This is a genomic window from Acinetobacter sp. S54, from assembly GCF_016624945.1.
Lineage (GTDB): Bacteria > Pseudomonadota > Gammaproteobacteria > Pseudomonadales > Moraxellaceae > Acinetobacter.
Genome location: NZ_JACVUI010000018.1, coordinates 1 through 41,012, shown reverse-complemented (window position 1 = coordinate 41,012; position 41,012 = coordinate 1). Strand labels below are relative to the sequence as shown.

Below are 41,012 nucleotides of genomic sequence, written 5' to 3'. Positions count from 1 at the left end.
TGAGGATGATACGGTAAAAGGTTGCATAGGGGAAACAGTATGTTTTTATTAATTCGATCGGTTTATTGAATGGTTGGTTGTGGTAAAAATCACGTTCTAAAGATTCATAATTAGTTAAAGCAGCTTTGTTATATAAATGACATCATTAGATGAGATAAGATGGTTAGCCTTAAGCCTAAGGAATATCGACATGAAACTACAAACAGGAATTTATCAGCATTATAAAGGTAATCTTTATCAAGTTTTGCATGTCGCCAGACACAGTGAAACAGAAGAAGAGCTTGTTGTATATCAATGTTTATATGGCGATTATTCGATCTGGGTTCGGCCTTTAACCATGTTTATTGAAACAGTTGAAGTTGATGCTCAACTGGTTCCCCGTTTTAATTTTATGCATCAGGTTTAGAACAATAAACTAAAAGGATAAGTGTATGCCAAATCATGATTTTTTAGTGCGTATATCAGAGCTTTATGATGAGTTTCAGCAACATGATGCCAAACAGGTTGATCGCATACAACGTTTCAGAAATATCGAACCTGATTCAGCGCAATTTATTTCTATGTTGATTCGTACACAACGACCTAGCACTATTTTGGAAATTGGGACATCCACAGGTTACTCAACTTTATGGTTAGCCGAGGCGGCTCAGGCGACACAGGCTAAAGTGGTGACACTTGAGATAGAGGAAAAACGTAGTCAACAGGCCCAATCTCATATACAGGCTTTTAAGCTGGATCATATTGTTGAATTTTGGACAGGGGATGCCGCCCAATATTTACAACACGCCACAACTACATTCGACTTTATTTTATTAGATGCTGAGCGCAGTTATTATCCAGCATATTGGCATGATCTTAAACGTCTCATCCGTAAAAACGGGGGCGTAATGATGGTAGATAACGTAATTTCACATGCTGCGGAAGTGAAACAGTTTTTAAATATGGTTAAACTGGATGCAGATTTTATGACAACAACAATTGGATTTGGTGCGGGGCTATTTATGGTCGTGGCAAAATAAGACATAAAATTGATACTCAGCGTAAAGGAAAATAATCCACAATAAATATAGAGATTATTTTCATTTTGTCTGACTTAAATAGCGATATTTAGCGTGCTGAATATCTTATTATTTTTAGAAGATCGACATTCGGCTAAAGTGTAAATCGAATTCTAAATATTTCTGCACAAAAGCGGTTTTGTCTTGTGAGCGTAGCAAGTTGTCATAAATAAATTCTGGCACTGGGTGATACAGTTCCCCTTTGCCATTGTTATAAAAAATCTTTAAATAACGTGAAGCCGCATTATATTTCCAGGAAGTTACGGCAACCAGTTTTTCCATAAAATTCTCCCTTTGGACTAAGCAGCATACAGGAAAAAATCGTGCTGCTTATTTGAACATTAATGTAATTCATGCTGCGCCTAAAGATGAGAATTGTAAAAGTGTAATTCATGATAAATTAATCACTTAAAATGAAAGAACCACCCAAAAGGGTGGTTCCTGATGGTTTTAAAATCTAAGAATTAGATTTTACCAACTAGATCGATTGAAGGAGCAAGAGTGGCATCACCTTCTTTCCATTTTGCTGGGCAAACTTCACCTGGATGAGCGTGAACGTATTGAGCTGCTTTTACTTTGCGAAGAAGTTCTTGCGCGTCACGACCGATACCGCCAGCGTTGATTTCAACGATTTGGATTTTGCCTTCTGGATCGATGACAAAAGTACCACGGTCAGCAAGACCAGCAGACTCGATAAGAACATCAAAGTTCTTAGCCAATGTCCACGTTGGATCACCCACCATTACATATTGGATTTTTTTGATTTCTTCAGAAGAATCATGCCATGCTTTGTGCGTGAAATGAGTATCAGTAGAAACTGAGTAGATTTCTACACCTAATTTTTGGAATTCAGCATAGTTGTCTGCAAGGTCACCAAGTTCAGTTGGGCAAACAAAAGTGAAGTCAGCTGGATAGAAGAATACAACAGACCATTTGCCTTTAAAGTTTGCTTCAGAGACTTCAACAAATTGACCGTTATGATATGCAGTAGCTGTGAATGGTTTAACTTCTGTATTAATTAAGCTCATCATTTTCTCCATGACTGAGGTTTATATTTAAACGTAAAATTCTGATTTAGCATAAAGAATTTTATTTTATTGAGGAAATGGTATTTTTGCATGATTAGAATCGGAAAAACTAATAACGCTGCAAAAAAAGCCTTAACCACATTTTAGCGTCTATCATTTCAGCGCAATAATATGATCTGAAAATGACAAAAGCCTCTAAATTTGATTTGCATAAGAACATGCAGGTGATTGATAAAAAATTCAAGGGCAAAATGTAAAAAACAACAAATCTAGAAAAAATGAATGGCTTTCGTTATGTTGCAATCCAACGTAAAATAGAACACATATTGAAAATATTAGGAAATTTTATCTGTGCAGAGTGGTTTAGATGTAAATCAATGGGTTATGGTGCGTGATCGACATCGTTTAAATCGGCTAAGCAAGGGTAAAGAAAAAAATTTAGAGCAGTACCAACAATTATTTGAAAAATCGAATGCTCAAGTTAAAGCTCGAATTGCGCGTTTTCCAAAAATTAAACTGAATCAGGATTTACCTGTAACCCAATATGCTGATCGATTAATTGAAGCGATTCAGCAGCATCAAGTGATTATTGTGGCTGGTGAAACGGGTTCGGGTAAAACGACTCAGTTGCCACAGATTGCCATGTTAGCTGGCCGTGGTGCAACAGGAATGATTGGTCACACTCAGCCTAGACGCTTGGCTGCGCGTAGTGTGTCACAACGAATTGCTGAAGAAGTGGGAGAAAAACTAGGCGAATCGATTGGCTTTAAGGTTCGTTTTAATGAACAGGGCTCAAATGATTCAATTGTGCGGTTAATGACCGACGGTATTTTATTGGCCGAGCTTGGTCATGATCGCTATCTTAATAAATACGATACGATTATTATCGATGAAGCGCATGAACGTTCGCTGAATATCGATTTCATTATGGGCTATCTCAAGCAGATTTTAAAAAAGCGTCCAGACTTAAAGGTCATTGTCACGTCAGCTACTTTGGATGTTAACCGTTTTAGTCGATATTTTTATGATGCCCCGATTTTTGAAGTAGAAGGGCGCAGCTTTCCAGTTGAAGTGTGTTATCGACCAATTTCTGAACTCAGTATTGGCGGAAGTGATGACGATGAATTTGATGATTTTGAAGAAAATTTACCACGCGCTGTGGTTCAAGCGGTAGAAGAATGCTTTGCTGATGCTGAGGAAAAAGGTCATCCAGAACATGCCGATATTCTGATTTTTTCTAGTACTGAACAGGAAATTCGAGAGTTACAGGAAACCTTGCAAAAACATGGGCCACGTCATACTGAAATTTTACCGTTGTATGCGCGTTTGGGCTTGGGTGAACAACAGAAAATTTTTAGTCCAAGTGGCAAAGGCCGACGCATTATCATTGCGACCAACGTCGCTGAAACTGCTTTGACTGTGCCAAATATTCGCTATGTGATTGACAGTGGTTTTGCGCGTATTTCTCGCTATAGCTATCGCTCACGGGTTCAACGCTTACCGATTGAGGCCATTTCTCAAGCAGCGGCAAATCAACGTAAAGGGCGTTGTGGCCGTATTGCACCGGGTGTTTGTATTCGTCTTTATAGTGAAGAAGATTTCCTGAGTCGGCCTGAGTTTACCGAACCCGAAATTAAGCGTACCAATCTGGCTTCAGTTATTTTGCAAATGCAAAGTTTAGGCTTGGGAACGGTTGAAGAGTTTGATTTTATTGAACCGCCTGATCATCGTTTGGTTAATGATGGTCGCAAACTTCTGGTTGAATTAGGCGCCATGAGCGAGCGCAAAAATGAGTTAACCAAAGTCGGGCAAATGATGTCGCGAATGCCGATTGATCCGCGTCTAGCTCGTATGATTGTTGGCGGCTCTCATTTCGGTGTACTCAATGAAATTTTAGTGGTCGTCAGTGCCTTAGCCGTGCAGGATCCACGCGAGCGCCCAGCGGACAAACAAATGCAGGCCGATCAAAAACATGCCTTGTTTCGTGAAGCAGATTCAGACTTTTTGTTTTATTTAAAACTTTGGGATACTGTACAAAATAATCCAGACTTGGCAACGGAAAATAAGCGTCGGCAGTTTGCCCGTCAGCATTTTTTAAGTTGGTTACGTTTACGTGAATGGAAACAAACTCATTCTCAATTGGTGGATTTGGCGCAAAGTATTAAATTGTCATTTAATGATAAAAAGGCCAGTTATGAAAATCTACATCGTGCCTTATTAACAGGTCTATTGTCCTTTGTCGCCAATAAAACGGATGAACGTAATATTTATATGGCTGTACGCCAGCAAAAAGCCAAAGTATTTCCTGCTAGTACCTTACATAAGTCTAATACTCCTTGGGTTATGGCTTTTGAAATGGTCGAAACCTCTCAGGTGTATTTGCGTACATTGGCCAAAATTGATCCAGAATGGATTTTGCTGGCTGCGCGTGACTTGTTGAAATATCATTATTATGAGCCCCATTGGTCGAAAAAAGCAGGCATCGTAAATGCTTATGCTCAAATTTCTTTGTTTGGACTCATTATTGAGCCAAAACGATTAATTAATTTTGAAAAGGTTGATCATCCAGCGGCACGTGAAATCTTTCTCAGAGATGCGTTGACGACAGGTCATCTGGGGATCATGCCGCCATTTTTAAAGCATAATTTACTCAAACTTGAAGAAGTAGAACGGGTTGAAGATAAATTACGCCGCCGTGATTTGGTGGTGGATGAAGAAACCATTTATCAATTTTACGCAGAACGTGTCCCCGCGGACATTGCAAGTCGAAGTAGTTTTGAAGATTGGCGCGCAACTATTGAACCTAAACAGCCGCGTTATTTATTTGTTGAAGATGATGCACTTTGGCAAAGTGATCGTCCAACGACTCAACAATTTCCTGATTATTTACACAATGGAGATTTACGTTTAGCGACCACTTATCGTTTTGACCCGAGTCATGATCAAGATGGGGCAACAGTCAAAATTCCTGTGCAAGCCTTGGCTCAAGTGGACGAAAATTTATGGTCATGGGGAATTCCGGGATGGCGACTGGATTTAATTGAAGCTTTACTTAAAGCTTTACCTAAGGACAAACGTCGTTATCTGGTACCGATTCCTGATACCGCAAAAAAACTCATGCAAAGTGTCGATGCTACACATCTGCACCAGCATATTTTTAAGTTCTTGGCTTTTGCTTTACGTGGTGAACAGATTACTGAAAAAGATTTTTCGTTTGAGCGAATTGATCAATACTTGGTGCCATTTATTGTAGTTGTAGATGAAAAAGGTCGATTCATTGAAAAAGGGCGTGATCTGGCCGAGTTAAAAGCCCGTTGCCGGACTGAAACCCATCGACCCGTGAAACAAATGCAAGGTGAGTTTAAAAACTTCCCTGAAAGTTTTGTTTTTGAAGCCTCGCAAAAAGTGACAGGGGTAATAGTTAAGCAATATCAAGCTTTAGTTCCAGTCAAGGTATTTGCCGAATTAGAGCAAAAAGATGAATCTGGTGTGGTAATTCAGACATTTAATGATCATGCTGAAGCGATCAGACAGCATCGTGAAGGTATTATTCGTTTAGTACACATGCAACTCGGTGATTTGGTCAGACAGTTAAAAAAACAGATTTCTAAACCATTGGCTTTGGCTTATTCTCCTTTAGGGGATAAAGCCAAACTTGAACAAATGCTGGTATATGCGACGTTGCAACTTAGTGTTGAACAACTACCTGTTCATGAAGCTGAATTTCAGCAGTTGTTAGAGCATGTTAAGCAAAAGTTTTTAACCTTTGGACAACAAGCGCTTCAGGTGATTTCAGATATTTTTATTCAGTGGCAAAGTATACGTCGCCAATTAATGATGCTAGATGCCGGTATTTTTGGTCGTAGTATTGATGATATTGAAGATCAACTGGATTTAATGCAACTCAGTGATTTTGTTTATACCTGTGCGTCAGAGGTTTGGCTTGAATATCCGCGCTATTTAAAAGCATTATTAATGCGTCTGGAACGTTTACCCAATAATTTGCAGCGTGACGAAGCTGCAATTAACGAAATTGATCCGTGGATGGATAAACTGTTTAAGTTTAAACAGCAGGCTCAAATGAAAGATTTATATTTTATGGTTGAGGAATTTAGAATTTCCTTATTTTCTCAACCGATGAAAACCAAGATGCCAGTTTCTCCCGCTCGGCTACAAAAACTATGGGAAAAACTGGGAATCAGTTAGAATACTTGCATTCTTAACAAGGAGTTTTACATGGGCATCCGTATTACTGGAACAGGTCTTTTCCACCCGACTGAAACCATTAGCAACGAAGAGCTGGTTGAAAGTCTTAATGCTTATGTGGAACGCTATAACAGTGAAAATGCAGACAAAATAGCAGCAGGTGAGTTGCCAGAACGTCGCGGTTCAAGTGCTGACTTTATTGAAAAGGCCTCTGGCGTTAAGAGTCGTTATGTGGTTGAAAAATCTGGTGTGCTTGATCCAGCGCGTTTGCGTCCACATTTACGTGAGCGCAGCGATGATGAGCTTTCATTACAAGCAGAATGGGGCATTATTGCAGCAAAACAAGCAATGCAAAATGCAGGGGTAGGGCCAGAGGATATTGATGTCGTAATTTTGGCATGTTCAAATATGCAACGTGCTTATCCTGCTGTTGCCATTGAAATCCAGTCGGCATTAGGTATTCAAGGTTATGCATATGATATGAACGTCGCATGTTCAGCAGCAACCTTTGGTTTAAAACAAGCTTTTGACGCGATTAAAATGGGTGCGCGCCGTGTACTTTTGGTGAATGTTGAAATTACTTCAGGTCATACGGATTATCGTTCGCGGGACTGTCATTTTATTTTTGGAGATGTCGCTACAGCTTCAATTATTGAAGAGACTGAAACCAAACAAGGTTTTGAAATTTTAGACATTCATCTATTTACTCAGTTCTCAAACAATATTCGCAACAATTTCGGTTTTCTAAATGGCAGTGAAGACACTAGCCGTGACGATAAACAGTTCCGTCAGGATGGTCGAAAAGTCTTTAAGGATGTCTGTCCTTTAGTCGCAAAAATTATTACAGGTCAATTGGAAAAAATGCAAATTCCTGCTGACCATGTTAAACGTTTCTGGTTGCATCAGGCCAATGCCAATATGAATCAACTGGTTGCAAAACTGGTCTTAGGTAAAGAAGCAGAGCCAGAGCGTACTCCGATTATTCTCGATGAATTTGCCAACACTTCATCAGCAGGCGTGATTATTGCTTTGCACCGTACAGGTGATCAGGTTGATGCTGGTGAATACGGCGTCATTTGTTCATTTGGCGCAGGTTATTCAGTGGGTTCACTCATTGTACAAAAACAGAACGCTGCTTAATTTCAATCGCGTTATTTTTGAGACTCCACTTCGGTGGAGTTTTTTTATTTTGATGTGTTTGGATTTATGTAATAACCCGTTGAAAATCGTGTCCGAAAAGTAGATATTAATTCAAAGATCAAGACGCTTTAAAGTTAAGCATTGAGCTGACAAATTCAAATTTCAGGCGGTTTAAAATATCGATGCTGTCATTCAACAATTAACTCAATATGTAATCGTCTAGTACAAGATAAATAGATAAAAAGCAGGTGAAATGATGGAGCATGATAATCAAACGCCAGAAGAACATCAGGGTTATGCAAGAATTGAACCCTATGATCAACCTGCTGGAGGTTGGGGAGCATTACTCAGCGTCGCTCGAAATTTAAAACGTCAGGAAACCTTTAAAAAAGGATCTATTTCTCTTCTTAATATTAATCAGCCAACCGGTTTTGACTGTCCTGGATGTGCATGGCCAGAAAAGAAAAATGCACATGCTTTTAATTTTTGTGAAAATGGCGCAAAGGCCGTTGCCTTTGAAGCAACGAGTAAACGCGTAAGCCCAGAATTTTTTGCAGCCCATACAGTGAGTTGGTTATCTGAGCAAAGTGATTTCTTTCTCGAAGATGCGGGACGCATTACCGATCCCATGCGTTATGATGTCGTAACCGATAAATACGTTCCAATTAGCTGGGATGAGGCCTTTTTACTCATTGCCAAGCATTTACAGGCGTTGGATGACCCGAATGAAGCAGCTTTTTATACGTCTGGACGTGCCAGTAATGAAGCAGCTTTTTTATATCAGCTTTTTGTTCGCAGTTATGGCACCAATAATTTTCCTGATTGTTCCAATATGTGCCATGAAACGACCAGTGTAGGTTTAAAGGATTCAATTGGTTTAGGTAAAGGGACAGTCACATTGGAGGATTTCGATCAAGCCGATGCCGTTTTCAGTTTTGGACATAATCCGGGCACTAACCATCCTCGAATGCTGGCGACCTTGCGTGAAGTCTCTAAACGTGGTGGAATTATTATTGCCATAAATCCACTTAAAGAGCGTGGTTTAGAGCGTTTTCAGGATCCGCAGGCACCTCTGGAAATGATCACGAATGGCAGTACCCCAATTAGTCGTTATTATTTCCAGCCCAAAGTGGGAGGCGACTATGCCATTATGTTTGGTATGCTCAAACATTTGGCCGAGTGGGATCAAAGCGCTGCGATCAAAGGCCAAGAAAGTGTATTTGACCGCTCTTTTATTGCGATGAATACCCTTGGCTTTAATGAGATGATGGCAGAAATTCAAAATACCTCATGGTCAGAGATTCATCCACATACTGGACTAAGCCCTGAAAATTTAGAAGCATTAGCTAAGCTTTATCTTGAATCGAAACGTGCTATTTTTTGTTGGGGTATGGGAATCACTCAACATCGTCATGGTACAGCCAATGTTCATATGTTGGCCAATCTAATGTTGGCCCGAGGACATATTGGTCGTCCCGGTGCTGGATTGGCACCTATACGCGGTCATAGTAATGTTCAGGGCGACAGAACTATGGGCATTAATGAACTGCCAAGTCCTAAAATGCTGGATAATATTGATCGGGTGTTCGGGATTCAATCTCCACGTGAAAATGGAATGGGCGTGGTGGAAACCATTCAGGCAATGGCGGAAGGTCGAGTTAAAGTCTTTATTGGTTTAGGCGGTAATTTTGCAGTTGCGACCCCTGATACCGAATATACACAGCAAGCATTGCGTACATGTAAATTGACGGTACATATCACCACTAAAATGAATCGAAGTCATTTGGTTTGTGGGCAAGATGCACTGATGTTGCCATGTCTAGGACGTACCGAAGTTGATCTTCAAAAGCATGGGCCACAATCGATTTCTGTCGAAGACTCTATGAGTAATGTGCATTTATCGGCAGGACGAAATGAACCTATTTCTTCAGATTTATTGTCTGAACCAGATATTATTGCTCGAATAGCAGAAGCGACTTTGCCAGAAAGCAAAATCAAATGGCGCTGGTATATCGAAAGTTATGATCGTATTCGTGACGCTATTTCCGAAGTGTTTGATGATTTTCATGATTTTAATCAGCGTGTTTATCAACCTGGTGGTTTTCATCTAGAACATCCAGCCAATCAGCATGTCTGGAATACACCAAGCGGCAAAGCACAATTTTTAATTACTCCGATATCTGAAGTTTATGCAGATAAAGAACACCAGTATGCTAATGCTTATACTCAATCCAAAGTTTATACGTTAATGACTACACGCTCGCATGACCAATACAATACGACTTTATATGGTTTAGATGATCGTTATCGTGGGGTATATGGACAGCGCCGTGTGTTATTTATGAATGAGCAGGATATTCAGGCAGCGGGTTTTCAGCCAGATCAATGGATCGATATCGAAAGTATTTATTCGGATGGGGTAAAGCGCATCGTACATAGTTTCCGTATCGTGCCATATAACATTCCACGGGGTAGTTTGGCCGCTTATTATCCTGAAACTAATCCACTTGTGGCACTGAGTAGTCATGATAAATATGCCAAGATTCCGGCCTCTAAAAGTGTGCCAGTTATTTTGCATGCGGGGCAGGCGCCTGAACATTTTAATCTCGCGGCAGAGGTTGATCCTGAAAAAGCAGATCAAATCATTTCTACAGCGAAAGTGAGTTAGTTCTCTATTCATGTGAAAATGGCGCGTCAAATGCGCCATTTTCTTATAAGGAAAAAGATGATGGATGATATTTTACAATCATCATTAGGTTATGAGCATTTGACCGTTCAACGCTACAGTCAGGGTACCTTTCTGGGACAGCAACAAGATGATGTGGTACAGGAAATTCCAGTAGCGCTGGTTTATAATGAAATTTCACATGCAGTTATGATGGCAACTCCCACTCATCTAGAATTCTTTGCCAAAGGGTTTAGTTTATCTGAGGGCATCTTGCAACATTTGGGTGAACTTTATGCGCTAGATGTTGTAGAAAATGAACTGGGTGTACACGTCGAAATGACAATTTCATCTCGTGCCTTTTCCGCGTTGAAGATGCATCGTCGTGCCATGATAGGGCCAACCGGGTGTGGGCTGTGTGGGATAGAAAGTTTGCAGCAATTGCATCAAGATCTGAAGCCCGTCACCACAAATTTTTTATCTGAGTGGTTAAAGGATATTCCAAATGCAGTTTTACACTTAAACACGCAGCAAAAAATTACTGCATTGACTGGTGGTGCACATGCGGCAGCATGGGTTGTAAAGGGTGAAATTATAATCTTGTTTGAAGATGTAGGCCGGCATAATGCACTGGATAAATTGCTTGGGTATATGGCTCAGCATCAGCTAGATGTAACAACTGGGTTTGTACTCATGACCAGTCGAGCCAGTTATGAGTTAGTACGAAAATGTACTCAACTCAACATAGCACTATTGGCTTGTATTTCAGCACCGACCAGTTTGGCTATTCACATGGCTAAACAATCAGGTTTGGCCTTGGCTGCGTTTTGTCGAGGGCAAGGTTTCGTGTTGTATACTCCATCGTAACGATGATCTTTAGTACAAATCTTTAAATTGAATAAAGAGATTTAACCTACTTGTTCAGGATCAAGTCGTAACGCTTCATTGGGACAAATCGATTCAATAATACTTTGTACCACTAAAGGGTGCTGTAAATAACCCACAATTTCATGAGGTTTATGTGCAAAAGTAGAAATACCCTGATTAATAATCGAGGGTTGAAAATTGAAAAAACTATGATCCAGTGGGAAAGTGGTTAAATAATCTTCATGTGAATAAAAATTATGCCAATCTCCCTGCAATACGTCCAGTTGTTCAACTGGACGGTTCAGTCTGGATTGTACGACTCGAAAAGCAAGTGGAGAGGCGAGGGTAATAAATCGTCGAATTTTTATTTTCTTTGAAAGTTGTTGTAATAGATTATAAGCGATTACCGTTCCTAGCGAATGCGCCACGATGATGTATTCTTCGTCTTCATCAAAAGACTCAAGTACACGTTTGTGGACATCATTCATAAAGTCTGGATTGGCGAGATATAGATAGACTTCCAGAATATAACGATGCAACATATTTTCATGTAGTTTGGGAAATTTGTTGAGTAGCATTACAAATTCGCGCAATACATGATCTTTTGCTAGATGTGAGAACAAATATAATCGCGACGTAAAAGAGAGCTCTTCATGATGTTTTGCCAGTAGAGGAATTAATTTTTGATCCTGATCAATCTGTTGTGGTTCATGATTTTGCAAATAAGGTAAATGCCAATCCTGCCATGCTTGTGGCATAAAAGCATCTAAAGGCATTTCAAGTTGAGCCAGTGTATGTTGATGGATTAAATCACCATAATACGGAAAAGCCAAGTTTAGATTTTGAAGTGGAATTTGAACATCGAGATTTGTTAAACCAAGCTGAAAAATATTTAACCAATGGTCTTGTAAGCCTTGGGCATTAAAGCTCTGTTGTTGCGCACCGTGTATAAAAATTAGTTTCATTGTCATCGTATCAATTATTCTTATGCTTGATTTGAATGTAGCATTGAGATCTCTGGATATGCCAGCCATCCAAAGAAAAAAAGTGTAGCGATTTGCTACACTTTTGCTAGAAAAATGAAGTTAATAGAGTTTAATTCTTGGGATTACGGTAAAATATAAAATGGCTGAGATAGCATAGTGCAATAAAAATAAGACAGCCAATAAAGCCTGCGAGCATTTCAGGATCTGCTGCCATACTTAAACAAGTAATTAGACAAAACAAGAAGCCTAAAATTGGGATGATTGGGAAAAGCGGAGCTGCAAATTTTAAATCCTGAACAGTATGTCCTGTTTTATACCATTGCCTTCTAAAATTAAATTGGCTTAAACAAATACTCATCCAAACTACGACCATGGTAAATGCAGCCACACCTAATAAATTTTTGAAAATAGTTTCAGGGGCGAATTGTTCAGATAATAACCCTGGAAGTGCACCAAACATAGTGACAATCAAGGCAATTATCGGGGTACCACTTTTAGTAAGCGTGGAAAAAACACGTGGTAAATGTTGTTGTGAGGAAAGTGACCACATCATTCGTGATGCAGCATATAAACCTGAATTTGCCGCTGAGAGTAATGCGGTAATAATTACAAAACGAATAATATCATCAGCATAAGGGATACCAATATAATTGAATACCGTGACAAACGGACTATTACTTACACTATGGCTACCTAAGCCTGCCTGTTCAAATGGCAATAATGCACTAATGACAACGATGGTGCCGACAAAGAAAATTAGTAATCGCCAGATCGCGGCATTAATCGCTTTAGGTACATTATCCGCAGGATTCTTGGTTTCTCCTGCCGCAACCCCAATGAGTTCTGTACCAGAAAAAGCAAAATTCACAATGAGCATGGTTGCAAAAATTGGCATAAGTCCCTGAGGGAACCAGCCTTGTGCTGTCAAATTACTAAATAAAGGGGCTGTTTCAGAGCCATGAAAGGAAATTAGACCCACGATAGCCATTAAGCCTAATATAATGAAACTGATCACTGTGATAACTTTAACCAATGATAGCCAGAACTCAGACTCAGCAAAAATTTTAGTTGAACTTAGATTGAGTATAAAAATTGTTGCTGCAAAAATAAGAGTCCAGATCCACATTGAAATATGAGGAAACCATTCCTGCATGAGTAGAGCCGCAGCAGTAAACTCTGTTCCTAATGTAGCCGTCCATGTTAGCCAGTATAACCAAGACACCATATAGCCACTAGCAGGCCCAATATATTTGGCAGCATATGCCCCAAAAGATCCAGAAACCGGCATGTGAACAGCCAATTCACCCAAGCACAACATCACCATATAGGCGATCAGTCCACCGAGTATATAGGCAAGGATTGCTCCAATAGGACCTGTTTGTGAAATCACTTCACCTGAGCCTAAAAAAAGGCCTGTACCAATTGCACCGCCCAAAGAAAGCATGACCAAATGGCGCGTACTCATTGCCCGTTTTAAAGGTGCAGAATCATTGGATGAGGCTATATTTGAAGATTCAGATGGTTGCATACACAACGTCACGATCAAAATGGAGAAGCGCGCTATTGTAGAGAAAAATTAAAAATGTGCAATCTGGAGGCAGACAAACAATAGCCAATAAATACAAGAGAAATAGAAAAGAATTTTAAGATATGGCGTCCCTACGGGGATTCGAACCCCGGTTACCGCCGTGAAAGGGCGATGTCCTAGGCCTCTAGACGATAGGGACGTTTCAGAGGTGGGCGTATATTAGGTTTATTTAATAAATGTGTCAAATAATTTCATGCACAAGCGCAGAAGATTAAATTTAAGTGATTAAAATTAAAGCATAATATATGGATATGAGGGAACTTTAAAAGCTAAGTTGTTCATTTGGAATAGTCATTTCAAGAATCCTTTTTAATACATCGGGATGCCGTAAATATCCTGCTATTTCATGTGGATGGTCGACTGTAGTGGAAATTTCTTGGTTGATGATAGGTGGAGTGAAATTAAACGGTGTTGCATTTAATGGAAAAGCAGTAAGAAAATCATCTTTTGAATAAAAATTAAACCAGTCGCCTTGCAGGTTCTTAGGGCGAGAAATTGGGTGGGTAATTTTTTCCTGAATAATACGAAAGGCCAGAGGCGAAGCTAAAGTTATAAATCGTTTTATTTTTATAGGATATTGGATTTGCTGTAATAAATTATAGGCAATCACGGAGCCCAAGGAATGACCAATAACGATAAGTTCTTCATCTTTTTTGATTTTCTTTAGGATACGCAAATGAACATCTTGCATAAATTTAGTATTGGACAAATAACAATACATTTCTACTAGAAACTCATGAATCAAGCTTTCATGAAGTTTTGGAAAATGATCCAATAAAATCATAAATTCTCTAAGGGTCTTATCTTTAATTAGAAATGCTTCTTCGTATAAACGTGAACGTAGTGAAGCTTCCTGAGTGGAAAGCGGTGGAATGGAATACTCTTTATGTTCTTGTACGGGTTGAGGGGTTTTATATAAATGTAGCGGAAAATGTAAATGCATGAATGTTTTTGGCAAAAAAGCTTCTAAATCAAGCGTATTACTTAAGTGGCTTTGGGTAAGTAAATCTCCATAAAATGGAAAACTTAAATGTGTAGTTTCAGCATTATAAGGTAAATGCGTCAACGAAAGCCCTTGTTTAAAAATGTTTAACCAGCGCTGCCTAAGTGATTGGGCTGTATAGTGTTGTTGATTCATACCATGAATAAAAAGAATATTCATAAATGACCTATAAAAATTTTAAGATGAAGATCAATGCAACAAACATCATATGAATTCTAATTTACATGATTTGTTCTGAATAAAAAATGAAGAGATGTAATGTTTAATTTGTTTGTTGTTTACACTATTGGTTTTATTTTGAAAATATAATGTCTCTATACGGGCGAACACCACTACCGCTTTGAAAAAAAGTGCTGTTTCTAGCCTTTCGGCGATAGGGATGTGGAAGAGGGCGGTATCTTAAGAATCCGCCGGCAAAGTGTCTAGTAAATAGGGGGCGAGTTTGTTCAAAATATAACAAAACAGTTCAGCTGTCTTCTGCGTGTCATACAAAGCCGAATGGGCTTCTTTACCGTCAAACTCAATCCCAGCTTGTATACAAGCTTTTGCCAAAACAGTCTGACCAAACATAACAGCACTTAAAGTCACCGTATCAAACACGGAGAAGCTATGAAATGGATTTTGATTTTTGGTTGATGTACGTGCAATCGCTGCTTGTAAAAAACCAAGATCAAAATGAGCATTATGACCCACCAACACTGCATGAGTACAATGCTGTTGGCGACGAACATCATTGATCGATTTAAAAATACGGCGCAAAGCTGTTTTTTCATCTTCAGCCATAGCTACACGCATCGGATTAAAAGGGTCAATGCCAATAAAATCCAGAGATCTTCTGTCTAGATTCGCTCCTTCAAATGGATTGATATGAGCATGATACGCTTCGCCCGGTACAAAATCTCCAGCCTCATTATAAATGATGGGAATACATGCAATTTCGAGTAAAGCATCTGTTTGTGAATTAAAACCTGCTGTTTCAACATCGACCACAACAGGTAAGAAACCACGGAAACGCTGTCCTATAAGAGGTTGAGCGTTGATTTGTTGGTTCACACTTTCCTCCATTGAAGAGTTTTACCTGCATACAGTGGAATAATCTTTTCACCATCCAAATATTCCAGTTGTTCTGGAATGGTATGTTCTTCTTTGACCAGCGTAATAGTAGATGTATTACGCGGTAAACCATAAAAATCAGCCCCAAAGTGACTGGCAAAACCCTCAAGTCGCTCAAGTTTACCCACTTGATCAAAGGCTTGTGCATACAGCTCAATTGCTGTCGGTGCACTATAACAGCCAGCGCAACCACATGCATTTTCTTTTGCATTTTTAGAATGCGGTGCGCTATCGGTACCTAAAAAGAATTTAGGATTGCCACTTGTAGCGACTTCAATCAGCGTTTGTTGGTGAGTTTGACGTTTTAAAATGGGTAAGCAATAAAAATGCGGTTTAATTCCGCCGACCAGCATATCATTCCGATTAAATAACAAATGCTGTGGGGTAATAGTCGCTGCAACGTTGCGATCATGTTCAAGCACAAAATGAGCAGCTTCACTGGTCGTAATGTGTTCTAGTACCAGTTTAAGTTTTGGAAATTGTTTTAATAATGGCGATAACACTTCGTCAAGAAAGCGTTTTTCACGATCAAAGATATCAACGTGATTGTGAGTGACTTCACCGTGTAGTAACAATGGAACCTGATGTTCTTCCAGTTGTTCAATCACAGCATACACTTTACGTATATCGCTGACACCATTGTCTGAATTAGTGGTGGCGCCCGCTGGATACAGTTTAATCGCGTTTACATGTTCAGAAGCTTTAATTTTACGGACTTCATCAGGAGGTGTATGATCAGTAAAATACAATACCATACGCGGATCAAAGTTTATTCCTTCAGGTACATACGCCATAATGCGTTCGCGATAAGCATTAGCCTCTTCGACCGTTTTTACGGGCGGAACCAAATTAGGCATACAGATTGCGCGGGCGAATTGTCGAGCTAAATCGGGAACAGTACGTTGTAGGGCTAAACCATCACGTAAATGAGCATGCCAGTCATCGGGCTGAAGAAGAGTAATAGTATCCAAGGCGATTCAAACTGAAAAATAAAACCGATGATAATCCATATACGCTCAAAATGGTAACCAGTTTTACGGATAAAAACTTAAAACAGTTTGATAAAATTCAAAATAATTGTGCTATTTTTATTCAAATAAGGATAAATTCTTGCAGGGTGTAATGGATTACAAATACAACCTTGACGAGCTTCATAGGACAAAAGAAGAAATTGAACAACTTTCACATGTACGTGAAAAACATACCAATCGTGCTTTACCCAAGGTCTTGGAAAAGCAGTTCTGGAAGATGCATATTGAACGTACACGATTGAATACCATTCAATTTTTTTGGAGTGGCCTCGTCACCTACATTATTTTTATGCTGTTCACTGTTCCTGGCGATTATATGGTCATCGAGGAGCAGTATTTTGTTTCGGATTTCACACGTTGTATTTTGAGTGTGGTCAATGGTGCAGTATGTTTGCTAACCTATTTTGCCTTTGCCAAAACGCCATCTTTAAAACCCTACTTTTATAAAGTAGTTTGTGTCATCGTACTTTGGGCAATTGTTTTGACTTCAATTTTGATGATGACAGTTCAAAGTGAAGCGCTCAAAAATCAGGCTATGCTGTTGATTTCATTTATTTATATGCTGGGTTTTATTTTAAGTGGCTTAAAACCTTTTCATATGATGATGGTAGGAATGGTTTCAGCCCTTATCACTTTGGCTTGGCTTTCAATTTTTAATATTCATTTTCATCTTGTCATTTTAACCAGAGCGTTGATTGGAAGTTGTTTATTAGGATTCGCGATTAGTTCAATGTTGGTATCTAAGGAGCGGATGTTATTTTTAAATGCGAAACTGGCTGAAATTAATGAAAATATTCAAAGAATTCATGCTTCTGAATTCTTGCATCTGAGTCAGCACGATGGATTGACCCAACTTTCCAACCGCAGGACGTTTGATGAAATGCTGGATGTGTTCTATTTACAGGCGCGAAGGGACAATAGCTCGCTAGGAATTTTATTTATCGATATCGATTTTTTCAAAAACTATAATGATTTTTATGGTCATCAAATGGGAGACCATGTGATTGCTAGTTTGGCAAAAGCGATTAAAAACTCGATTCGACATATGGATTTTGTGGCCCGCTATGGTGGAGAAGAATTCGTAGTGCTATTACCAGAAACCGACGCGCAAGGGGCTTATGCAGTGGCATCCAATATTTATAAATCTATCGAAAAACTTGAAATTCCTCATGAAAAGTCATTAATTTCTCATCAAATCACTATTAGCTTGGGCATTACCGTTTATCGGGGAGAGGCCAACATCGATCAACAAGAGTTACTTTCTTATGCTGACCAAGCTTTATATCGTGCTAAAAAATTAGGACGTAATCAGATTTATTATCATTCTTTACGCGGCAATAAAATTTAACCAATAAAAACCAGTCTTTAAGACTGGTTTTTTATGAACATACATCAGGGCGTTAAATATTTTTCGATATATTCTTCACGTATCGCTGCACGTTCTTCCAAGGGAGCTTTTTGCATACGTTTACGTAAATCATTACGCTCCTGAGTGCTCATTTTTTGCCAAGCATCCCGCATTTTTTCCTTTTCTTGTTCAGGTAGCTGAGTAAACCAGTCCATCCGTTGTTGCAAATCAACGTTCTGGTCTTTTGGTGCATCTTTTAAAGATTCATACCGTTTGATCAAGGCCCGTTGTTCATTTTCAGACAAGGTGTTCCATGTTTCATTCACCTGAGTATCTGCACTTTTTGAAAATATCCAAAAGCGCTCAAATCCAGCAAAACTGGTTTGTAAAAAACCGAGCGCACAGAGTGCCAGAGCTATTTTTTTAGCTACCATGGGAAACTCTGTCCTCACCTAAAACGCTCAGCATTTCCAGATCTTCCACCATTTGCGGAGAAAGTTTTGGACTTGCAATCACCTGATTCTGTGGTTGATCCGAAGCATCAAAGCTATTCGGCAAGATCACAAACCCAGTAATAGCCGCAGCAAGAGCAAAACCTGACATTCTCCATATATTATAAAAAGAACGTGGTTCTCGCTTGATCGTATCCAAAACGTTGGCTATGACCAGAGGTTTATGCTTATGGTGACGTGCAAGTCCATCAAGCTTGGACGTTACCTGCTTGGTAAAATCATCTCGATTCATCTGATGAACCTCCCAAAGATGGATTTAAATGAGCTAAAGCAGTACGAAGCCCCTGAATGGCACGATGGTAATGAGTTTTTACACTCCCTTCGCTACAATTCATAATCTGTGCAGTTGTTTGTGTATCAAAACCTTCCCATGCACGTAACATAAATGCTTGCTGCTGACGTAGGGGAAGTTCTGCAATGGCTTCCTGAATTTCTTCAATGGTGACTTCTTGACTTAAAAAATCAGAAGGATTGAGTGTTGTTTCATCAACGATCTCAATAACTTCATCATTATCACTGTCTAGACTCACCTTTTTAAAAAAAGAAAAAGGGTTAGAACGGCGTGCTTCTTTGCGTCGCCAGTCCTGCAATTTATTATTTAAAATCGTATAGAACAGGGGATACCATTCATCTAGGGTTTTGTCGGCATAAGATTTATGCAGTGATATAAAGGCTTCTTGCACTAAATCCATGGCAATCCCTTGTTGCCCTTGTGTAGCACTTTCCATCATAACAAGCGCGCGTCCTGTGACTTCGTTCATAAAAAGCTTCAGGCGATGTTCAACCGTATTCTCATGAACACTATCAACTCTAGATCCAGACTGCTTTGGCGCTAAGTCCATAGAAATGGAAAATCCTGTCATTCGATCCCCATTCTTCCTTTTTACAGTTACCTACTTATATAACGCTAAAAAGAAAGAATAGGTTGACAATATAAGATGTTATTTTTGCTAGTTTAAATGATTTTTCCAAATGATCGAGTGGCTTTAATATAAATTAACGTTTTTATATTCGTTGACGCACCATTTCAAAGAAGCAAATTGAACCTGCAATCGCCACATTTAGTGATTCTTGACCCCCCGGTTGAGGAATGCTCACAGCCTTTGCATGAGCCAAGGCATAATCAGAAACCCCTTGACCTTCATTGCCCAGAATCCAGACACAAGGTGCAGTCAAATCTTGTGAATACAGGCTAGTTGAGCGGTGTGAACTTGTGACAAATACGGGAATCTGGAACTGATCAAGTAGGGTTTCGAGTTCAATATTTTCATAGGTATGTAGACTAAAATGGGCACCCATTCCTGCACGTAAAACGCGAGGTGACCATAGTGACGCTGATCCTTTGGTACAAATAATTTGTTTAATATTGGCAGCAGCAGCGGAGCGTAAAAGAGTGCCAACATTCCCTGGATCTTGAATATTTTCCAAGATAAGTGTGTCTGCCTTAAAATCTAATGCTTTGCTACTTTGTGGTAAATCAATGATTGCCAAGCAAGCCAGACTGGTTCCAAGTGTACTGATATCTTTATATAAAGATTCACTAATAACAAAAACAGCGCCTGTATATTGTTCAATAATGGCTTGTAAGTCTGGATGCTCTAAAGCTGCTTCAGTGGTAAAAAGTGAAGTAAGTTTACCTTTTTCCTGTAACCATGACAGGCACAGATGAGTCCCTTCAAGCACCGTTTGACGTTGTTTTTTTCGGTAAGCTTGCTGCTCAATCAGACTGCGCAAATGCTTAATTTTAGCGTTGTCTTTAGATTCAAGGAAAATAATGGACATAAAAGAAAATCCACGATGATGCTGTGATGCATCATCGTTATAAAGAGTGATTAATGATAACTGGTAACACGTTCGACTTCATTTTTGGAGCCGATGATCACCGGTACACGTTGATGTAATTCAGTGGGTTGAATCTCTAAAATACGCACACGACCTGTCGTAGATGAGCCGCCAGCCTGTTCAATTAGCATACTCATCGGGTTTGCCTCATACATTAAACGTAAACGACCGGCTTTTTTCGGATCTTTTAAATCGTATGGATAAAGGAAAATACCGCCACGACATAAAATTCGATGAATATCTCCAACCATACAAGCCACCCAGCGCATATTGAAGTCTTTAGCACGAACTGAGGTTTTACCTGCAAGAAGTTCATCAATGTAACGTTTTACAGGTTGTTCCCAATGACGCTGGTTAGAAGCATTGATTGCAAATTCTTGAGTATCTTGACTTACTTCGACTTGATCAGCCGTCAGAATGAATTGCTGACTTTCTGGATCAAAAGTAAAGAATGCAACTCCGTTACCCACAGTCAACGCCAGCATAGTAGATGGGCCATACAAAACATAACCTGCTGCAACTTGTTCAGTTCCAGCTTGCATGAAATCCGTTGCCTGAGTGACTGTATTTTTTGCAGGCAAAATAGAGAAGATCGTACCGACACACATGTTAATGTCAATATTGCTTGAACCATCAAGTGGATCGAATAAAACTAGATATTTGCCATTTTCCTGAGCAGGAGTAAAGTCATCTAGTTCTTCAGACGCCAAACCACCCACATGCGGATGTACTTTTAATGCATCGATTAAATAGTCATTTGAGATGACATCTAACTTTTTCTGGGTTTCACCTTGAACATTTTCATTTCCTGCGCTGCCCAAAATTCCTGCTAAAGCACCTTTTTGTAGTGCCTGATCAATGGTATTACAGGTACTAACAATGGTTTCAATCACTTGAGCAAGTTCAGGTGTCAAATGGCCTGATTGTTGTTGTAAATATTGCGTCAAATTCAGGTTTGACATACAGGAAAACTCCAAAATCAAAAGGGATTGTTTAGAAATGGCTATAGTGTAGATGAGATCGATCTAAAAGAAAAATTATATGACTTTATTTGTTGCGATTTTATGCTTGCAAGTGTTGGGCAACGTGCTATGTTGAATATCAATAAGGATGTAAAAAACAGTATGAGAGGAGACTAGGCATGACGACCAAAACTTTCGGTGCGATGCCAACCCCAAATGAACCGATTAGTCTCGACGAAATTTCAAAAGAGTCTGTAGATGAAGCGTGGAAGGGGTATGAAGCTAAACCTGAATATAAAGAGTTTAATAAACACGATTTGATTGAATCCATGCATCCGCCTCAGGCAGAGCAGGAACAGCAAACCTCTTAAATTCCCAGAAAAAAATCGCTTAAAGTTTCAAACTTTAAGCGATTTTTTTCAGCATAATTTCTGCTTATTTCAATAAAGGTGGAACGGCTTCGTAGTTAATTTCTACACGACGGTTTTCTTTCCATGCTGCTTCATCATGACCCGGATTCACTGGCATTTCTTTACCATAGCTTACCGCTTCTAATTGTTGTGGATTTACACCATTGGTGATTAAGAAGCTTTGAACAGCTTTGGCACGACGCTCACCCAACGCCATGTTGTATTCACGTGTACCACGCTCATCAGTATGTCCAGTCAGTGCAACGCGAGAGTTCGCATTTGCCATGAGAAACTGTGCGTGAGCCTGTAGCGTTTGATAATCTTCAGAAGATAAATCACTACTGTCATAATCGAAGTGAACGACGCGTTTTGCCAATGCGGCACGGTTCGCAGCAGTCACCCCTTTAGATGATGCACCTGTTAAGTTTTGCGCACTTAATGCAGCGTCATCACTCAGACCTGAAGTATTTACTGTGCCAGCACTAGTTGGATTATTCCCTGTCTGAACTTCGGCAGCAGGTTTGCGGCTAGCACAGCCAGTCATTATTACAGCAGTGGCTAATACAGGTAAAATGAATAGTTTAACGGCATTCATTGTGATCTCCATGTAATTCAGTTACAAATAAAAATGTTTAATGGTTATTTGGGTGCCCAAGCTGGTTCACGAACTTCACCTTGTTCACTAGGTAAATTCATGCGGAAACGTCCATCTGTTGACATGACAGAGAGCAGACCTCGATTACCTTCACGGGTGGCGTAAACGACCATTTGACCATTTGGCGAAAAACTTGGTGATTCATCCAGACTGGTTGGCGTTAAAATATTCACAATACCCGTTGAAATATTCATAATCGCAACTTTGTAATTGCTACCAGATGGGCGATGGACCAATGCAATATTTTTTCCATCTGCACTCAAAGTTCCTCGTGCATTAAACGCACCGCGGAATGTAATACGGTTTACTGAGGCATCATCAAAGCTATAACGATAAATCTGAGCAGAACCACCACGGTCTGAGGTAAAGATAAAGGATTTACCATCCGGGGCATAGCGAGCTTCTGTATCAATCGCACTGTCATTGGTCATGCGTTGTAATTGGCGGGTTTCCAGATTCATTTGATAGACTTCTGGATTGCCGTGCATAGATGCAGTAAATAGCATAGATTTGCCGTCGGGCGAGAAACTTGGGGCGCCGTTTAGACCTTTAAAGCTTGCTAAAACTTCACGCTGACCCGTAGCCAAATCCTGTAAATAAATTGCTGGACGTTTGGTTTCAAATGAAACATAAGCGATTTTTTTCGCGTCAGGTGTCCATGCAGGTGAAAGAATAGGATCACGAGAAGACAATACGGTTTTGGGTTGTTCGCCGTCAGTATCTGCAATTTGTAAGGTGTAGCGTTGCTCAGGCGTAGCGGGGTTACGCAACACATAGGCAATACGACCACTAAAGTCACCCTGAATGCCTGTTAATGCCTGATAAATCGCATCACTGATCATGTGGGCAGCCTGACGGACACGTGAACTAGGTACAGTCAGAAGCTCATTGAGCAAAAATTGCTTTTTTTGTACATCATAAAGCTGGTAATGCACTTCAAAACTATTGTTGGCAGCAGGTTTAATATTTCCTACCACTACATACGGAATACCTGCAGCTTGCCATGCATCCGTTTGAATCTGGTCAATTCCACCAGTGACAGGTAGATTATTTGAGGCACTGGTAAAACGCCCTGAGCGATTTAAATCATTTTCGACAATAGGATAAATGGATTGATCATTGGCAAAGGGAACAATCGCGATTTTAGGGGCTTGTTCGGGTGCCTTCGCAATTTCAAGATGTAATTGCGCAAATGCTTGGGGAACAAAAGCTGAACTCAGTGCAGTAATGATGGCGATTGATAATAGATGTTTGCGATTCATATCCATAGTCGTATTGTGAGTGCGGTTCATTTTTGTGGAATAAAAGTATTTAGCATAGTTACAGGGTTAAAATCCATTTAAACCATGTAATTATGACCAAAATATTATTTAGCAGTAAAAGTTGAAGTAAAGCTTCTTGCTTCACGACGTGCATCTGGATCAGAAGGCATAGGGTAAGGTGCGGCTGCTCGAACAGCAGCTTCAACACTGGCTTTTATATCTGGATCACTTGCATTCACAATCACGGATGCAACTGCGCCGCTATCAGTCAAGGTGACACGAGCAGTTGCTTTTTTGCCAGATGATCCCATTGGAATATCCCAAGTGCGATGGATCTTTTGTTCAAAATCACGTTTTGCTGTTGATGCAATTTTTTTAGCATCGGCTTTTTTCTGCGCAGCCTCTTCAGCAGCTTGCTTGGCAGCCGAGGCTTTTGCTTCGGCATCTGCCTCAGCCTTTCGTTTGGCATCAGCTTCTGCTTTAGCCTTTGCATCTGCCTGCTGTTTTGCTTTGGCTGCCGCATCTGCTTTGGCTTTTGCCTCAGCTTGTTGTTTTGCCTTTTCTGCTGCATCCGCTTTGGCTTTTGTATCTGCCTGCTGTTTTGCCTTGGCTGCTGCATCCGCTTTAGCTTTTGTATCGGCTTGTTGTTTTGCCTTTTCTGCATCTGCTTTGGCTTTTGCATCGGCCTGCTGTTTTGCTTTGGCTGCTGCATCCGCTTTAGCTTTTGTATCGGCTTGTTGTTTTGCCTTGGCTGCTGCATCCGCTTTGGCTTTTGCATCGGCTTGTTGCTTTGCCTTTTCTGCTGCATCCGCTTTGGCTTTTACCTTTTCTGCTGCATCCGCTTTGGCTTTTGCCTCAGCTTGCTGTTTTGCTTTGGCTGCCGCATCCGCTTTGGCTTTTTCAACCGCATCAGTAGGAGTGGTCACAGGAACAGGCGGAGGGCTGCTAGGTACAATTGGAGCAGTGGGTTCTGGTTCTTGTGTAGTTTGAATTTGTTCAGCCACTTGGGTGCTAGTGGTTTCGGCTTCCTGTACTGGGATCGTCAAATCTGCAGGATTAACTAACACTGTCGTAATCTTTTTTGGTGGTTCAGGCGGTTTACTTAAACCTAAATAAAGTAAGCCGACAATGGCGATGGCATGTACGCCAAGCGTAAAACCCAGTGCAATTGCTTTTTCCTGAAAAGGTGGCTTTTGAAAATTCTTCATAACTTACTTTAATGGCTCAGTGAGTAGACCAACTTGGGTTAAACCAGCTTCCTGTAGGCTTGACATTAAAGAAACCACATCACCGTATGGTCTGGTTTTTTCACCATTGACCAATACTGTTATTTTTTGATTACTTTCATCTGCTTGAGTTTGGGCATCACCTAAAATGTCTTTTAACTGAGATAAAGAAACCTGCTCTTTATTATGTTCTTTATATTGCAAATAAATATTGCCATCTTGTCCTAATGTGACAATAGCAGGTTCTTTAGTTTCAATCGGAGTATTTGTCGCTTGTGGTAAATCAACTTTGATACCACTAGTAATCATAGGCGCTGTTACCATGAAAATCACTAGTAATACGAGCATCACATCGATATACGGCACGACATTCATATCACTTTTTAATGGTTTTTTGATACGCTCAAAGCGTCCTGAACGCTGAATGGCCATTAAACTTCTTCCTGTGTAGAACCCACAGACTGACGTTGTAATAATGCCACCATTTCTTCAGAAAAAAGTGCACGATCCGAGTAAATCGCTTCACCTTTAGCCGTATAGTGGTTAAAAGCAAGAACCGCAGGAATGGCAGCAAATAAACCAATTGCAGTTGCAATCAAAGCTTCGGCAATACCAGGTGCAACAGTGGCAAGCGTAACCTGATCAACATCAGCCAAGCCAATAAATGCATTCATAATACCCCAGACAGTTCCGAATAAACCGACATAAGGTGCCACGGAACCAATACTTGCTAATGCACCAAGACCTTGTTCAAGCAGGCTTTGATCACGGCTTAAACCCACACGTAAAATGCGTTCAGTTCCTTCGAGCGTCTGACTGGCAGTTGCGTGACGTTTTTTGAGTTTAAAAAACTCACCTAAACCTTGATAGAAGATATCTTCAAGGCCATGGCGTTTAGAATTAAGCTGGGCATTATTGTAAAGGGTGTTCAGTTCGGCACCTGACCAGAATATTTTTTGGAAATGCTCATCCTGTTGGGCCGCTTTTTTATAACTCATATGTAACTTGGCGATCAGATACCAGCTATAAATTGATGCCAGCAGTAGCAAAAGCATGACTGCCTGAACGACGGGACTTGCCTGTAAAATAAGATCAGAAATATGTAGAGATGATTGGATCTGTGTTGCCATAGTTACATGTGCCAAAGTATGTTTTTTTACTCTTATTCAAGTTCTTGTAGAATAAGATTACGAATTTCATCAGGGAGTCGGCGTGGTCGCATTTCTGTGTTTAAACAGGCTAGTTCAACCTCGCCAGAAGCAAGCATGATTTCACCACGATAAATATTTTGTTGCAATACAAATGACGAAGCTTTACATGAAACTACACTCGCTGTAACAGTAATCATATCGTCCATCATAATCGGTCGCATGTATTTTAATGCGATTTTATGTACGACAAAATTATAATCTTTTTGATGCCAATAATGATCGATGCCAGAAGCACGCAGCCATTCTGTACGAGTCCGTTCCATAAAGCGAATATGATTGGCATGATAAACGATACCTCCAGCATCTGTATCTTCAATATATACGCGAATTTTGAACTCAAAAAGATTAGCCATGATAGATATCCGTACTAAGGTATAAACAATAACAGGTGAGCAGGGAGTGCCAGATTTTTACCAGTTACGACACTCTGACTTAATGCTCTTAAACGCGTGGAAGTTTAGCATAATGACTATTTCGTCAAATGGCACAAGCTTTCAATCTCACCCTCAACTATTGATTTGATTAAGCTCTAGAGTCATATGGGCTTAATCAGAAGGCGTATAGTCTAAAAAACTACTTTTGGTAATGCCTGATTGCAGAGATTAAATAGCTAAAATCTTCGATTTTGAGTGTCCTTAATCACCGCATAGCTGTTCCCCTTGCGCATGAGGAATATATTCCGTAAGGAGTGTTGCTTTTTTTAACACTTTTACTCACAGCATAGCTGTTCGCCTTGCGCAGCTAAAAAGCGTTGCTTTTTTTAACGCTGCTCAGGTGGGGTCATTCCAAATTGCATATAAGCTTGATTAGTGGCAATACGTCCACGTGCGGTACGCATCACGTAACCTTGCTGGATCAAATAGGGTTCAATTACATCTTCTAAAGTTCCGCTATCTTCGGCCATAGCTGCGGCAAGGGCTTCAACGCCTGCAGGCCCTCCTTCAAAACGTTCTAGAAGCATACTGAGATAGCGCCGATCAAGGGTATCTAAGCCAGATTTATCTACATTAAGCATATCTAGGGCACGTTGAGCCATGTCCTGAGTAACTTCGCCTGTACCTTTAACTTGTGCATAGTCACGCACACGGCGTAATAAACGGTTGGCGATACGTGGTGTACCCCGTGAACGTCGAGCAATTTCCTCGGAACCTGTTCGAGTAATAGGCACATCCATTAAATTTGCAGTGCGAGTGACAATATGGGTTAAATCTTCGACAGAATAAAACTCCAGACGCTGCACAATTCCGAAACGGTCACGCAACGGTGAGGTAAGTAAACCAGCTCGAGTGGTTGCAGCAACTAGTGTAAAAGGGGGTAAGTCCAATTTAATCGAACGTGCTGCCGGGCCTTCACCAATCATGATATCGAGTTGGTAGTCTTCCATGGCAGGATATAAAATTTCTTCAATGACAGGCGAAAGACGATGAATTTCATCGATAAATAACACATCGCCTTCTTCCAGATTGGTCAGCATTGCGGCTAGATCGCCTGCGCGTTCCAGAACTGGACCAGATGTAGATTTTAAATTTCCTCCCATTTCTCGGGCAATAATATTGGCAAGTGTGGTTTTACCTAGTCCCGGTGGGCCAAAAATCAGAGTGTGATCTAGCGCTTCGCCACGGCCACGTGCAGCACCAATGAAAATTTCCATTTGCTCGCGTACTACTGGCTGACCAATATAGTCTGCCAATGACGTTGGCCGAATGGCACGATCAAATTGATCTTCTGGTTTTTCTTTGCCACTAATTAAACGGTCATGCATGATTGGTTACTTCATCATTGATTTAAGTGCAGCACGAATTAAGTCTGCGGCTTCTGTGTGATCAGCCTTGACCGCAGCCACGGCTTTTTGTGCCTCGATTGGCTTATAACCCAATGATTGTAATGCAGCTTCAGCTTCAGCGATTGGGGAATTCGATACAAACTGAATTTGTGCACTACTATTGTTTGAGGCCGATGTGGTTTGGCCAGCAAGGGCTTTAAAACGATCACGTAGTTCAATCATCAAACGTTCAGCCGTTTTTTTACCCACGCCAGGAACTTTGACTAAGGTATTAATGTCATCATGTTCAATGGTCTGAATTAAAAGCTCAACGCTTAATGTCGATAAAATTCCCAGCGCCATTTTCGGACCAACTCCATTGACTTTAAGCAGAGTACGGAAAATAGTTTTTTCCTGAGCCTCTAAAAAACCATAAAGTTGCTGTACATCTTCACGAACAACCAAATGTGTCCATAAGGTCGCTTTCTGGCCTTTTTGTAATTGGCAAAATGTCGAAAGCGGAGTATCTATTTCATAGCCTACACCATTGACATTAAGGAGTACCGTAGGTGCTTCAAGTGCAAACACTTCACCAATTAAACAACCAATCATTGAATATTTCATTCCTAAAATAATATAAAATTATATGTCTGAAACTGTGCAGACATTACATAAAACTTTCGCGTCGACCCTGTAATACTTGTGCTAGGTCATAAGCTTGATGATCTGAAAATTTGCTGATTATATCCAGTATTTGCATGATGTTCTGGTAGTGATTGTCCTGAAAATTGGCACCAAACTGTTGCAAAATAGACATTAGTCGCTTTTCTTTGAAACTTAAGGTTTTTTGCGGTACGGACAGGGGAATAAACGCATCCAGAATTGATTGCAAACTACTATGCGCAATAATTTCCAGATCTGACTTTTGCCGATGTTCAAAAATTTTATTTCGCGCTAGATCTTTGGCTTTTTCTATTCCAATACCAATATCCGCAGGACAATATTGTAATAAGGTTCCTTCAAGCTGTCCCGATAATATTTCAATATGGTGTCGTGCAAAGGCGCTGGAAACCTCAGCAACTAGACGTTTCATGACTCGACCACGTAATGCTGCGATTTTTTGTTGCCATGTGGTATTGCTTTGCCCTAACTCTTCTGGAATTCCATAATCTGCAATGAGATTTAGAAAAATGGGTTCAACTTCATCATAGGTCAACATATTTAAAATAATGCCATCTTCCAGATCAATCAGGGCATAGCACATGTCATCTGCGGCTTCGAGCAGATAAGTCAAAGGGTGACGACAATAGTGATATTCACCGAGTTGGATCAATCCAAGCTGATCGGCAATTTCAGTCAAAATATCTTTTTCAGTCTGATAACAGCCAAATTTAGCCCGTTGATGAGAGGGGCGATCTCCTTGCGAATCAATGGTTTTAGAAAGCCAGGGGTATTTTAAATAAGCGCCCAAAGTCGCATGGGTGAGACGCATGCCTCCATCATTTGGATGATAGTCAATGCGCGTTAAGAGACGCAAACCTTGTGCATTGCCTTCAAACTGGCGCACATCTGCTTCTTCTTCGGGACTAAGTTCTTTTAAAAAATCGTTATGTGAAGCATCATCGAACCATTCACGAATGGCGTATTCACCTGCATGTCCATAAGGTGGATTGCCAATATCATGAGCAAGACACGCAGCCTGAATAATTGCACCGACATCAGAGGGAGAGATCCATGCAGGGAGTTCATCTTTTATTTTTTCAGCAGTCATCATGCCAAGCGACCGCCCAATACATGAAACCTCAAGAGAGTGTGTTAAACGAGTATGAACTCCATCTTGCAGAGCAAAAGGATGAACTTGTGTTTTTCGGTTAAGCTGGCGAAAACTTTGAGAAAATATGATGCGATCATAGTCTTTATGAAATGGGCTACGTCCCAATTCTGTTGTACTTTTTTTGCTACCTAAACGAACTGCTGAAAGCAACTCCATCCAACGCATTTGTTCCATTTATAACTGTTCTTAAGAGATCTACTTTGCATCATGCCAAAAAACAATGCAAAGCACTAGGGCAGTGCGACATGATTTGTCTGCTAACTGTATTTTTTTGAGCTTTTCAAAAATGCTTGGTTAAATATGTTGGTTTTAGCTTATATTTTTATTGAGAGCTTTTTTAGTTTTATTTTTAATATACGCATAAGCAATCCATTTTTTATTATTTAAAATTATAAAGGCGAGTGCCATACCATTTATCTTAAAGATGACTTTTATTGAATGTTATGAGCAAAAAAAATTCTAAGCCTTTGTGGATTACAGTAATCGTCCTTGCGGCGATTGTTGCTTTTATTGTCTACCAAAATCGTAAAGATCAAACACCTATTAATCAAAAAACTTCTGGCAAATCTGTCGTGATTGCTTATCAAACGGGTGTTGATCCCAGTAAAGTTGCACAGGCCAACGGCGATTATGAAAAGGAGAGTGGTCAGCAGATTCAATGGAAGAAATTTGATGCTGGTTCTGATGTCGTCAATGCTCTAGCGTCGGGCGATGTGGTTATTGGCAACATTGGGTCAAGTCCATTGGCAGCAGCAGCCAGTCGTCACGTTCCAATTGAAGTATTTTTAATTACAGCAAAACTTGGCGGCTCCGAAGCATTGGTTGTGAGTCAAAAATCTAAAATTCAATCACCGCAGGATCTTATGGGTAAAACCATTGCAGTGCCTTTTGTTTCGACGACACATTATAGTTTACTGTCTGCGCTCAAACATTGGGGTATCAGTGAAAATCAGGTGAAAATTATTAATTTGCGACCACCTGAAATTGCAGCAGCTTGGGAACGCGGCGATATTGATGCAACGTATGTTTGGGAGCCAGCCTTAAGTAAAGCAAAAGCAACAGGTACTGTATTGACCGATTCCAAACAAGTAGGTGAGTGGGGCGCGCCTACTTATGATTTATGGGTAGTGCGTAAAGATTTTGCCGAAAAGAATCCTGACTTTATTAAATCTTTTGTCAAAACAACACTCAAACAAATTGATATTTATCAACAGAATCCACAAGCGTTTGCACAGGATCAGTTAAATCTTGAAAAAATTGCCAAACTAACAGGTTCAGATACTAAAGATATTCCATTATTACTGGCGGGGAATGATTATTTAACCCTTGAGCAGCAACAAAAAACATTATCGGGCAAATTTGCTCAGAATATTTTTGATACCGCTACTTTTCTCAAGAGTCAGGGCAAGGTAGATCAAGTGAAAACAAGTTATGCCGAAAATGTCACGACAGCCTTTTTGCAATAGATAGGAGTTGGTCATGAGTATATTGAAAGCTGAACATTTACAATTGCAGTTTCCAAGACAGCAATATCCAGTTTTGCAGGATGTCTCTTTATCGATTGAATCGGGTTCACTGAATGTGATTTTAGGTGAGTCAGGTTGTGGTAAAACTACATTGCTGAATATTTTGGCGGGCTTTCAAAAAGTAGATGCGGGACAAGTCAAAATTGATGATGAAGTATTGACAGGTCCTGACGTCCGTCGTGCAGTGGTGTTTCAGGATCATGCCTTATTGCCTTGGCTTAATGTCGAACAAAATGTTGGATTTGCTTTAGAACTAAAAGGGTTAAGGGAAAGTGCCATTGAGCAACAAGTTCAAAGCATTTTAAAAATTGTGGGTTTATCTCATGTTGCGCAGGGCAATATCTGGGAGCTTTCGGGTGGCATGAAGCAGCGTGTTGGTATTGCACGTGCTTTAGTCAGTCATGCTGCGTTTATTTTACTGGATGAACCATTTGCTGCTTTAGACGCCTTTACTAGAGAAACCATGCAGCAACTGGTTCTAGATTTATGGATTCAGCAGAATAAAGGTTTTTTCCTTATTACACATGATATTGAAGAAGCTCTTTTATTGAGTCAGCAATTGGTATTGATGACCGCTCATCCAGGAAAAATTGTAGAAACATTACATTTGAATTTTGCGGAACGTTATCGGAAAGGTGAGTCCATACGTTCGATTAAATCTGACCCTGAATTTATTGATTTAAGGGAACAATTATTTGAAAGGTTGCGCGAACAAAAACAACCCAGTGATGAGGTGTTGCTATGAATACCCGAACAGAGTCGGTAAATTATAAAGATCAGAGATCAAAACATATAACGCTTTATTCATCAAAGGGTTTAAAGGGCAAGGTTCTGGCATTTCTAGGGCGACATCGTAATCTTGCTTTAAGTGGGCTGAGTGTTTTGAGTGTATTACTCATTTGGTTTTTGATTACCGCTTTACATATTGTCCCATCATTATTTCTACCCAGCCCTCAGGCAGTTTGGCAAAAGTTTTTAGAAGTCAGTCAGCACGGGTTTATGAAAGCTACACTCTGGCAACATTTGGCTGCCAGTATTTCCAGAGTTTTATTTGCACTGGTTGCTGCCATTGCAGTGGGTATCCCACTTGGGTTATGGATGGGACTTAATAAATATGCGCGCGCTATATTGGATCCTTTAGTTGAATTATTACGACCTATACCGCCTTTGGCATATTTACCGCTATTGGTCATTTGGTTTGGAATCGGGGAAACGACCAAAGTATTACTCATATTTTTCTCGATTTTAGCTCCTGTCATTATCAGCAGTACACATGGTGTCATCAGTCATCAGGTTAATCGAGAACGTGCTGCATTGTCATTGGGTGCAACACAGACGCAAGTTTTTTTGAAAGTGATTTTACCGACCGCACTCCCCCATATTTTAACAGGGATAAGAATTGGTTTAGGTGTGGGTTGGTCAACCTTGGTAGCATCTGAATTAGTGGCTGCTGATCGAGGTATTGGTTTTATGGTGCAATCGGCAGCGCAATTTCTGATCACCGATACTGTGATTTTGGGCATTATCGTGATTGCCATTGTTGCGTTGAGTTTTGAATTATTTTTACGCTGGTTGCAACAGCAATTATCTCCATGGTACGGCCAACAATTATAGAGCATAGGCAATAAAATGAGTTTAGTTATTGAAATAATCAAACCCGCTATTGGTGCAATTATTAATGGGGTTGATTTAAATCATTTGGATGTACAACAAACTTCTGAGATTCAACAGGCTTTATTACGTCATCAAGTGATCTTTTTTCGTCAACAACAATTAGACCCACGCGCGCAGGCGGCACTAGCGCGTAGTTTCGGTTCCTTGCATATCCATCCAATTTATCCTTCAATAGAGGGAACACCCGAAGTTTTGGTTTTGGATAGTTGGCAGCAAGATTTACGTGATAATGAACTGTGGCATACCGATGTAACGTTTAGTCAAACGCCACCATTAGGTTGTGTGTTGCAAGCGATTAAAATTCCTGCGACAGGAGGCGATACGCTATGGTCCAGTGGTGTGGCTGCATTTACAGCACTCCATGGAAATTTACAGCACAAATTAAGAGGATTAACCGCAATCCATGATATTCGTAAATCTTTTCCGAGCGAGCGATTTGCAAAAAACGAAGTAGAGCGTGAAAAACTTGAACAAACCTTTAAACGCAATCCTCCTGTAGTGCATCCTGTGGTAAGAACGCATCCTGTGACAGGTCAGCCGATTTTATTTGTGAGTGAGGGTTTTACTACACGTATTAATGAGTTGACTGAACAGGAAAGCGGGGAATTACTTGCATTTCTATTTCAGCATTCAACACGGGAACAATTTCATCTGCGCTGGAAATGGCAAGAAGGTGATGTCGCGATTTGGGACAATCGCTGTACTCAGCATAAGGCATTGTTTGATTATGGGAATGCTCATCGGATTATGCATCGCGCTACGATAAATGGAGACATTCCTTATTATCGTGAAGCAAGTTATAACAACGTATAAAAAAAGCCCTAATCTTTCGATTAGAGCTTTTTGAAATTTTGGAGCGGGAAACGAGACTCGAACTCGCGACCCCAACCTTGGCAAGGTTGTGCTCTACCAACTGAGCTATTCCCGCAATGTGAGATGCATTATAGACAGTTTCATTTAACTGTCAACATGCATCGGTTTTAATTGTTGATTTAATCAGCACGTCGCCAAACGGTTCTCTGACGCGTATCTTCAAGGGCAACCCCTTGTTCAAGCAAGGACTGGCGGATGCCATCTGCTTTGGCAAAATCTCGGGCTTTTTTGGCATCGCTACGCTGTTGAATTAAATCTTCAATTTCATCATCAGTTAGGCTCAGTGCTTGCTGACCAATATCTGATTTTAAGAAGTCGTCGACATTGTGCTGAACCAAGCCCAAAATTGAAGTTAAATGACGCAAGGTTGCATAATAACGTGTGGCTTGTTCAGCATGTTGCTCTTTAACAGCTCGATTGAGTTCACGGTTCAGATCAAACAGAACAGCCATTGCTTCAGGAGTATTAAAGTCATCGAGCATAGCAACATTAAAACGTTCTACAAATTCATGATCCAATTGTTCAGAATGGACTTGACCATAACTTTGTTCATACGCTTTAAAGGCATGATAAAAACGGGTCAGTGCAGTTTTTGCTTCTTTTAAGGCAGTATCTGAGAAATTTACAGGACTACGATAATGCGAAGAAACAATAAAATAGCGAATGACTTCAGGATGGAATTTTTCCATCACATCACGGATTGTGAAGAAATTGCCTAAAGACTTTGACATCTTCTCGCCATCGACATTAATAAAGCCGACATGCATCCAATAATTGACATATTGTTCACCTGTCGCAGCTTCACTTTGTGCAATCTCATTTTCATGATGAGGGAATAGTAAATCTGAACCGCCGCCATGAATATCAAAATGATTACCCAAGCAGCAAGTTGACATAGCGGAACATTCAATATGCCAGCCTGGACGACCATTTCCCCAAGGCGATTGCCAAGATGGTTCATTGGCTTTGGCATGTTTCCAGAGGACAAAGTCAAACGGATGTTTTTTTTCTACTTCGACATCGACTCGCTCGCTCGCACCTGCTTGCATATCATCCAGCTTACGGCCAGATAAACGACCATATTTGGCAAATTTGGTGACTTCATAATATACGTCACCATTTGCAGCAGGGTAGGCCGTGCCATTGTCAACTAAAGTACCAATCATATTTTGCATTTGACTGATGTATTCGGTGGCTTTAGGCGATTCATCGGGTTCAGCACAACCCAAGCTTGCTGCATCTTCATTCATGGCTGTAATGAAGCGCGTTGTCAGCTCTTGAATAGTTTCGCCATTTTCATTGGCGCGACTGATAATTTTGTCATCAATATCTGTGATATTGCGGATATAACGGACTTTCCAGCCTTGGCTACGCAAAAAACGAATAATATAATCAAAGGCAACCATGACTCGAGCATGTCCAATATGACAATAGTCATACACGGTCATGCCACAGACATACATATCTATCTGGCCATCAACACGTGGGACAAATTCAACTTTTTTACGTTGCTCTGAGTTATATAAAACGAATGGTTGCATAAGACTCTTAAAAACATTCACTAAAATAGCGTTACATCATAACGTAAGCCACATATTTCACAAAGGTTTATCCATAATTTTTATAAGTAAGTGAAAACTTGTACATTTAGAAACGTGATAGGAAATGAGATGTGCTAGAATATTGCAAAATTTTCAGTTAAAAACGCGATAGTCTGATTGGCTATCGCGAATTGTTTGAGCTCATATTTTATGCCCAATACCATCGATTTTAAAAAAATTGCACTAGAAACGATTGCGATTGAGCAGCACGCCTTGGATGTGTTGGCAAATCAGATTGATGACAATTTCAATCAGGCTTGTGAAATTATTTTGCAGTGTCAGGGCCGCGTGGTTGTGACGGGCATGGGGAAATCTGGTCATATTGGTCGAAAAATGGCAGCAACTTTTGCTTCCACTGGCACGCCTTCTTTCTTTATGCATCCTGGCGAGGCGGGACATGGTGATTTGGGCATGCTGGTACGCGGGGATGTGCTTATTGCCATTTCTAATTCTGGCAAAAGTGATGAAATCATGATGCTGATGCCATTGATCAAACATCTGGAAGTTCCGTTGATTACCATCAGTCGTGATGCTACAGGTCCAATGCCTAAAAATGCAGATGTTGCCTTAACACTTGGTGAATCGAATGAAGCCTGTCCATTAGGACTCGCCCCAACTTCGAGCACTACGGCGACATTGGTTTTGGGGGATGCATTAGCTGTGGCACTACTTGAGGCACGTGGTTTTACTGCAGATGATTTTGCACGTTCCCACCCAGCAGGTGCTTTAGGTAAACGTCTACTTTTACATGTTAAACATTTGATGCATACAGCCGAGGAACTTCCAAAAGTCTCACCTGATACTCCTATGAATCAGGTACTTTACGAAATTTCAAATAAACGTCTGGGTTTGACCACTATTGTAGATGAACAGGATCATTTATTGGGTATTTTTACGGATGGTGATTTGCGTCGTTTAATCGATAAACAACAAGGTTTCGATGTGAAACTTCCAGTATCTGAAGTAATGATTCAACATCCGGCGACTATTTCTCAGGAAGTTCGCGCTGTTGAAGCTTTAAAGCAATTGAATGCTAAAAAAATTAGCCAGTTTGTTGTGGTTGATGATGAAAATAAAGTGATTGGTGTTATTAGCATGCATGACCTAATTCAGGCAGGGGTAAATTAATTCATGGCATCTTATGCATTACTTGAACAGGCGCGTCATATTCAGGCGCTGGTTTTAGATGTCGATGGCATCTTAAGTGATGGTTTTGTCACCTTGACCAATAGTGGTGACGAAATCAAATCTTTTGATATTCGTGATGGTCTGGGTATGAAATTGGCTCAGCAAGCAGGTCTCAAAGTCATTATTATTACAGGTCGTAAAAGCCAGATTGTTGAAAAACGTATGTCGGATCTCGGGGTTGATCTAGTTTTTCAGGGTCGTGAAGATAAAGGCGTTGCATTGCGTGAAGCTTGTGCCCAGTTTAATTTGAAACCTAAAGATTGTTTATATATGGGTGATGATTGGCCTGATTTATCAGCATTTGCGCTTGCAGGTATGTGTGTGACGGTACCAAACGGACATGTGGAGTTACGTCGTCGAGCCCATTTGGTGACTCAGGCGATGGGTGGTCGTGGAGCAGTACGCGAGGTCTGTGATATGTTACTGAATGCAAAAGGAGTTTACGAAGAACTTCTTGCAAAATATCTTACAGTACCCCATTAATATTCTAAGCCAAATAAAAAGGTGATATTACGCCGCCTATGGATACCAGAGTTTTATATATCGTGGCGATTGCAATCGCAGCTGTAAGTGGTGGCTATTATTACTACAGTGGGAAAGCAAATAAACTTGAGGCAGATACGAGTCGAAATATGACCTATTCTGCTCAGGACATTCATTTGACCCAAACGAATGATCAAGGACATCTATATATTCGTGCTCAAGTCGATCGGCTAGAACAGAATATGCAAAAGCAAACTTCAAAACTTGAAAACTTGCATGCTTCGATGTACCAAAATGGGCAAGTAAATGCGACTTTCTTTTCTAAGGTCGCCAATGGCTATGATGATAATGAAAAAGTAATTCTTTCTGGAGATGTGGTTGCAACAAAACTTGCTGAAAATGGTGAAATTATTTTTCGTACCGATGAGCTAACGACTTATCCTAAAACAAAAATAATAGAAACAACGCATCAGGTGGATGTGCAATCATCGCAAGCTTCTTTTGTAAGCAGTGGGCTAAAAGCCAATCTGGAAAATGGACAATACGAATTTTTTAATATTCGAGGAAAGTATGCACCAAATTCTTAATTCGACTTCACGTTCGACTTTCCTGAAACAGATTGCTGGTTTTACTGTGATGGCAATGCTGTCTGTTTCAGCATTTGCGCTACCTGCAGATCGCAATCAACCTATTTCTTTAGTGGCTGACAAAGCTACTTTTAATGATAGAACGGGTGTCACTACTTATACTGGAAATGTAGTCATTGAACAGGGCACCATGAAGTTACAGGCAGACTCAATCGTTGCCCAGCTTAATTCCAAACGAGAAATTCAGACCATTACAGCCAATGGGCGACCATCTAAATTTCAGCAACAAATTAGCGCTGAAAAAGGTGTAGCTCGTGGTGAAGCACAAAAGATTGTTTACAATGCAGATAGCGGAATTATTACCTTAACAGGGAATGCATATCTATTTCAGGATGGCGCAAGTATTCGTGGTAATAGCTTAAAATATAGTATGAATAAAGGTGATATTGAAGCACAGGGTTCTAGTTCAAACCGTGTTCAATTGATTATCCCACCGTCTAGTTCAAAAAGCTTCCCAGGAGCACGTGATTAAATGGATCAATCGCCTCTAAAATCACAAAAACTTTGTATTAAGCATCTGGCTAAAAATTATAGTAAACGCTGGGTAGTGAAAGATGTATCATTTCAGATGCAAAGCGGTCAAATTGTAGGGTTGCTTGGACCAAATGGTGCGGGTAAAACTACTAGTTTCTATATGGTTGTTGGCTTGGTGCGGATGGATAAAGGGGAAATTCATTTAGATCAAGAGGATCTTTCCCATTTAGCAATGCATGAACGAGCAAGAAAAGGCATTGGTTATTTGCCGCAGGAAGCTTCTATTTTCAGAAAGCTTACAATTGCTGAAAATATTATGGCAATTTTGGAAACCCGAAAAGATTTAAATAAGCAGCAACGCCAACAGCGCTTGAATGAATTGTTGGCTGATTTTAAAATTGGCCACATTAAAGATTCTTTAGGCATGAGTGTTTCTGGTGGTGAACGTCGACGTGCTGAGATTGCCCGCGCTTTGGCTGCTGATCCAAAGTTTATGCTGCTTGATGAACCCTTTGCAGGCGTAGATCCAATTTCAGTTGGTGATATTAAAGAGATTATTCGTAATCTTAAAGAGCGTGGAATTGGCGTTCTGATTACTGATCACAATGTACGTGAGACACTGGCAATTTGTGAGCATGCTTATATCGTAAGTGAAGGTTCAGTTATTGCAGAAGGTACACCTCAGGATATCCTTGAGAATGAACAAGTTCGTAAAGTCTACTTAGGTGATGATTTTACAGTTTAAACTTATTATTTATAGTCATTAATTTATTTAAAAAATCCCTTTTCTTGAAATTTGAAAAGGGATTTTTTTTACTAAATGATAAATTTTTATATATTTTATTAAATTAAATATTTGAGTCGGGAAAATTAATTAAAAAATACATTTAAATAAAAATAACTTTATTTCTTCATAATGCATGTGAATAGTTACATAAATATTAATATATTTAAAATTATTAGATTTTGAATAAGCATTAGTTAAATATATATTTAATAAAAATTAAATAAAGCAACAGAAAATATTTTGGTTTATATCAATAAAATTGATGCAAATGATTAATGACTTTTGAGTTAAATTATGAGTGCATTGTGAGTTTTATTTATTTATTAAAATGTGAAATATTTCTCTTTTTATTGTAAATTATATGTTGTAATATCTGTACAAAATTTAACATTTTATTGGGGTTTTTATGATTCGTGGCGGCGGTCTTCTCGTTCTAAGCCTTTTTCTGACAGCTTGTGTTACACCTTTTAATATGTATAGCAAGCCTTCAAATTTATTATTTCAGAAACAGGATAATACTAGAAATCAAGTTATTCATGTTTTTCGAGATAATAAGCTTTGTCTGAATGATGATAAAAGTAGACAGAACTGTCCGGTTAGTTTCTATATTGATGATTTTAAGGCAGGCGATTTTTATATTAATAATAAGGCTAATTTTTATTTAAAGCCTGATGCGTATGTCATTAAAGTTAAAAGTTGTAGAACAATATGTGAGACGTATGAACTTAAATTAAATGTGAATAATCAGCTTGAAAATCGCGATTTTACAATTTCAATTGATAGTGATGATAAGCCTTTTATTGTTCAAGGTAATACTGAAAAGTTAAGTTGATTCAGATAAGCACCCCACATTAGTGATGAAGCACACTTATCTTTAGGTAATAAATTTAAGTGTAAAACTACTCTAACTAATTAAATATGACTTCAAAAAAAATAGATTCAATTTTTTAAATAAATGATTGTTTCTAAAGAGATAAATGGCAACCCATTTTTAGTGGCATTTGGCGGCACAAAAATGGTTAATGGCGGGATTCGATCTTTCTTGACAGGCTGATGCTCAGAGGAATGAGAGCCGAAAAGAAAGCAGATTACCAATTATATAAAGGGTTTAAATAATGGGGTTGCCCATTATTTGGGTATATACGCATGACAAAATTTGTAGTAACAGAAAAGAAATCTTTAGAAAAAAGCAGTATAGACAATTCGCAAGTTATTTTAAAAGCGGCGGCTATCGTTCAGGTTAATTTACACCGAGAGGATGTTGCTGAGTTTATTCAAGATGGCAATACTCTAATTTTAAAATTACAAAATGGCGATGTCATTACGATTGAAAACTTCTTTGTACAATACGAAGATAAAGTCGTTTCAGATTTGGTTTTTGAAGATAACGAATGTGCTTTTTTGTGGTTTGACTGGAACAATGGGGCTCCTTTATTTAGAGAAATTACAGGTTTAGAGGTCTTGTTGCCTATTGCGAGTGGTAGCAGTTCAGGTGTATTTCTTCCTTGGCTTGCAGGGGGAGTTGCTGTTGCAGGGGGAGTTGCTTTAGGAAGCAGCGAGGGGAGTAGTAATGATGAAAAAGAAACTATAGTCAATAAACCTCCACAGGTTTTAGAAAGTAGTAAGCAGCAGGCTATTAGTACCACCGAAGATACACCTAAAACTGGAAAAATTTTAAATGTTACAGATCCAGATGGTGATTCTCTAGTTTATACGGTTACTAAAAAACCAACACATGGCACAGTTACATTTGATCCAGCGACAGGCAGTTACACCTACACGCCGAATGCCAATTACCACGGTAGCGACAGCTTTGAAGTGACGGTGAGTGATGGCAATGGTGGCACGACCACCGTGACGGTTCCAGTAACGATCAGCTCCGTGAACGATGCACCGACAGCCAGTGCCGATCCACTCACCACAGCAGAAGATACCGCAGTCACTGGCCAGGTGGTGGCACAGGATGTGGATGGAGATAGCCTCACGTATGGAGTGAGCACGCCAGCTGCAAACGGCACAGTGACGCTTGATCCAGCGACAGGCAGTTACA

41 protein-coding genes and 2 tRNA genes are annotated in these 41,012 nt (G+C 39.9%); 19 read left to right on the top strand and 24 right to left on the bottom strand.

Going from position 1 to position 41,012, the window contains the following annotated elements; all coding sequences use genetic code 11:
- Positions 1-190: 190 nt before the first annotated feature.
- Together IAE20_RS15845 and IAE20_RS15840 are read left to right on the top strand one after the other, a co-directional pair.
- On the top strand, positions 191-406 hold the full coding sequence (locus IAE20_RS15845; protein ID WP_200461817.1) for a DUF1653 domain-containing protein: 216 nt from the start codon (positions 191-193) through the stop codon (positions 404-406).
- 25 nt (positions 407-431) lie between these two features.
- Entirely contained in the window at positions 432-1,019 is a 588-nt protein-coding gene (locus IAE20_RS15840; RefSeq protein WP_200482836.1) for an O-methyltransferase, read from the top strand.
- A 114-nt stretch (positions 1,020-1,133) separates the two neighbouring features.
- On the opposite strand, the gene IAE20_RS15835 is transcribed toward IAE20_RS15840, so the two are convergent.
- Both IAE20_RS15835 and ahpC read right to left on the bottom strand, forming a co-directional pair.
- Positions 1,134-1,340 carry a KTSC domain-containing protein gene (locus tag IAE20_RS15835; protein ID WP_200461815.1) on the bottom strand — a complete coding sequence of 69 codons (207 nt, stop codon included), beginning with the start codon at positions 1,338-1,340 and terminating at the stop codon, positions 1,134-1,136.
- 182 nt (positions 1,341-1,522) lie between these two features.
- Positions 1,523-2,086 (bottom strand): alkyl hydroperoxide reductase subunit C, encoded by a 564-nt coding sequence (gene ahpC, locus IAE20_RS15830; protein ID WP_200461814.1) that lies wholly within the window; start codon positions 2,084-2,086, stop codon positions 1,523-1,525.
- A 384-nt stretch (positions 2,087-2,470) separates the two neighbouring features.
- Between ahpC and hrpA the strand changes: the two genes are divergently transcribed.
- The 4 genes from hrpA (at position 2,471) to fdhD (ending at position 10,964) form a co-directional block, all read left to right on the top strand.
- Positions 2,471-6,292 carry an ATP-dependent RNA helicase HrpA gene (gene hrpA / locus IAE20_RS15825; protein ID WP_227611159.1) on the top strand — a complete coding sequence of 1,274 codons (3,822 nt, stop codon included), beginning with the start codon at positions 2,471-2,473 and terminating at the stop codon, positions 6,290-6,292.
- Between the two features lie 30 nt (positions 6,293-6,322).
- On the top strand, positions 6,323-7,432 hold the full coding sequence (locus tag IAE20_RS15820; RefSeq protein ID WP_200482838.1) for a beta-ketoacyl-ACP synthase III: 1,110 nt from the start codon (positions 6,323-6,325) through the stop codon (positions 7,430-7,432).
- 256 nt (positions 7,433-7,688) lie between these two features.
- On the top strand, positions 7,689-10,100 hold the full coding sequence (locus tag IAE20_RS15815) for an FdhF/YdeP family oxidoreductase (RefSeq protein WP_200482853.1): 2,412 nt from the start codon (positions 7,689-7,691) through the stop codon (positions 10,098-10,100).
- 60 nt (positions 10,101-10,160) lie between these two features.
- Positions 10,161-10,964, top strand: a complete 804-nt coding sequence (gene fdhD, locus IAE20_RS15810; RefSeq protein ID WP_200482854.1) for a formate dehydrogenase accessory sulfurtransferase FdhD — start codon at positions 10,161-10,163, stop codon at positions 10,962-10,964.
- Between the two features lie 41 nt (positions 10,965-11,005).
- Here the strand turns inward: fdhD and IAE20_RS15805 are convergent, their stop codons facing one another.
- The 6 genes from IAE20_RS15805 to pyrC all read right to left on the bottom strand — a co-directional run bounded on the left by IAE20_RS15805 (position 11,006) and on the right by pyrC (position 16,625).
- Positions 11,006-11,929: a hypothetical protein gene (locus IAE20_RS15805; RefSeq protein ID WP_200482839.1), complete on the bottom strand. Its 924-nt coding sequence runs from the start codon at positions 11,927-11,929 to the stop codon at positions 11,006-11,008.
- Between the two features lie 130 nt (positions 11,930-12,059).
- Entirely contained in the window at positions 12,060-13,478 is a 1,419-nt protein-coding gene (locus tag IAE20_RS15800; protein WP_200482840.1) for an amino acid permease, read from the bottom strand.
- A 123-nt stretch (positions 13,479-13,601) separates the two neighbouring features.
- Positions 13,602-13,677, bottom strand: a tRNA-Glu gene (locus IAE20_RS15795).
- A gap of 123 nt (positions 13,678-13,800) precedes the next feature.
- Positions 13,801-14,700, bottom strand: a complete 900-nt coding sequence (locus IAE20_RS15790; protein WP_200461808.1) for an alpha/beta fold hydrolase — start codon at positions 14,698-14,700, stop codon at positions 13,801-13,803.
- Between the two features lie 240 nt (positions 14,701-14,940).
- On the bottom strand, positions 14,941-15,606 hold the full coding sequence (rnt, locus tag IAE20_RS15785) for a ribonuclease T (protein ID WP_200461807.1): 666 nt from the start codon (positions 15,604-15,606) through the stop codon (positions 14,941-14,943).
- Complete coding sequence (gene pyrC, locus IAE20_RS15780) at positions 15,591-16,625, bottom strand: dihydroorotase (protein WP_200461806.1); 1,035 nt, start codon at positions 16,623-16,625, stop codon at positions 15,591-15,593. The genes rnt and pyrC overlap by 16 nt, the downstream gene beginning before the upstream one ends.
- Before the next feature lie 151 nt (positions 16,626-16,776).
- Between pyrC and IAE20_RS15775 the strand changes: the two genes are divergently transcribed.
- The gene (locus IAE20_RS15775; protein WP_200461821.1) at positions 16,777-18,033 is read left to right on the top strand and encodes a GGDEF domain-containing protein; all 1,257 of its coding nucleotides are present in this window, start codon (positions 16,777-16,779) and stop codon (positions 18,031-18,033) included.
- 44 nt (positions 18,034-18,077) lie between these two features.
- On the opposite strand, the gene IAE20_RS15770 is transcribed toward IAE20_RS15775, so the two are convergent.
- From IAE20_RS15770 to IAE20_RS15750, 5 genes are all read right to left on the bottom strand, one after another.
- Positions 18,078-18,467 carry a DUF3106 domain-containing protein gene (locus tag IAE20_RS15770; RefSeq protein ID WP_200461805.1) on the bottom strand — a complete coding sequence of 130 codons (390 nt, stop codon included), beginning with the start codon at positions 18,465-18,467 and terminating at the stop codon, positions 18,078-18,080.
- The gene (locus tag IAE20_RS15765; protein WP_200482841.1) at positions 18,457-18,777 is read right to left on the bottom strand and encodes a hypothetical protein; all 321 of its coding nucleotides are present in this window, start codon (positions 18,775-18,777) and stop codon (positions 18,457-18,459) included. Before IAE20_RS15765 ends, IAE20_RS15770 begins: the two co-directional genes overlap by 11 nt.
- Positions 18,764-19,387: an RNA polymerase sigma factor gene (locus IAE20_RS15760; protein WP_200482855.1), complete on the bottom strand. Its 624-nt coding sequence runs from the start codon at positions 19,385-19,387 to the stop codon at positions 18,764-18,766. Before IAE20_RS15760 ends, IAE20_RS15765 begins: the two co-directional genes overlap by 14 nt.
- 163 nt (positions 19,388-19,550) lie before the next feature.
- Positions 19,551-20,327 (bottom strand): TrmH family RNA methyltransferase, encoded by a 777-nt coding sequence (locus IAE20_RS15755; RefSeq protein ID WP_200461803.1) that lies wholly within the window; start codon positions 20,325-20,327, stop codon positions 19,551-19,553.
- Between the two features lie 50 nt (positions 20,328-20,377).
- Complete coding sequence (locus IAE20_RS15750; RefSeq protein WP_200482842.1) at positions 20,378-21,349, bottom strand: class 1 fructose-bisphosphatase; 972 nt, start codon at positions 21,347-21,349, stop codon at positions 20,378-20,380.
- Between the two features lie 179 nt (positions 21,350-21,528).
- Between IAE20_RS15750 and IAE20_RS15745 the strand changes: the two genes are divergently transcribed.
- Positions 21,529-21,720 carry an NF038105 family protein gene (locus tag IAE20_RS15745; RefSeq protein ID WP_200461801.1) on the top strand — a complete coding sequence of 64 codons (192 nt, stop codon included), beginning with the start codon at positions 21,529-21,531 and terminating at the stop codon, positions 21,718-21,720.
- A 64-nt stretch (positions 21,721-21,784) separates the two neighbouring features.
- On the opposite strand, the gene pal is transcribed toward IAE20_RS15745, so the two are convergent.
- The 9 genes from pal to IAE20_RS15700 all read right to left on the bottom strand — a co-directional run bounded on the left by pal (position 21,785) and on the right by IAE20_RS15700 (position 29,883).
- Positions 21,785-22,354, bottom strand: a complete 570-nt coding sequence (gene pal, locus IAE20_RS15740) for a peptidoglycan-associated lipoprotein Pal (RefSeq protein ID WP_200461800.1) — start codon at positions 22,352-22,354, stop codon at positions 21,785-21,787.
- Between the two features lie 44 nt (positions 22,355-22,398).
- Positions 22,399-23,682, bottom strand: coding sequence for a Tol-Pal system beta propeller repeat protein TolB (gene tolB, locus IAE20_RS15735; RefSeq protein WP_200482843.1), 1,284 nt, complete (start codon positions 23,680-23,682; stop codon positions 22,399-22,401).
- Between the two features lie 98 nt (positions 23,683-23,780).
- Positions 23,781-24,884 (bottom strand): cell envelope integrity protein TolA, encoded by a 1,104-nt coding sequence (tolA, locus tag IAE20_RS15730; protein ID WP_200482844.1) that lies wholly within the window; start codon positions 24,882-24,884, stop codon positions 23,781-23,783.
- Positions 24,885-24,887: 3 nt separating this feature from the next.
- The gene (gene tolR / locus IAE20_RS15725; protein ID WP_200482845.1) at positions 24,888-25,334 is read right to left on the bottom strand and encodes a protein TolR; all 447 of its coding nucleotides are present in this window, start codon (positions 25,332-25,334) and stop codon (positions 24,888-24,890) included.
- Entirely contained in the window at positions 25,334-26,032 is a 699-nt protein-coding gene (gene tolQ, locus IAE20_RS15720) for a protein TolQ (RefSeq protein WP_200482846.1), read from the bottom strand. The genes tolR and tolQ overlap by 1 nt, the downstream gene beginning before the upstream one ends.
- Before the next feature lie 32 nt (positions 26,033-26,064).
- Positions 26,065-26,466 carry a tol-pal system-associated acyl-CoA thioesterase gene (gene ybgC / locus IAE20_RS15715; protein WP_200461796.1) on the bottom strand — a complete coding sequence of 134 codons (402 nt, stop codon included), beginning with the start codon at positions 26,464-26,466 and terminating at the stop codon, positions 26,065-26,067.
- Between the two features lie 407 nt (positions 26,467-26,873).
- Positions 26,874-27,875 carry a Holliday junction branch migration DNA helicase RuvB gene (gene ruvB, locus IAE20_RS15710; RefSeq protein ID WP_200461795.1) on the bottom strand — a complete coding sequence of 334 codons (1,002 nt, stop codon included), beginning with the start codon at positions 27,873-27,875 and terminating at the stop codon, positions 26,874-26,876.
- 6 nt (positions 27,876-27,881) lie between these two features.
- Positions 27,882-28,487, bottom strand: coding sequence for a Holliday junction branch migration protein RuvA (gene ruvA, locus IAE20_RS15705; protein ID WP_200482847.1), 606 nt, complete (start codon positions 28,485-28,487; stop codon positions 27,882-27,884).
- A 55-nt stretch (positions 28,488-28,542) separates the two neighbouring features.
- Positions 28,543-29,883, bottom strand: coding sequence for a deoxyguanosinetriphosphate triphosphohydrolase (locus IAE20_RS15700; protein ID WP_200482848.1), 1,341 nt, complete (start codon positions 29,881-29,883; stop codon positions 28,543-28,545).
- 269 nt (positions 29,884-30,152) lie between these two features.
- Between IAE20_RS15700 and tauA the strand changes: the two genes are divergently transcribed.
- Genes tauA through tauD form a run of 4 tightly spaced genes read left to right on the top strand, consistent with a single transcriptional unit; the run spans position 30,153 to position 33,722 of the window.
- Complete coding sequence (tauA, locus tag IAE20_RS15695) at positions 30,153-31,175, top strand: taurine ABC transporter substrate-binding protein (protein WP_200482849.1); 1,023 nt, start codon at positions 30,153-30,155, stop codon at positions 31,173-31,175.
- A 13-nt stretch (positions 31,176-31,188) separates the two neighbouring features.
- Positions 31,189-31,980, top strand: a complete 792-nt coding sequence (locus tag IAE20_RS15690) for a taurine ABC transporter ATP-binding protein (protein WP_200461791.1) — start codon at positions 31,189-31,191, stop codon at positions 31,978-31,980.
- Positions 31,977-32,849, top strand: a complete 873-nt coding sequence (gene tauC, locus IAE20_RS15685; protein WP_200482850.1) for a taurine ABC transporter permease TauC — start codon at positions 31,977-31,979, stop codon at positions 32,847-32,849. The genes IAE20_RS15690 and tauC overlap by 4 nt, the downstream gene beginning before the upstream one ends.
- A gap of 15 nt (positions 32,850-32,864) precedes the next feature.
- Positions 32,865-33,722: a taurine dioxygenase gene (gene tauD, locus IAE20_RS15680; RefSeq protein ID WP_227611154.1), complete on the top strand. Its 858-nt coding sequence runs from the start codon at positions 32,865-32,867 to the stop codon at positions 33,720-33,722.
- A gap of 39 nt (positions 33,723-33,761) precedes the next feature.
- Here the strand turns inward: tauD and IAE20_RS15675 are convergent.
- Positions 33,762-33,837 (bottom strand) — tRNA-Gly (locus IAE20_RS15675).
- A gap of 64 nt (positions 33,838-33,901) precedes the next feature.
- Entirely contained in the window at positions 33,902-35,323 is a 1,422-nt protein-coding gene (gene cysS, locus IAE20_RS15670; RefSeq protein ID WP_200482851.1) for a cysteine--tRNA ligase, read from the bottom strand.
- Positions 35,324-35,533: 210 nt separating this feature from the next.
- On the opposite strand from cysS, the gene IAE20_RS15665 reads away from it, so the two are divergent.
- The 7 genes from IAE20_RS15665 to IAE20_RS15635 all read left to right on the top strand — a co-directional run.
- The gene (locus IAE20_RS15665) at positions 35,534-36,511 is read left to right on the top strand and encodes a KpsF/GutQ family sugar-phosphate isomerase (protein ID WP_200461788.1); all 978 of its coding nucleotides are present in this window, start codon (positions 35,534-35,536) and stop codon (positions 36,509-36,511) included.
- A 3-nt stretch (positions 36,512-36,514) separates the two neighbouring features.
- Positions 36,515-37,054 carry a KdsC family phosphatase gene (locus tag IAE20_RS15660; protein WP_200461787.1) on the top strand — a complete coding sequence of 180 codons (540 nt, stop codon included), beginning with the start codon at positions 36,515-36,517 and terminating at the stop codon, positions 37,052-37,054.
- Positions 37,055-37,092: 38 nt separating this feature from the next.
- Entirely contained in the window at positions 37,093-37,641 is a 549-nt protein-coding gene (gene lptC / locus IAE20_RS15655) for an LPS export ABC transporter periplasmic protein LptC (protein WP_200461786.1), read from the top strand.
- Positions 37,625-38,173 carry a lipopolysaccharide transport periplasmic protein LptA gene (gene lptA / locus IAE20_RS15650; RefSeq protein ID WP_200461785.1) on the top strand — a complete coding sequence of 183 codons (549 nt, stop codon included), beginning with the start codon at positions 37,625-37,627 and terminating at the stop codon, positions 38,171-38,173. Before lptC ends, lptA begins: the two co-directional genes overlap by 17 nt.
- Complete coding sequence (gene lptB, locus IAE20_RS15645; RefSeq protein ID WP_200461784.1) at positions 38,174-38,920, top strand: LPS export ABC transporter ATP-binding protein; 747 nt, start codon at positions 38,174-38,176, stop codon at positions 38,918-38,920.
- Between the two features lie 448 nt (positions 38,921-39,368).
- Positions 39,369-39,794, top strand: coding sequence for a hypothetical protein (locus tag IAE20_RS15640; protein WP_200461783.1), 426 nt, complete (start codon positions 39,369-39,371; stop codon positions 39,792-39,794).
- A gap of 314 nt (positions 39,795-40,108) precedes the next feature.
- Positions 40,109-41,012, top strand: a 904-nt coding sequence (locus IAE20_RS15635; protein ID WP_200529625.1) for an Ig-like domain-containing protein, incomplete at its 3' end; no start/stop codon positions are given.

Coding starts and splice junctions, on each gene's coding strand:
- IAE20_RS15845 (WP_200461817.1), top strand. CDS start 191: ATGAAACTACAAACAGGAATTTATCAGCATTATAAAGGTAATCTTTAT.
- IAE20_RS15840 (WP_200482836.1), top strand. CDS start 432: ATGCCAAATCATGATTTTTTAGTGCGTATATCAGAGCTTTATGATGAG.
- IAE20_RS15835 (WP_200461815.1), bottom strand. CDS start 1,340: ATGGAAAAACTGGTTGCCGTAACTTCCTGGAAATATAATGCGGCTTCA.
- ahpC (WP_200461814.1), bottom strand. CDS start 2,086: ATGAGCTTAATTAATACAGAAGTTAAACCATTCACAGCTACTGCATAT.
- hrpA (WP_227611159.1), top strand. CDS start 2,471: ATGGTGCGTGATCGACATCGTTTAAATCGGCTAAGCAAGGGTAAAGAA.
- IAE20_RS15820 (WP_200482838.1), top strand. CDS start 6,323: ATGGGCATCCGTATTACTGGAACAGGTCTTTTCCACCCGACTGAAACC.
- IAE20_RS15815 (WP_200482853.1), top strand. CDS start 7,689: ATGGAGCATGATAATCAAACGCCAGAAGAACATCAGGGTTATGCAAGA.
- fdhD (WP_200482854.1), top strand. CDS start 10,161: ATGGATGATATTTTACAATCATCATTAGGTTATGAGCATTTGACCGTT.
- IAE20_RS15805 (WP_200482839.1), bottom strand. CDS start 11,929: ATGAAACTAATTTTTATACACGGTGCGCAACAACAGAGCTTTAATGCC.
- IAE20_RS15800 (WP_200482840.1), bottom strand. CDS start 13,478: ATGCAACCATCTGAATCTTCAAATATAGCCTCATCCAATGATTCTGCA.
- IAE20_RS15790 (WP_200461808.1), bottom strand. CDS start 14,700: ATGAATATTCTTTTTATTCATGGTATGAATCAACAACACTATACAGCC.
- rnt (WP_200461807.1), bottom strand. CDS start 15,606: ATGGAGGAAAGTGTGAACCAACAAATCAACGCTCAACCTCTTATAGGA.
- IAE20_RS15775 (WP_200461821.1), top strand. CDS start 16,777: ATGGATTACAAATACAACCTTGACGAGCTTCATAGGACAAAAGAAGAA.
- IAE20_RS15770 (WP_200461805.1), bottom strand. CDS start 18,467: ATGGTAGCTAAAAAAATAGCTCTGGCACTCTGTGCGCTCGGTTTTTTA.
- IAE20_RS15765 (WP_200482841.1), bottom strand. CDS start 18,777: ATGAATCGAGATGATTTTACCAAGCAGGTAACGTCCAAGCTTGATGGA.
- IAE20_RS15760 (WP_200482855.1), bottom strand. CDS start 19,387: ATGGACTTAGCGCCAAAGCAGTCTGGATCTAGAGTTGATAGTGTTCAT.
- IAE20_RS15755 (WP_200461803.1), bottom strand. CDS start 20,327: ATGTCCATTATTTTCCTTGAATCTAAAGACAACGCTAAAATTAAGCAT.
- IAE20_RS15750 (WP_200482842.1), bottom strand. CDS start 21,349: ATGTCAAACCTGAATTTGACGCAATATTTACAACAACAATCAGGCCAT.
- IAE20_RS15745 (WP_200461801.1), top strand. CDS start 21,529: ATGACGACCAAAACTTTCGGTGCGATGCCAACCCCAAATGAACCGATT.
- pal (WP_200461800.1), bottom strand. CDS start 22,354: ATGAATGCCGTTAAACTATTCATTTTACCTGTATTAGCCACTGCTGTA.
- tolB (WP_200482843.1), bottom strand. CDS start 23,682: ATGGATATGAATCGCAAACATCTATTATCAATCGCCATCATTACTGCA.
- tolA (WP_200482844.1), bottom strand. CDS start 24,884: ATGAAGAATTTTCAAAAGCCACCTTTTCAGGAAAAAGCAATTGCACTG.
- tolR (WP_200482845.1), bottom strand. CDS start 25,334: ATGGCCATTCAGCGTTCAGGACGCTTTGAGCGTATCAAAAAACCATTA.
- tolQ (WP_200482846.1), bottom strand. CDS start 26,032: ATGGCAACACAGATCCAATCATCTCTACATATTTCTGATCTTATTTTA.
- ybgC (WP_200461796.1), bottom strand. CDS start 26,466: ATGGCTAATCTTTTTGAGTTCAAAATTCGCGTATATATTGAAGATACA.
- ruvB (WP_200461795.1), bottom strand. CDS start 27,875: ATGCATGACCGTTTAATTAGTGGCAAAGAAAAACCAGAAGATCAATTT.
- ruvA (WP_200482847.1), bottom strand. CDS start 28,487: ATGATTGGTTGTTTAATTGGTGAAGTGTTTGCACTTGAAGCACCTACG.
- IAE20_RS15700 (WP_200482848.1), bottom strand. CDS start 29,883: ATGGAACAAATGCGTTGGATGGAGTTGCTTTCAGCAGTTCGTTTAGGT.
- tauA (WP_200482849.1), top strand. CDS start 30,153: ATGAGCAAAAAAAATTCTAAGCCTTTGTGGATTACAGTAATCGTCCTT.
- IAE20_RS15690 (WP_200461791.1), top strand. CDS start 31,189: ATGAGTATATTGAAAGCTGAACATTTACAATTGCAGTTTCCAAGACAG.
- tauC (WP_200482850.1), top strand. CDS start 31,977: ATGAATACCCGAACAGAGTCGGTAAATTATAAAGATCAGAGATCAAAA.
- tauD (WP_227611154.1), top strand. CDS start 32,865: ATGAGTTTAGTTATTGAAATAATCAAACCCGCTATTGGTGCAATTATT.
- cysS (WP_200482851.1), bottom strand. CDS start 35,323: ATGCAACCATTCGTTTTATATAACTCAGAGCAACGTAAAAAAGTTGAA.
- IAE20_RS15665 (WP_200461788.1), top strand. CDS start 35,534: ATGCCCAATACCATCGATTTTAAAAAAATTGCACTAGAAACGATTGCG.
- IAE20_RS15660 (WP_200461787.1), top strand. CDS start 36,515: ATGGCATCTTATGCATTACTTGAACAGGCGCGTCATATTCAGGCGCTG.
- lptC (WP_200461786.1), top strand. CDS start 37,093: ATGGATACCAGAGTTTTATATATCGTGGCGATTGCAATCGCAGCTGTA.
- lptA (WP_200461785.1), top strand. CDS start 37,625: ATGCACCAAATTCTTAATTCGACTTCACGTTCGACTTTCCTGAAACAG.
- lptB (WP_200461784.1), top strand. CDS start 38,174: ATGGATCAATCGCCTCTAAAATCACAAAAACTTTGTATTAAGCATCTG.
- IAE20_RS15640 (WP_200461783.1), top strand. CDS start 39,369: ATGATTCGTGGCGGCGGTCTTCTCGTTCTAAGCCTTTTTCTGACAGCT.